Annotated in this window: 37 protein-coding genes (2 of these 37 cut by a window edge); 18 read left to right on the top strand and 19 right to left on the bottom strand. The window is 38.1% G+C overall.

The window, feature by feature from the left end:
- The 5 genes from polA to IPK35_00650 form a co-directional block, all read right to left on the bottom strand.
- Positions 1-2,791, bottom strand: partial view of a DNA polymerase I gene (polA, locus tag IPK35_00670; GenBank protein MBK8051811.1) — the 5' portion only. It extends 14 nt beyond the left edge of the window; the window shows 2,791 of its 2,805 coding nt (coding positions 1-2,791); the start codon lies at positions 2,789-2,791; its stop codon lies off the left edge, out of view.
- A 108-nt stretch (positions 2,792-2,899) separates the two neighbouring features.
- On the bottom strand, positions 2,900-7,264 hold the full coding sequence (locus tag IPK35_00665) for a T9SS type A sorting domain-containing protein (protein MBK8051810.1): 4,365 nt from the start codon (positions 7,262-7,264) through the stop codon (positions 2,900-2,902).
- A 577-nt stretch (positions 7,265-7,841) separates the two neighbouring features.
- Positions 7,842-10,892: a M4 family metallopeptidase gene (locus IPK35_00660; protein ID MBK8051809.1), complete on the bottom strand. Its 3,051-nt coding sequence runs from the start codon at positions 10,890-10,892 to the stop codon at positions 7,842-7,844.
- 26 nt (positions 10,893-10,918) lie between these two features.
- A complete protein-coding gene (locus IPK35_00655) occupies positions 10,919-11,371 on the bottom strand; it encodes a hypothetical protein (protein ID MBK8051808.1) in 453 nt (150 codons plus the stop codon).
- A 221-nt stretch (positions 11,372-11,592) separates the two neighbouring features.
- On the bottom strand, positions 11,593-12,267 hold the full coding sequence (locus IPK35_00650; protein MBK8051807.1) for a DUF2461 domain-containing protein: 675 nt from the start codon (positions 12,265-12,267) through the stop codon (positions 11,593-11,595).
- Between the two features lie 288 nt (positions 12,268-12,555).
- On the opposite strand from IPK35_00650, the gene folE reads away from it, so the two are divergent.
- Positions 12,556-13,203 carry a GTP cyclohydrolase I FolE gene (gene folE / locus IPK35_00645; protein MBK8051806.1) on the top strand — a complete coding sequence of 216 codons (648 nt, stop codon included), beginning with the start codon at positions 12,556-12,558 and terminating at the stop codon, positions 13,201-13,203.
- Positions 13,204-13,585: 382 nt separating this feature from the next.
- On the opposite strand, the gene IPK35_00640 is transcribed toward folE, so the two are convergent.
- From IPK35_00640 to IPK35_00630, 3 genes are read right to left on the bottom strand one after another with little or no spacing between them, the layout of a single operon-like run.
- On the bottom strand, positions 13,586-14,026 hold the full coding sequence (locus IPK35_00640) for a hypothetical protein (GenBank protein MBK8051805.1): 441 nt from the start codon (positions 14,024-14,026) through the stop codon (positions 13,586-13,588).
- A 24-nt stretch (positions 14,027-14,050) separates the two neighbouring features.
- On the bottom strand, positions 14,051-15,502 hold the full coding sequence (locus IPK35_00635; protein ID MBK8051804.1) for a SusD/RagB family nutrient-binding outer membrane lipoprotein: 1,452 nt from the start codon (positions 15,500-15,502) through the stop codon (positions 14,051-14,053).
- Between the two features lie 36 nt (positions 15,503-15,538).
- Positions 15,539-18,571, bottom strand: a complete 3,033-nt coding sequence (locus tag IPK35_00630) for a SusC/RagA family TonB-linked outer membrane protein (GenBank protein ID MBK8051803.1) — start codon at positions 18,569-18,571, stop codon at positions 15,539-15,541.
- A gap of 358 nt (positions 18,572-18,929) precedes the next feature.
- Here IPK35_00630 and IPK35_00625 point away from each other — a divergent pair, with 358 nt between their 5' ends.
- From IPK35_00625 to IPK35_00615, 3 genes are all read left to right on the top strand, one after another.
- A complete protein-coding gene (locus IPK35_00625) occupies positions 18,930-19,337 on the top strand; it encodes a carboxypeptidase regulatory-like domain-containing protein (GenBank protein ID MBK8051802.1) in 408 nt (135 codons plus the stop codon).
- The gene (locus tag IPK35_00620) at positions 19,301-21,397 is read left to right on the top strand and encodes a TonB-dependent receptor (protein ID MBK8051801.1); all 2,097 of its coding nucleotides are present in this window, start codon (positions 19,301-19,303) and stop codon (positions 21,395-21,397) included. Before IPK35_00625 ends, IPK35_00620 begins: the two co-directional genes overlap by 37 nt.
- 224 nt (positions 21,398-21,621) lie before the next feature.
- Complete coding sequence (locus IPK35_00615) at positions 21,622-22,665, top strand: alkane 1-monooxygenase (GenBank protein ID MBK8051800.1); 1,044 nt, start codon at positions 21,622-21,624, stop codon at positions 22,663-22,665.
- Positions 22,666-22,864: 199 nt separating this feature from the next.
- Here IPK35_00615 and IPK35_00610 read toward each other — a convergent pair whose 3' ends face one another.
- From IPK35_00610 to IPK35_00600, 3 genes are all read right to left on the bottom strand, one after another.
- The gene (locus tag IPK35_00610) at positions 22,865-23,518 is read right to left on the bottom strand and encodes a Crp/Fnr family transcriptional regulator (GenBank protein ID MBK8051799.1); all 654 of its coding nucleotides are present in this window, start codon (positions 23,516-23,518) and stop codon (positions 22,865-22,867) included.
- A 320-nt stretch (positions 23,519-23,838) separates the two neighbouring features.
- A complete protein-coding gene (locus IPK35_00605; protein ID MBK8051798.1) occupies positions 23,839-24,102 on the bottom strand; it encodes a hypothetical protein in 264 nt (87 codons plus the stop codon).
- 179 nt (positions 24,103-24,281) lie between these two features.
- Positions 24,282-25,622, bottom strand: a complete 1,341-nt coding sequence (locus IPK35_00600; GenBank protein MBK8051797.1) for a vanadium-dependent haloperoxidase — start codon at positions 25,620-25,622, stop codon at positions 24,282-24,284.
- Positions 25,623-25,838: 216 nt separating this feature from the next.
- Here IPK35_00600 and IPK35_00595 point away from each other — a divergent pair, with 216 nt between their 5' ends.
- The 3 genes from IPK35_00595 to IPK35_00585 all read left to right on the top strand — a co-directional run bounded on the left by IPK35_00595 (position 25,839) and on the right by IPK35_00585 (position 29,270).
- Positions 25,839-26,507 carry a response regulator transcription factor gene (locus tag IPK35_00595; protein MBK8051796.1) on the top strand — a complete coding sequence of 223 codons (669 nt, stop codon included), beginning with the start codon at positions 25,839-25,841 and terminating at the stop codon, positions 26,505-26,507.
- A gap of 12 nt (positions 26,508-26,519) precedes the next feature.
- Positions 26,520-27,893, top strand: coding sequence for a HAMP domain-containing histidine kinase (locus IPK35_00590; protein ID MBK8051795.1), 1,374 nt, complete (start codon positions 26,520-26,522; stop codon positions 27,891-27,893).
- A 99-nt stretch (positions 27,894-27,992) separates the two neighbouring features.
- A complete protein-coding gene (locus IPK35_00585; protein ID MBK8051794.1) occupies positions 27,993-29,270 on the top strand; it encodes a vanadium-dependent haloperoxidase in 1,278 nt (425 codons plus the stop codon).
- 93 nt (positions 29,271-29,363) lie between these two features.
- Here IPK35_00585 and IPK35_00580 read toward each other — a convergent pair whose 3' ends face one another.
- A complete protein-coding gene (locus IPK35_00580) occupies positions 29,364-31,223 on the bottom strand; it encodes a von Willebrand factor type A domain-containing protein (GenBank protein ID MBK8051793.1) in 1,860 nt (619 codons plus the stop codon).
- Positions 31,224-31,303: 80 nt separating this feature from the next.
- Between IPK35_00580 and IPK35_00575 the strand changes: the two genes are divergently transcribed.
- On the top strand, positions 31,304-31,888 hold the full coding sequence (locus tag IPK35_00575) for a sigma-70 family RNA polymerase sigma factor (protein MBK8051792.1): 585 nt from the start codon (positions 31,304-31,306) through the stop codon (positions 31,886-31,888).
- Positions 31,878-33,185: a carboxypeptidase-like regulatory domain-containing protein gene (locus IPK35_00570; GenBank protein MBK8051791.1), complete on the top strand. Its 1,308-nt coding sequence runs from the start codon at positions 31,878-31,880 to the stop codon at positions 33,183-33,185. Before IPK35_00575 ends, IPK35_00570 begins: the two co-directional genes overlap by 11 nt.
- Positions 33,186-33,209: 24 nt before the next feature.
- On the opposite strand, the gene IPK35_00565 is transcribed toward IPK35_00570, so the two are convergent.
- The 6 genes from IPK35_00565 to IPK35_00540 form a co-directional block, all read right to left on the bottom strand.
- Complete coding sequence (locus IPK35_00565; protein MBK8051790.1) at positions 33,210-34,955, bottom strand: OmpA family protein; 1,746 nt, start codon at positions 34,953-34,955, stop codon at positions 33,210-33,212.
- Positions 34,955-35,911, bottom strand: coding sequence for a type IX secretion system membrane protein PorP/SprF (locus IPK35_00560; GenBank protein ID MBK8051789.1), 957 nt, complete (start codon positions 35,909-35,911; stop codon positions 34,955-34,957). The genes IPK35_00565 and IPK35_00560 overlap by 1 nt, the downstream gene beginning before the upstream one ends.
- Positions 35,908-41,652, bottom strand: a complete 5,745-nt coding sequence (locus IPK35_00555; GenBank protein MBK8051788.1) for a gliding motility-associated C-terminal domain-containing protein — start codon at positions 41,650-41,652, stop codon at positions 35,908-35,910. The genes IPK35_00560 and IPK35_00555 overlap by 4 nt, the downstream gene beginning before the upstream one ends.
- A gap of 210 nt (positions 41,653-41,862) precedes the next feature.
- The gene (gene bshA / locus IPK35_00550) at positions 41,863-42,996 is read right to left on the bottom strand and encodes an N-acetyl-alpha-D-glucosaminyl L-malate synthase BshA (GenBank protein ID MBK8051787.1); all 1,134 of its coding nucleotides are present in this window, start codon (positions 42,994-42,996) and stop codon (positions 41,863-41,865) included.
- Between the two features lie 594 nt (positions 42,997-43,590).
- On the bottom strand, positions 43,591-43,773 hold the full coding sequence (locus tag IPK35_00545) for a hypothetical protein (GenBank protein MBK8051786.1): 183 nt from the start codon (positions 43,771-43,773) through the stop codon (positions 43,591-43,593).
- A 14-nt stretch (positions 43,774-43,787) separates the two neighbouring features.
- Positions 43,788-44,735: a hypothetical protein gene (locus IPK35_00540; protein ID MBK8051785.1), complete on the bottom strand. Its 948-nt coding sequence runs from the start codon at positions 44,733-44,735 to the stop codon at positions 43,788-43,790.
- A 259-nt stretch (positions 44,736-44,994) separates the two neighbouring features.
- Between IPK35_00540 and IPK35_00535 the strand changes: the two genes are divergently transcribed.
- The 3 genes from IPK35_00535 to IPK35_00525 all read left to right on the top strand — a co-directional run bounded on the left by IPK35_00535 (position 44,995) and on the right by IPK35_00525 (position 48,967).
- Positions 44,995-46,779, top strand: a complete 1,785-nt coding sequence (locus IPK35_00535) for a T9SS type A sorting domain-containing protein (GenBank protein ID MBK8051784.1) — start codon at positions 44,995-44,997, stop codon at positions 46,777-46,779.
- Between the two features lie 168 nt (positions 46,780-46,947).
- On the top strand, positions 46,948-47,712 hold the full coding sequence (locus IPK35_00530; GenBank protein ID MBK8051783.1) for a hypothetical protein: 765 nt from the start codon (positions 46,948-46,950) through the stop codon (positions 47,710-47,712).
- On the top strand, positions 47,684-48,967 hold the full coding sequence (locus IPK35_00525) for a 3-deoxy-D-manno-octulosonic acid transferase (GenBank protein ID MBK8051782.1): 1,284 nt from the start codon (positions 47,684-47,686) through the stop codon (positions 48,965-48,967). The genes IPK35_00530 and IPK35_00525 overlap by 29 nt, the downstream gene beginning before the upstream one ends.
- A gap of 82 nt (positions 48,968-49,049) precedes the next feature.
- Here IPK35_00525 and IPK35_00520 read toward each other — a convergent pair whose 3' ends face one another.
- Positions 49,050-49,202: a hypothetical protein gene (locus IPK35_00520; GenBank protein MBK8051781.1), complete on the bottom strand. Its 153-nt coding sequence runs from the start codon at positions 49,200-49,202 to the stop codon at positions 49,050-49,052.
- A gap of 56 nt (positions 49,203-49,258) precedes the next feature.
- Between IPK35_00520 and IPK35_00515 the strand changes: the two genes are divergently transcribed.
- The 6 genes from IPK35_00515 to IPK35_00490 form a co-directional block, all read left to right on the top strand.
- Positions 49,259-50,236, top strand: a complete 978-nt coding sequence (locus IPK35_00515) for a carbohydrate kinase (protein ID MBK8051780.1) — start codon at positions 49,259-49,261, stop codon at positions 50,234-50,236.
- A gap of 101 nt (positions 50,237-50,337) precedes the next feature.
- Positions 50,338-52,710, top strand: coding sequence for a T9SS type A sorting domain-containing protein (locus IPK35_00510; GenBank protein MBK8051779.1), 2,373 nt, complete (start codon positions 50,338-50,340; stop codon positions 52,708-52,710).
- A 288-nt stretch (positions 52,711-52,998) separates the two neighbouring features.
- Positions 52,999-53,412: a hypothetical protein gene (locus tag IPK35_00505; protein MBK8051778.1), complete on the top strand. Its 414-nt coding sequence runs from the start codon at positions 52,999-53,001 to the stop codon at positions 53,410-53,412.
- A 228-nt stretch (positions 53,413-53,640) separates the two neighbouring features.
- A complete protein-coding gene (locus tag IPK35_00500; GenBank protein MBK8051777.1) occupies positions 53,641-55,920 on the top strand; it encodes a hypothetical protein in 2,280 nt (759 codons plus the stop codon).
- Between the two features lie 9 nt (positions 55,921-55,929).
- Positions 55,930-56,490: a sigma-70 family RNA polymerase sigma factor gene (locus IPK35_00495; GenBank protein ID MBK8051776.1), complete on the top strand. Its 561-nt coding sequence runs from the start codon at positions 55,930-55,932 to the stop codon at positions 56,488-56,490.
- 10 nt (positions 56,491-56,500) lie between these two features.
- Positions 56,501-57,671, top strand: the 5' portion of a protein-coding gene (locus IPK35_00490) for a hypothetical protein (GenBank protein MBK8051775.1). The gene runs 227 nt beyond the window's last position; only the first 1,171 of its 1,398 coding nucleotides appear in the window; the start codon lies at positions 56,501-56,503; its stop codon lies off the right edge, out of view.

The following is a 57,671-nucleotide window of genomic DNA, read 5'->3' as shown; positions in this document are numbered from 1 at the left end:
ACCAGTTATTTCCTTCACCCATTTCAACCAAAATAGGCACCTTCAGTCCTGGGATGGCATTGCGCATTTTATCACCGATGATTGCTTTTACTGTTTCAAGTTCTGGTTTATATATATCAAATACCAATTCGTCATGTACCTGAAGTACCATGACGGATTTTAGGTTCTGTGACTTAAATTCCTTGTGGATATTGATCATGGCTATTTTTATCATATCTGCCGCCGTACCCTGAATAGGTGTATTGATGGCTACTCTTTCTGCATTGGAAGCTGTAAGTGAATTTCTTGAATTGATGTCCCTCAAATTTCTCCTCCTTCCCAACAATGTTTTGACATATCCATACTCCCTGGCCATTCGGACCGTCTCATCCATATAGTTTTTCAAACCGCTGAATTCTCTGAAGTAACTTTGTATAAGTTCGGTAGCTTCTTTTCGGGATATACCAAGTTGTCGGGAAAGATTGGTCGCGCCGGCACCATAAGTGATAGAAAAATTGACAGTTTTAGCATTGCGTCGTTGATCTGAAGTGACTTCATCATAAGGCACTCCATATACTTTTGCAGCTGTGGCTTTGTGGAAATCATTTCCTGCAATAAAAGCATCCAGCATGGCCTGATCATGACTTATCTCAGCAATGATCCTAAGTTCTATCTGCGAATAGTCAGCTGCAAGCAATATATGATTATCATCCCTGGGTATAAAAGCTTTTCTTATTTCACGACCAGCTTCATCTTTGATGGGGATATTTTGCAGGTTGGGGTTTTCAGAACTCAATCTGCCAGTAGCTGCTCTTGCCTGATTAAAATTGCTATGGACTCTTCCCGTACGCGGATTGATCATTGTAGGCAGAGCATCTACATAGGTGGATTTTAGTTTTGAAAATTTCCTGTACTCCAGTATGGTATCGATGACAATGTGCTCACCCGCCAACTCTGTCAGCTTGTCAAAATCAGTAGAATACTGCCCTGAAGAAGTTTTTTTCCATCGATACGGTACCTTTAATCTGTCAAACAAGACTTCTCCAACCTGTCTTGGTGATGAAATATTGAATTGAACGCCTGCATTTCGGTATATTTCCTGTTCTTTTTCAAGGATTAGTTTATCAAGTTCTTTAGAATATTCTTTGAGAAAATCTCCGTTGATTCTGATACCTTCATACTCCAGATCGCACAATACTCTGATCAGAGGCTCCTCGATGGTTTTGTACAATTCGTCGAGTTCGTTTTCGGCCATCATTTTTTTCATCACCGGAACAAGCTGTAAAGTAAGGTCCGCATCTTCACCTGCATATTCCTTCACTTTTTCAAGAGCTACCTGACGCATTGACAATTGATTTTTTCCCCCTTTGCCGATAAGATCTTCTATTGGCACCATTTTGTAATCCAGATATGATTCAGTAAGATAGTCTAGTTTATGTCTCAGGTCCGGTTCACACAGATAGTGTGTGATCATGGTATCGTACAAAAATCCCTGCAATTCTATCCCATACCATTTCATCATGGTCATATCATATTTGATATTTTGACCAATTTTGGTTATGAAGGGGTTTTCAAGGATGGGTCTGAAGTATTCAAGAGTTTTTTTTACTTCTTTTTGATCAGAAGGGGTCGGTATGTAATATGCCTCACCAGGAACAATACTAAATGAAAGCCCTACCAGTTCTGCCTGATGGGCGTCGATACCTGTAGTTTCAGTATCGAAACTGATCATTTCTGCCTTTTGGAGTTTATTGACCAGATCAAGGATTTCCACTTCTGATTGTACAAGATGATAGGTGTGAGTTGTGTTGTCAATATTCTTTTTTGCAATCTGATAGTCAGGTTTTTCTGTGCTGCTTGGAGCTGAAGACTGAATTGGTTCCTCTCCGAAAAGTGACTGTTGAACACCGGTTTGATTGACAGGTTTACCTACGGAATCATTTCCAAGGATCTGTTGAGCCAATGTTCTGAATTCCAGTTCCAGAAAAATTTCTTTTAATTTTTCTTTGTTCATAGGATCAAGATTGAACCTTGTAGCATCAAATTGTATTGGAGAATTTAAGTCAATCGTTGCCAGTCTTTTTGAGAGAAGTGCCTGCTCAGCATAAGTGATGACATTTTCTTTTTGTTTTCCTTTGAGACTTTCTGCATTGGCAATGATATTTTCGACTGATCCGTATTCTTTCAAAAGTGCAACAGCTGTTTTAGGTCCGATACCAGGTATGCCAGGTATATTGTCCACACTATCGCCTTGGAGGCCAAGTACATCAATCACTTGTTCTACTTTTTCTATATCCCAATTTTTTAAAATTTCTTTAACCCCAAGTATCTCCACTTCATTTCCCTGACGACCAGGTTTATACATATATATATTTTCTGAAACAAGCTGAGCATAATCTTTATCAGGAGTCACCATATAAACTGTATACCCTTCTTTTTCTGCCTGTTTTGCAAGCGTTCCTATGACATCATCTGCTTCATAATTGGGCACCATCACAACAGGTATGTTGAATGCATCTATAATATCAGGAATGTACTTCATGGCAATGGTAATATCTTCCGGTTGAGCGTCTCTGTTTGCCTTGTATTGCGGATAATATTCGTGCCTGAAAGTTCCGCCCTTAGGATCAAAAGCCACAGCTATATGAGTGGGTTTTTGGTTGACCATCAGGTCCCACAAAGTGCGCACAAATCCGGTGATTGCTGAAGTATTTAAACCTTTAGAATTGATCAAAGGTCTGGTAATAAATGCAAAATGTGCCCGGTAAACCAAGGCGTGACCGTCAAGCAAAAACAATCTTTTATCTTCCATCATAATTACTATTTTCACATAAAAAATTCCAAAGGTAATAATTAAAACTGAAAAAGGGATGCACCTTTACGATGCATCCCTTAAGGAATTAATTTAAGCAAATTGTTGTTACTCGAGCCCGATCATCTTTTTGGTGGCAGCATTTACTCCACTTTCTACCTGATAAATCATCACACCCTTGGATGGAAGATCATTTCTGGTGATTGTAAAGCTATTGATACCTTTACCAAAAGATCCAATATTTTTATATACTACTTGTCCTGTTACATCGAAAACTTTTAGGGTAGCTTCTCCTGCTTCAGGCAAGTTGAAAGAAATTACAGTTTTATCATTGAATGGATTTGGTTCATTCTGATATAGAGTGAATTCTGATGAACCTGCACCGCCAAATCTTAGTGACAATTTGTTGGTTTGAAGATCATTTCCACTATATATTTCAGAAGAAGTCACAGAAGAGTTAATTGAAATCAAGTCTGAAATCTGTGCATCTGCCTTAGAGATCAATTGAAGTGTAAGTATTTCATTTCCATCCTTTGCGTTGACATCGTTCCAACTGATAGTGTATTTATTGTCAGAAATTTGTGCAATATTTCCCTGTCCCAATTTCTGATCACCAACGAATACATCCTTAAGTTCAGCATTATTTACATTAAGAGTAAACTGCATACCAAATACATTTGTAACAGAGGAATTCAATACGATATTATGAGTTTCTCCTGCCTTTACTGTTTTGTCTTCAGTTGTCAATTCGACAGTACTCCTTACTTCAGTATTACTATTAGCAACATTGCCAGAGGCAGACCCGTTTACATCACCTATCTTGACAGCTACAAAATTTTGATTAGTCATTGACTTATTCATCTCCGAGATGGCAATTTTTTCATTCAAAGGCCATGGTTGTTTGGCGTTTTCAAAAGTCTGGTTGCTGTTTATAAATTTCCAGCTATTAGATTTTGGAAGTTTAGAATATATACCTAAAATCAATTTTCGCAATTCGGTAAGGTCAGAAGCTGTCACTTTCTGGTCGCCATTGGCGTCTGCAGCTATGATATAATAAGGGTTAGTAAGCTCTTCAAGACCCAAAACATGTTTTTGTATTATCACAAGGTCAAGTGTACTTACTCCATTCAGATAGTCATCAGTTTTTCGGCCTTCAATAGTATACGAATAGTTCATTAGTGTAGAAAAATTGTATTCACCACTACTATTTGTTGAGGTCATTTTCAACATTTCTGCTATACCATTTTCCAGTACGACATCTGCATTAACGACACCTTGGCCTATTTGTGAAACCATCTTACCTGCAATATTGCCTGTTGTTACATTTCCACCACAAGCTCCCTGATTGTCGAGCAAACTAAGTTTAACAAGACAAAAGTCAAAGTTGAGCTTTTCATCCCATACAGTCATTTTAACATCAACAGATGGCAAATTGCGACATCCGAAGATCATTCCTGAAGATTTTGATGCTGGAATCCACTTCTGTGCATTACCGGCATTGTATTCAGCTAAAGTAGCATCCAATCCCTTACCTTTGAAGTAGTGGGTCTGAGTTATTTTTGTCAAAACAGGATGTGCTTCATTGAATGTGTATAATAAATTACTTGCTGCTGAGCAATTATCAAATGACGCAACATTGAAGTCAACAGCCCATAATTCAACCTCTCCGTTTTTCATCAAGGCGGAGCTAAGATTGAGACAGTACGGTGTAGGTTTCTTTTTATCCACTACCATGAAGTCCTGAAAGCAAGATGTTACGTTTCCACAGCCATCAGTTACTCTCCATGTGATCTTATGGTTGGACATGCTACCAGAGATTTCGGGTATCGTAATGCTTACCTGACCACCTCTACCTGTTGGAGCTACATATCTATCATTGATGCCGTTTCCATTGGAATCATTAGTGATATTTCCATCAGTAACAGGCAAAAATGATGAATACTCCAGATCATTAGTTCCATCACCCCAAAGGTCAACAAAGACTATCCATTTCAACCAATCAGATGCACATTGTCCCTGATCGTCGGCTGTTTGAGTGATCACAAGATCTTTTACAGAACAGGTGTTGCCTGCTACTTCATACATTGCTGGTGCACATGAGCCTAGAGTAGGTTTGACATTATCAACCACCTTTACTACTGTCGAACGCTGCCATATTCCTGGTTGAGTACCTGATCCATTCCAGTTTGGATTATAAGTACACCAGTTGATGATAGTCCATCGGTTGATGATTTTCATACACGCATTGCCTTCAAAGTAGAAAGTATCAGACTTCAGACTCAATCCTACCTGATCACAGGCTCCGCTTCTCCATGTTGGTTTTATCAATGCAACATCAGTGGCACAGTTGGTTGTGATTAAAGAGTCTGGCCATGTGATTCGATCGGGGTTGATTTCTTCACCTCTTTCTTGTTTGTATATTCTTTGTGTACATGTGATGGTCGGTCTGGATTTGATAAACCATGTCCGTGTTATGGTTCCTTTTCCGCAACTATTAGCCCCATTACTGTCTCTGTAGTCTACATCAAGATCAAGGCAGTTTGAATAAGCTCTTGCTTTTCCTACCATAGCAAGATTTGAAGCATCATCATCACAATAAATAGTAACATCAGCCGGACATACAATCTTAGGAGTCAATTTGTCTTCCACTCTAACATTGGCCCAAGTCTCATTGTAATTGTCTGTATGGCCATTGATAGTATCACCATATATTCCTGACATATTGCCATCATCCCACACTCTCATCCATACTTTTACTATCCCAAAAGGTACTGCGCCTTCTCTGTTGGTGATGTCATCACAACAGAATTTTACAAACAATCCACCGTCAGGATCATAATCAGGAGAAGCTGGATTTTTAGAGCCGTCATTTGGATGACCGTCGGCATTATAGGTTTTATTGCCTTTGACACCGCATCCATCATTATCTCTGGTATCGTCTTCTTCTCTTCTTAGTTCAAGATGCACAGGTGTACAGCTATCATACGAACCGTTGTCAACTGAATTAGAAAAGAGTTTTGCAATACCATCGTTTTCTCCACCTGTAGTAAGAGATATTACAATGTTTTGTTTTGCCACTGCCACAGGAGGAGTTCGATCCACTATGGTAACGGTGATTAGATCTAATCCTTCATGACCGCAACAATCCTTTCCAACATAGTAAAACTCATGAATACCTTTTGGCGCACCTACAGCAATCCATTTCTTACTTACAGGATCTTTGATGATGTTAATACCAAGAGGACCTCTGACTTCGTACGTAGGGTTTGGATCACACGCATCATGTAGGATGGTAGGATCAGGGAAAGTAAAATTGGAAGCGCATGCCCAAGGATCGACACTTGCAGTGATATCATTTGCTTCTATCGTAGGGCCATCCGGATTAGACTTTTCTATGATTTGTGTACATTCTTTTGTACTTCCGGTACACCAATCGATCACTAACCATTTTCTTATTGTTTTTGTCTTAGCACTACAAGTAGGGCCGCAAGGATATATCAACTGATCACTGTAGGTTGTTAAAAATCCGCAAACACCTTCTATTCTGCCAAATTTTTTATTGGCAGTAGCTGTCACATTTACATCATAAGCTGCTCTTCCTAATATATCTTTAAAAAATGGATAAGCTGCTTTTAGAGCTGTAGTATCTTTTGTCACATTAGAACCCGAAGTTCTGGCAAAAACCTCATCATAAATCTGATCAGGAGTTGTTCCCGAAGTACATTTTATCTGAACATATGCATCAGGACACATTATCCTTGTATCAGGAAGTGGTGATAAAAAGATAGTATCTTTGCATTCTCCTTTCGTCCCTCCACAGTCTGTATAAGACCAGTGTCTGGCTATATACCCACCACAATTGGTTCTTTTGTCCTGCACGACCAAAGAAGAATCTGTAAATCCACAGTTGTCTCTCACTGAAAGTGGTCTACGAAGGATTGAAGTACTTCTGATGTCGGTATTTAAATAAAGTCTGGCATCAACACAAGCCACAGTTCTGTTAGGTTGGCAAGTCACGGTTGGAGCCAGCTTGTCTTCCAAAAGGAAGGTACCCCAGCACTTGTTAGTACTTGTGGTGTGATAAATTTCATAGGTGTGTACTTTACCTAGCATGAGCTTTACAGCTGCACTACTCAGAACTTGAATCCCTAAGAAATTCACCGGATTGGGCCCTAATACTAATTGTCCATTAACTCCGACGGTGAGTTGCTGCAAATACATCGAACCATTGTTTGGTTTGATACGTATCCTTAATGGTGCGATTGGCAATGTACCTTCTTGAAATTTATCTATTTCAAGGAGAAGCGTACATTCATCTGATACTGAAATATTAACTCTGTCATTACATGCAATCGAGGATTGGGCTTCGACAGAATCAACAATTGAAAAAGTGAATAAAAACAGGAGACTCAACAGCGAAAAATTAAATGCCGGAATCCCCTTACATCGTGTAAGTAAATCTTTCTTTACCATGGGTAAAAAGTTTTTGGTTATTAAAAAAATGAGTTCAGGCCTGCGACGTGCAGGCTTAGGTCAGATTTAAATAAAGATTTACTTTATTAAGTGGGAATGGTGCAAAGGTATAGCATCAGACCACCTGAAAGGGTAAAAATGTGGTGGTATTTTTAGTATATTTTTTCTTTTAATACCAGTAAAATATTAACATCTGAATGTAATATACTATGTAAAATATTGATCAATAGAGATTTAAAAAATCATATATCATATTTGAATGATATACATCTATTTTGCATTTGGGTATGCTTCTCTTTTTCAATCTAACCCATTGTCAAAAGGTATCTAGATATAAAAACAAAAACTGTGCCAAAATCAAGAATGATAGATGACACAGTTTTTGAAAAAAATAAATGCAGAAAAGGATGGGAGTATTTCACTTTTTCGCTTCACATTAAAAATCACCATTTTATTATTTAGCAATTCAGGCAAGATGCCTGTCTATATTACATCGTAGCTGGAAGCTACGACGAACAAACGAAACTTGATAAGAAATCGAGCAAAGGGCGAAAAAATGAAATGCACCCAAAAGTATTTAGTTCTTTACAAACTTTTCACTTGCAAGGTTATGGTTTGAAATGACGGATACTGTATATAGGCCTGCAGGCAAATGCTGCACTTCCAGGCTCAATGATGATTCATTGCCTGAATGATGTATGCTGTACACTTCTCTACCAAAGACGTCATGAATCATGATTTTTGGTGACGAAATCAACTCTGAAGATAAAGTCAAAACTAGTTTTTCGGATACAGGATTGCCCGTGATTTTAATCCATGATGCCTGGATTTGATCATCTTTGGTATCAGAAAGTACTCTTTTGCCATTGCTGAACCATATTGCCCACCTTTTTGAGGGAATTACTTGAGAGGTCGAAGATGAAGATGGTTCTATTTTGGTAGATTTCAGTCCTATGGTTTTCAGATTAAAGCTCGTCAGGGATTTTTCTTCAAAAATAAGACGATTATCTTTACTGCTGAAATTGGGATATCCTAAAGCATTGTTTTTGAAAATGACACCTGACTTACCTGTCTCTATATTGGCACCAAAGAGATTAAATTCAGTGCCATTAGTAATATAATCAAAAGCGATGATGTACGGGCTGTTTTTCGAAAAAGTGGGATTGCCTATACTTACGTTTTTAGGAAGCGAAGAATACAGTTTCTCTACTTTACCCAGTGAAAATGTCTTTGTGCTATTGTTCCATACTTTAATAAAACCTATGTCCCAGTACTCTATCGCTCCTGCTGTAGCACTCTTTATCTCATTTTCAGCATCGTACATGATCCACTCTCCTGTGGCATCAAACTCCATGGCATCTGCCTGCAGTACATCTCCCGTACTTACTCCTTGTGTATATGTCGGGTTGTACAATTCAAAATCACTTTCTCCTTTTGACGCCACATCATACACATTGATAGTATTCTTATCATCACTATATATAGCGGCAATTTTCGAACCATCCTTAGATATGATCGCATTATGCCATAAACCTCTTGAGTCAAAAACCTGATCAGGTTTAAATTCTGCTTTGGCCCAGTCTATTGTAGCAAAATATATTTTTTTATCTGATGCCACATACACTATGATAGCACCATCATCTGTAACGCTTGGTTTGCTGATGACTTTTTTAGATGTAATTTTTGCCAATTCCTTACCGCTCGAATCATGGATGAACATACCTGTGCCGTCAGGTCCTGTCGCCAATATAAATTCATCACCCGGATTGACCTGTGTATCATTCTGATAATTTCCTGTGACTTCACCTAAAATTCCGACTTCATCAAATGCTTTTTTGGCGGCATTGACTTCGGTAACTGTATATAGATCAGTTGCAGCTTTTATAACAGCAATCCTGCAATCTGTAAATTTGGAAGACTTTGTAAGATAGGTAGTCAAGGCTCTGTAATAGACTTTTTCCGCTTTGTCCTTACCAATAGCAGTTGCAAATTTGAAAAATGCCCAATTGGGGATACCGCTATTGATATGTACGCCACCGTTGTCTTCAGACCCTTTGTACCTTTCACTATATATTCTTGGTTGCCATCCTTTATTAAAATCATTGGCAGGTGCTCCATTGTAAGGGTTTTCCATACTGCGCAAAGCGCCTGAAGGAAATGCTGTAGTTTTGACCACATCTTCGCCTATCTTCCAGTCATCCCTGTCTATCAATACACCAAATACATCTGCAAAGGATTCATTAAGTGCCCCGGATTCACCCTGATACTCCAGATTGGCAGTGCTTTGTATGACTCCATGCGACATCTCATGACCAGCCACATCAAGACCTCGAGCCAATGGTTGGAAAGCACCATCACCATTGCCATAAAACATGGCCTGACCATTCCAGAATGCATTGCCCATAGATGATCCATCATCATCTGCTACATTGATGAGAGATATGATGTTTCCACCCTGACCGTTGATGGATTTACGGCCGTGCACATTTCTGAAATACTCATATGCCTGACCACCATTATAGTGTGATGATACAGCTGTCTTGCTGCTCCAGGCATTATTGGTAGAAGTGACGTGGTCGTATTTGAAATTGTCTTTTTGAGGTGATGTATTGAAGGCATCGATGGTCCAGATGACGCCATCCGGGTCATTGGGCATATTGGCGGGACTGGTATTAAAGATATCTCTGGACCCATCTATCATATAGTATTTTGACCCTACCTGATAGGTATTGATCAGTCTGGAGATGTTAAGCAAATCCATGGAATTGGAGGTAGCTTTTCCGTCCATCAAATCTTCAGCATTTGAGTCGCAGATTTCTGACTTTTTATGATTATGAAATTTACAGATACTTTGATATTTATTTATTACTTCTCCTGTATGAGCATCTATGAAGTACTCCCATCGGTCGATGATATTTTTATACTTTGTCACATGATACGCAAGATGAAATGCCCCATCGTAGGGATACACTACCAGTTCACTGTTTTCTTTGATGCCCTTGAATAACATTTTGACCTCATCACTATAGGCTGATATTGATTCAAGATTTTTTTCTACAATCTGTTTTGCTAAGGCTGGGTTCAATGAAGGTTTTGTATTCAAATCCTCGATAGAAGGATAGAATGTGCCGTTCAGAAAATCAAAAGAATTATTTCTTCCGTGCATCAACACTTCTGCCCCATATACCGGCACACCATCTTTTTCTTGCCTTGTCCGCACATGAGTCATTCCCAATTCATCAGTCTCCACTGACGTGATAGAAAATTCTTTTTCAGGCTGGTTGATTTTCATGACACTACCTGCGGTGGTAAGGTATTCCATGGCAAGGTTTTGTGGTGATGTACCACGACGCCCGCTAACTTTTAGTTTACCTTCTATATATAACGGAACACCCAGCTCATTGTACATTCCGGCTTTAAGTCCGGATTCCAGGAATTCAACTGAAGGTCCGGAGACTGTCTTTACATTGAAGTCCGCCGTAGGGATTGAAGCTCTGTTTTGAGAAAAGGGCAAGTTGCTTCTTGTGTTTTCTGATGCTTTAGGATCCTGAGTATGATCCACTCTCCTGAGCTGTGCAGAAAGACTTACTGCTATCAAAACAAAAGTCAGAAATAAGATTTGCTTCATAATAGATTGAGATTTGTATATTAACATTATTTTGTATTCTCAGTTTTTTGTTTTACTAAATTCATAAGGATATTGTATAGTTTTTCTATATTTGGATTGTGCAACTCGTTTTTCCCCCATTTCATAGCATGATTCAAATCCTTAGTATTCAGTTCCAAAAAATAATAACGATTTCCAGGCTCGCTGAGTATATTCTTATCTAGACCGAGTTTCAGGTAGCTTCCAAATATTTGGGCACTGGTTTTTTCCGGAATTTGGGCGATGAACTTTATACTGTCCGCCTCCTGAAAATAAATGTCGCCGTCATTTGTAAAATAATATTTCTTTATGGCACCGGTGATGCCTCCGCCATTGCCAAAGGTAATGAATGCTTTATTGGTTTTTTCAGGATCGAATGAATATTTTGTCGTTTTGCACGAAGCCATAATCATGATAATTAAAATTGAAGTAATTTTTATAATTGATAAAATTTTATTCATTTGTATATTATTTATTAGGCTAACTTTACTGCTTGACGTAAAAGAACTCTTCATACGATTATTATGAGATGGATGTATGCTAAACCAAATTTGTTCATATTGTTTATACAAAGTATTTAGACTACATTTTTTATCAAAGTAACAAAAACTATAGGCCAACAAAGCATTTCCGAGTAACTCGCGGCATGAAATCAAAAGCTAACCACTAAAGGCCAAAACTCCTAATCCCCATGCATCAAACCTCGGTTGATAAATGAAAGAAATGGCTTTAATGAAGTAAAATGCTTCACACATGCAGAAATCATATCTTCTGACATCAGAACATCGTCTTTTATCGGTGTACTTGCTGTAAAACTTTTTAATTTCAGATATTCTATGGCGGGATCATCAGCTTCATAACCCTTGGGTGGACGGCTCAATTTTTGTCCTGCTTCGACATCTAGGTCACCATACAAGTTACTGAAGTTCGGATCATCAAGTACACTTTTAAGATCATCATAAAAATAGGAAATCTCTTTTCTTAATTTCTGAAGAAGCTGAGATTCAGGCATCCATAAGCCACCTCCAACAAATGAACTTCCGGGTTCTATGTGAAGGTAATATGCAGCAAGGTTAAATTTTTTACCGTGTGGATGGAGGACAATACCCAGATTGGTTTTATATGGTGACTTATCCGCCGAAAATCTTACATCCCTGTTGATGCGAAATATACAATCTTTGGGATTGAGCACCTCGAGAGAACTATCGATTTTCTGCATCTCTGCGAGGATATCTCCGGCACACCTTAAGTAGTTTGATTTTGCATTTTCGTATTCTTTTCTATGCTCGTCAAACCAAGTTTTATTATTATTTTCTTTAAGTTCTTTAAGAAAATTTAATGTTGAAGGGTTTACCATGCTGAATCATATTGCTTTGAATAACAAAGATAGGTAAATATATTTTATAATGTGATATATTAAATCATAAACAATAGGGTTAGTAGGCCGAATGATGGGGTAAATAGTGAAAAAAGAAGTACTTCATTTATTTATATTGTTTAATTATATCTTCACATAAGTTAAACAAAATATACTTGCCGGTGTTACTGTTGGAAAATATAAAAAATGCAGAATACCATAGCAGCAAAACCCCAAAAACTTAAAATAGATAAACCGGATGACTACTTTTATTCTTCGGAGCATCACATGCCTACTCAAAGGTATGAAATGGATGGAGATGATCACATTTTCACAAGCATAGATACTCCCATGAGGTCAGACGCTTTTTATAAATCTGATGATCAAAAGATTATGGAAATCGAGCATCATTTTGGACAAATCATGGACATCCTTGGATTGGACAGGACAGATGACAGTCTCAAAGGAACACCTTATCGTGTGGCCAAAATGTATGTCAAAGAGATATTTAGCGGCCTAAATCCTGAAAATAAACCAGACATCAAATTATTTGACAACAAATACAAATACAATGAAATGTTGGTTGAAAAAGATATCACGTTCTACTCCAATTGTGAACATCATTTTGTACCTATAATCGGTAAAGCTCATGTTGCATATATTTCAAGTGGTAAAGTAATAGGTTTGTCCAAGCTCAACCGTATCGTACAGTTTTTTGCCAAAAGACCGCAGGTGCAGGAAAGATTAACCATTCAGATTGCAGAAGAAATTAAAAAAGCTGTCCAAACTGAAGATGTGGCGGTGGTGATAGAAGCCACACATTTATGCGTTTCTTCCAGAGGTGTTCAGGATAATTCATCCAGTACAGTCACATCGTCTTATTCAGGAAAATTTATGGATGAATCAAAAAAGTCAGAATTCTTTAAATATATTTGAAATATTTAGGGTCAAAATGTAATTATGATTAATTCTATTTTGTCAAATTATACGGACTTTCCGATTGATTGGAAAACTGTTGGGTTAACCCAACAGTTGTGACCCTAATTTACCCATACATTTATCTTTAACTATCAAAAATTATCAGGTTTCCGGTTGATTACATTTTGATGAAAGTGTAATTGACTTAGATTTTTGAAGATGACAAAGTAGAATTAATAAAATATAAAATTTTTGTTTCCTCAAATATAGCAAATTAAAAACAAACGTTTGTGGAAACGATTGTATGTTTTATTGACCCAAGAAGTTGGTAAATTGAACTAACAAAAAAAGCCCGAAGATATATTTTCGGGCTTTTTTTATTAGTCAAATTTTATTTATTCTATTTTATTGTAACATTGGTAGGGCTGAGTGTCCTTCTGGCCGATACTAAATTGTTGGCCGTCACTGCCTCTACCTGCAGGCTAAATGATTTTCCTTTTTCATTAGGCACGGTATACGGTACAGTGAGCACATGTACTCTCTCCGCTTCCGAAAAATTAGGGGCAAAAGCCACACTTCGTGTGAATGTATAGGTGCCTGTCGTCCCTATCCGCTGATAAAACTTCAGCTCCTTGATTTCAGTATTGAGGGCATGGCATTTGATCGTAAGATTGATGGTACTATTGGCATCAGCCGTGGAAACTGGGGATACCATAGACGAAACCTGTGCGACATCACCCAATATATCAAACAAATCACCTGTTGGCTCATATTCCTTATGGCAACTCGCCAGCGAAAGGGTGAGCACAAAAAGGCAAACAATATTTATATAATTCTTCATTTTCTATCTTTTTACTTTTATTAATTAATTAAAAATCCACATTTTGGCATCCAGATCCTTGAAGTTTTGGGTAGCCACTGCAGAGTTTCTTGATGTTTCTGATGTCGGATAAGAACCTCTCTGAATCCATTTGCCCTTCAGGTCAGGATTGTGGTTGGCCGGCAATGCAAGACCAGGAATGACGGTATTGCTGTAATCATATCTCCTAAGGTCAGTCCATGCTTCAGGATTGAGAAACAATGCTTTATATTTTTCAGTTATGATATTGCTAATGGTAAGCTTATCAGCACCTACTGCAATTTTCGGATGGGTAGTGAAAGTAGTAATATTTGCTGCAGTCACTCCTATCTTGGTCATATTAGCCCTGATACCATCCAGATAAGCATTGTATGACTCTGTATTTCCTTTACTGCCGTTTTGCAAAAATCTGACTTCAGCTTCAATAAATCTTGCTTCTGCATTGGTGACCATCTGCATTGGTGCTAAAAGTGCGAAGTTCCATCCAAAAAATACTGTCCTGTCATTGTAAGTGGTATTAGCTCCGCCGCCTGTGCCGGGATTGGTTCCCTTAAATACCGGGTCAGTAGTAGATGTTTTCCATGCCAACAACGATACTCTTGGGTCAACAGCTTCCTGTACGGTACCATTCATTAAATTCATAAACTGGCCGCCGAAGGTTGTTGTTAAGTTTCCCGTATTATTGGCCAAAGCTGTAGCATGCCACGGATTAAAATTTCTGTCTGTATATACTAGCTGAAAATCTTCTGCGTTGGATTTGATACCTTTGTTCAGCGCGTCCAGTATAGCCGCATAAGACGCAGCTCCGGTTTTTTTGGATGTATGCAGCAAATACCTGGCCTTCAGCGTATTGGCCGTTTTGAGCCAGTTGGCTATATTGCCCTTAAATACGATATCATCTGTGCCCGGCTTAAACAATGATTCAGTTTTGCTCAGATCTATGATAGCTTCATCGAGTAGTCGTTGTATATCTTTGTATACTTCTTCCTGTGTGTCATATTTGGGGGCAAAATCCGTCAGCTGATTGTCTGAGCTTTTATAGGGTACATTCTCCCATATACTAGTAGCTAGCCCCAGATTATAGGCAATGACAACTTTAGCAAGACCGCTGTAAAAAGGAGAACCTGTGCTCTCTGCCTTCTTAATCATGGCATTGGCATTGGGGATGATATTCAGATACAAATTGATCCACGCTCCGTCAAATGTACTTCTGAGATGTGAGTCAGTACCAGCTGCCACCAGACTGCCTATGTGCTGTATGTAAGAATTTGCAACCGTAGCAGCACTCCCGGTAGAGTTGGCAGAGTAAAATAATATAGTAGGTGTCAGCGTATTTAAGCTGGCATCATTGGTTTTGTTAGGATCTATATTGGTATCGCCACCCAGATAACTTTCACACCCCGTGACGGCAAAAATCATCACAACCCAGATGACCGTTCTAAAAATTGAATTATTCATATTTCTTTTATTTTGTGATTTCAAAATGTTCGTTAATTAAAATCCAACACTCAGGTTAAAGTTAAAATTCCTGGTATTGGGAGTATTTCGGCCCGTAAAACCTATCAGGTTGGATCCTGATCCAAAAGCAAGGGCTTCAGGGTCATATCCTCTGAATGGTGTTGACAAAAATACATTATTGGCAGAAATACCTACTCTGACAGATTTGAAAGTTCTGCCGAAGACCGACTTGGGTATATCGTAAGAGAAATTTACATTTCTGATCCTGAACCATGACGCATCCTGTATATTGAATGAATGATGTGCATTGATACCAAAGGCACGATAGGTATTTTCATCCAAAAGGGCAGGTATGGTATTTGGGTTGCCATCTGCTGTCACACCTTTCCATATTACCATCTTATTACGATCCTCTGTAAACAAGGTAGTACCGTTTCTGATAGCGTTCATTTCACCAAGATCTACCACATCTCCACCTTGTCTTACTTCAAGCAGGATATTCAGGACCAAACCTTTGTATGAAAACGTATTATTCATACCCCCGGACCAGTCGGGGAGTGCACTGCCTATTTTGATATATTTGCTTTGATCCAGAGTAGGTAGTCCTGTAGCTCCTATCAAAACGTCTCCATTAGCATTTTTTTGCCATTCATATCCATACAGGTCCCCCATAGATCCACCCTCTACGATTCTGAGTGCTGATCGGCCCTGATCATAAAAAGTGATCTCCTTAAGATTTTCAGGCATAGTTTTCACCTTGTTTCTGATACGGGTCCAGTTGAAGTCAACATCCCATTGAAAAGCTCCTTTCAGAGGCCTCACTCCCAAAAGTACTTCAACCCCGCGATTGACGATCACACCGGCATTGGTGGTATATCTGGAATATCCTATGACATTACTGATGGGTACATCAATGATCTGATTTTTACTGTTTCTCACAAAATAGTTTGCTTCCAGTGAAATCAGGTTTTTAAATAGTCTTGTTTCGATACCTATCTCTGACTCCGTGGTGATTTCAGGCAACAAATCATAGTTGCCTATGTCCTGATCTCTCCTGAATCCCCCTATAGTCCCGAACGGGAAGCCTGGTACTGGTGCAAAATAAGAACCAATCTGATAAGGGCTGGCATCTTTTCCAACCTGAGCCACAGATCCTCTCAGTTTTGCATAATTTACAGTGCTGTTTTCCTTAAGTATAGAGTTGGTAAGTATGTATGAAATACTGGCAGACGGATAGAAAAACGACCTGTTGTCAGCCGGTAAGGTAGATGACCAGTCATTACGTCCCGTGACATTAAAAAACAGGTAATCCTTATAATCCAGTCTTGCGTCAGCAAACACACCTATGATTCTTCTCAACGAATTGGTTTTGCGTATGAAGGCATTGGAAGTATTCAGGATGTTAAAAAATCCGGGAGCAATAAATCCTTCACCCCTGGCACCTAAAGACTCTCCTTTGATGTCTGTGATGGTATTGCCCACTGTAACATTCAGATTAAAATCATCGTTTAGCTTCTTGTCAGCTGTTAATATAAAATTGGAATTCAACTCTGTAGAATTGATTCCTTCTTCTGTGATAAATCCACGTACCTGTGTACCCAGATCAAGATCGGGAGGTACTACCCTTACCCTTTTATCATTGTAGTAATCTGCGGTGATCTGATATCGGGCGCTTAGCCATGTATTAAATTTATAATTAAGATTGATATCTCCAAATAGTCTGTTGACATCAGATGTCTGTGGACTTACTTCAGCAAGGTATCTTGGATTGTCGATTGTACCGGCGGTGATATTTTTCTGAGTTCCATCAGCCTTCAGATAGTCATTTACATCAAATGAAGGAGACCAGAAGGACAATGAACTATATATAGATTTATCACCTGAAGCAGGATTGACACCCTTAGAGTTAACGAAATTGATCTGACCGCCTACATTAAATTTGTCTGTCATCTGATGACTGGCAGCTAACTTAGTGGTGATACGTTGAAAACTTGTGTTGTAAGTGATGCCTGAATTATTAAAATAAGAAGCTGATGTTATAAAACTCGTTTTATCTGATCCACCCGCAAAAGACAAGGAATGATTTACAGTTTTCCCAGTGCGGAAGAAATCCCTGAAATGCTCATAAAATGTATCTCTGGCCAATGCTGGCGGACCATACTGCTGGAATACTGGTATGGATCCAGTCCTGGCAAGTCCAGTAATACCATGAGAATATAATTTTTGAACCTGAGGGACTTTATCTACGTTCTGAACACCATATGAGGTGGAGTATGTTATGTTGGTCTTACCGGCTTTTCCTTTTTTAGTAGTTATGATGACTGCTCCGTTGGATGCTCTTTGACCGTACAGCGCAGTTGCGGCTGCTCCTTTCAGTATGTTGATGCTTTCGATATCGTCATTATTGATATCTGCGGCGCGGTTTGTGTTCATAAACTGTTCATTGCTATTTACAGCATTACTACCGGCTGATGGAAGCACATTACCTGCATTGGTAGCATTGCTGATGATGATCCCATCTACAACAAACAGAGGTTGGTTGTCGTTGCCACTACCGATGGAGTTGATCCCACGGATATTGATATTGGCTCCGGCTCCGGGAGCTCCGCCGGCACTGTTGATAGTGACCCCGGCGACCTTGCCTTGCAGTGCATTGACCACATTCGTCTGACTTGACCTCATAAGCTCCTCTCCTGAAACTTTCTGAGAGCCGTAGCCCAGTACCTTTTTGTCTTTGGCTATGCCAAAGGATGTAACAACCACTTCATTAAGTACATTACTGTTGGACATGCTGACATCGATCACAGTCTGACTGTTTACCTGTACTTCTTTTCTTTCAAAACCCACATAACTAAAAACAAGCGTTCCATTAGATGGTACATTTGATAGTGAGTAATTACCATCTATGTCGGTGATGGTTCCGGAGGTAGTACCTTTGATGGTAACATTGACTCCGATCAGGACCTCATCGTCCAGTGCAGAGGCCACCTTGCCGGATACTGAGATGTTTTGAGCCGATAGCTGTAAGGCACTAAGCAACAAAACAAAAATAAGTAAAGAGTATCTCATATGTGATAGAATTTTGGTGATAAAATTGTTTAATGCTGGCAAATGTAAAGTTAAAAGTTAAATAATTGTAAATTTAAAACCAATTTTTTATCAAGAGTAAATGTAATAAATCCATATAAATTAATGCTTTTCCCCATTTTATGCGTTTCATCTGTTTAAATTTAGTTTGGTCACCTTTGGCGACCTGTTATTAAGGCCTGATGGAATTCGCATGAAAAATATTCATCACGTTTTGTGTGTTACTGATTATGCTCATTTCATCTTTAAATTCAGTCCATTCATCTATTTATTTGAGTAAACTTTAAACATTTACCGACTTTTGTCATTTTAATGTCAATTTTTAAACAAAACATAAATCGTGAAACTTCAACTTAGCTTTATTTTAACATTATTGACTTTTTCCATTTTTGCTCAATTTCCCGGCGCGGGAGGTAACCAAGCACCTGTGATCAAAGGAAAAATAGAAGGGAAGGTAGTGGACTCTCTTTCAGGGCAGCCGGTAGGGTTTGCCACCATATCATTAAAGAAAAAAGGGAGCACCATATTGCAGGATGGTGTATTGTCTGAAGAAAACGGAACATTCAAATTTGAAAATGTAGTCAAAGGATCATATGATATTTATTTTTCCTTTTTGGGTTATACAGAGAAAAAAGTTGCTGCAGTCGAAACTACTTTAAAGAACCCTGATGTCAATATAGGACATATCAAACTGGCATCCACTAGTATTATATGGATGCTGTGGAAATTACAGAACAAAAGGTGCTAGTTGAAAACAAGGCTGATAAACTTGTTTTTAATGCTGAAAATGATGCATCCATCGCTGGTGGAGATGCGACAGATGTGCTCAGAAAGGTGCCTACACTATCGGTAGATCTCAATGGTAATGTATCATTAAGGGGCTCACAAAATGTCAGAATCCTCATAAATGGCAAACCATCGGGTATGTTTTCGAGTAATGTGGCTGATGCACTGAAGATGTTTCCTGCAGATCAGATCAAAAAGGTAGAAGTGATCACCTCACCATCAGCCAAGTATGACGCTGAAGGCAGCGCAGGTCTTATCAATATTATCACAAAAAAAGCGGATATCCAAGGTGTTGCCGGTAGTATCAATACATCCATTGGCAATCGTCAGAACACACTTTTTACCAATCTCAATGCTGGAAAAGGTCGTTTTGGTTCAAGCGCAAGTGGCGCATTATTTTATTCAACACCTGCTGATGGTATTTCATCTTTTTTAAGGGAGGACAATACAACATCCGGTGTCAGAAAGTTTGAATCAAATGGTACACAAAGATCAAGCCGTCTGGGTGGTAATGGATCGGTAAGTGCTTTTTATGATTTTAACGGATACAACAGCATCAATAGTTCATTCAATTTCAGAGGCTTTGGTTTTGATTTAGATGGTTCAACAGTAGGGACACTTACAGACCCTTCTTCAGGACTTAATAATAGATTTACAAGAACCAATACGGGCGATAATTTTTTTGGCGGGTTTGACTGGAACACTGATTACACCAGAAAATTTGAAAAAAGAGAAGGCCAGGAACTGTCACTCGGTGTACAATATTCCAAACAAAACAACAATCAGGATTTCACGGTAAAGGAAGTCCATAGCCTTGAACTGCTCAACAGAGATACAGAAGTTTTTAATAAGGGAACAAATCACGAAACAACACTTCAGGTAGATTACACACACCCATTTACGAAGACTGTTAAGTTAGAGACTGGGGCAAAAGCCGTCATACGAAATATCATCAGTGATTATACCACGCAGGTTCTGGTACTTCCTACAGGTTATCAACCGCTTCAGGAAACTTTCAATTATGATCAGGATGTATATTCAGGCTATGCATCTATGACATTCAATATAGCCAAGAAGTACTCAGTCATCACTGGTGTCAGGTATGAAAAAACAGAAATCGCCGGAAGGTTCAATGTACTTGATTCACTCAATTTCAGTGGCTTAGGTTATAACAATTTGTTACCAAATTTCACAATCAGCCGTACTTTCAAAGGTTTCAGGACACTCAAACTCGGTTACAGCCAAAGATTACAGAGACCTAGTCTGCAGTTTATCAACCCATTCAACAATAATGCTGATTTCCTCAACAGGGTAGAAGGTAATCCATATCTCGATCCTGAGATAGTTCAGCAGGTAGAGTTGGGATATAATTTTACATATAAAGGATTTACTACATTCTCATCTTTATTTTATAAACATACAGATGGTATTATTGAGCAAATTCTGAGCATTGACAAAAATGGTCTTTCGGTCAATACTTTCAAAAACATTGGTACCAATAACTCGATTGGATTTAATACATTTGTCAGCAAGTCAGTAAAACTTGTTACTGTTCGGGTAGGTGGAAATTTGGCGACTTATAATGCCAGCGGTATCGTCAATGGTGCAAAAGTATCACGAAACAGTTACGAATATAACATGTTTCTGAATGGTGAGGTAAAAATCACAGGAACTTTGAAAGCCGATTTTTTCAGCTTCTTCAGGTCTCCGGTCAGAACTATCCAGGGAGACAACCCGGCATTTACGATCTATGGTATGGGAATCAGAAAAGAATTTAAAAAGTCCAGTCTTGGACTCACCCTGATAGAACCTTTCAATGCAGATAAGTTTTTCAATTCGAATGTAGCAACGGAAGCTTTTGTACAAAGAACATCTTTCAGCATCCCTTTCCGATCGATTGGAGTCAATTTCCGTTATAAATTTGGAAACGTGGACTTTAAAGAGCGTAAAACCAAGGTTAAAAATACCGACCTGAAACAGGGTCAGGACAATCAACAGCAAGGCCCCGGACAGAATAATTGATTTTTTTCCATTGTCTCTTTAAAATGACTGGAAAACAATATCTTTGTGTGTACAAAACATTAGTTAGTATACATGAAATGAGCATGAGCAATAGCAGACAAACCGTCATGATTATTTTCATGCGAAACGTATGTTCGATGACACTAAAGATGGAGCTAAGTTATCAATACCATCTGACTTCTTTAAACAGGCATTCAGAGAATGCCAATTAAAAAAATAAACAGATGAAAATCCAGGCGTTAAAATACTTGTTTGTTTATATTGTGCCTGTTGTGGTTATTTTTTCAATTTCTTCATCAGGAATATGGACATTTACCGCACTGATATTACTATATGGTATCCTGCCCTTTCTGGAATTATTTACCAAAGGCTCTACTGAAAATATGACCCAGGTCGAAGAAGATATGGCTTTGAAAAATATAGGCTACGATTTACTCCTGTATAGTTTGGTTCCGATTCAGTACTTTACAGTGGTATATTTTTTATACAGTATCAGTGATGAACATCTGACTTTAGCATCAAAGATTGGAATGACCATTGCCATGGGTTTGTCATGTGGTGTACTCGGAATCAACGCAGCACATGAGTTGGGGCATCGCAGTACCTGGTACGAACAGCTGATGAGCAAAATGTTGTTATTGACAAGTATGTACATGCACTTTTTTATTGAACACAATCGTGGACATCATAAAAATGTTTCTACTGATGAAGATCCTGCTTCTGCGAAATATGGCGAGAACATTTATAGATTCTATGTAAGGACGATTACTGAAAGTTGGATATCTGCCTGGCGCCTTGAAATTGATCGTTTGAACAAATCAGGGTTTTCATTTTGGTCTTTTCGCAATGAAATGATTGTGTTTCAGGTCATTCAGATTTCCTTCCTGGCAGTAATTTACTTTGTTTTTGGTTTTTCAATCATGTTGTGGTATTTTGCTGCTGCGCATATAGGTTTTATGCTTCTTGAAACAGTCAACTACATAGAGCACTATGGACTACGCAGAAAAAAAATTGGTAATCGGTATGAGCGCACATTACCCATTCATTCCTGGAACTCCAATCACCCTTTTGGCAGATTAGTACTCCTCGAGCTATCCCGACATTCAGATCACCATTATCTGGCAACCAGAAAATATCAGGTCTTAAGACATTTTGATGAAAGCCCTCAGATGCCTACGGGATACCCCGGTATGATGATTCTGGCATTGGTGCCACCTTTGTGGTTTCGACTGATGCACAAAGAAATTGAGAAGTACCAATTGGGTTAAAAAGACACAAATTGAAAATATTGGTATAGACACAAGTTACAAACTTGCTCCAGAAGCACCAGAGAAGAGTATATACCCAACAGAAAATGATTTGTAAAATTTAAAAATCACAATTATTTGAAAATTAATAACTTGAGATTTAAATTTTTCGCACAATATTTTCTGTTCACTATATTATTTTCTGACTACATAAATTCCTTTACCTCCACATAATTGCGGTGCTGGATGACAAGGCCTTCATTTTCAAGTTTTTCATGAGGCGGGATATCACTACTCTGGAGGAATGCAGGTCGTTGGCAATTTCAAAGTGAGTGATATGCAGTTTTGATGCTTTTGTCACCATCACTTTATCGCGCAAGTACTTATACAGTCTTTCTTCCATATTGTTGAAAGCAAGATTGTCTATGGCATCGAGCATTTCATTCATCCTGTAATTGTAACTATCCAGCACAAAACTCCTCCAGGATTTATAACGCACCATCCACTCTTCCATTTTTTCTACTGGTATGAAGAGTATTTCTGCATCTGTTTCCGTCACTGCTTTGATAGAACTTTTGGTAGGCTTGGTACAGCAACTCAAAGTAACCGCACAGGTATCACCAAGCTCAAGGTAGTACAAAAGTAATTCATTGCCTTCCTTATCTTCTTTCATGATTTTTACTGAGCCTGTGATTACTAATGGCATATGTGTCAATGTCTGACCGATATCCATAAGTATCGTCCCCTCCCTGTAACTTTTTATATCGCCGGAATTGCACATCTCATTGATGAGATCTGGCTCAAAAAGGTATTGAAATTTTTCAGTAAGTTTTTCAAAACAAGATTTGTTGATAGTTGCCAATGATGGAGGCATATAATTTTATATTTAATCATGCAAATATATTTTAAATTAAGTAAATTCCATCTATTAAACATACTCTGTGCGTATAACAAATTGCACTTTTTCAGTGTTCTTTTTAATAAATGGTAGAAACGTGGTTGAATTGGGTGGGTCGTCTCAAGCGTAACTTGACAGGCTCTTCAGGGAATGAGGGTAGCGATGAAGAAAATTTGAATTCGTGCAGTTTTTTATACACACATACTCTAACATTAACCAAAGAAAATGTTTGATGTATAAATCAAACATTTTCTTCATCTGATCCAATCTTTAAAATACTGAGAATTACTTAATTCTTAAAATACCCTTCTTCTCTCATTTTTCAATACCCTTCTTTCTCCTGGTGTAACCCTTCCATCTATAGCTGCCATCCGACGCATTTTACGATGGTGTCTGATTTTGGCTTTTTTACATCGTCCTCCTCGTTCAGGTCCGTTTCTGAATTGATTTCTTTCAATTCTGCGTTGTTCGATTCTTTCACCCTGCAATCTGTTTTGTGCAGTGGAGTCATAAGTGAAAAGGGCACCCATAAAGATCAAAATAATCATTACTTTTTTCATTTTTTTATTGGTTTTGATGATGAATTAAAAATTTTGATACTTTGATTGATGTCAGTGATTAAGGTTTAAAATGTTATGATTTATTTAACTCAAACGTATATATAAAAAATCGGGCACAGACCAAAATGATGATCTATGCCCGATTTTAATGATTGATATTTTATAATCTAACTCAACAATTATTTCTTTTTCCAGGGCAACCTGTGTGTTGCACGTCCGATCTCAGTACCGAATCTTACACCTTCTTCACAATCCATTCTGAAGTGTACCCCAAGTGGAACTCTTGACCATGCGTTTTCGAGTCCCATCTCATAAAAGCTGGAGAATGTTCTTGGTACTCCGATAAACTCTGATCTGTTTTTATGACAATTGTCAGTCATGCCGTAATTGTATCCAAAGATATAGCCAAGGGCTTCAGCTCCTGCAGCACCCATAGTGGAGTGTCCTGACGGGTAAGCCGGAAATGATGGTGATATTCCCTTGTCCCCTGTCAGAGGATTGTCAAGAATTGGCTCCCAGCTTGGATCTATGACTCTTTTGATGTATGTTTCCGGTCTTTCGACATTGTAGAAATATTTAGAATGCCAGCAGGCAATACCTGCATCATTAGAAGCAACACCAACTAAAGCTGTCATAAATACTGCCGTCTCAAGATTGCTTTTTTCCAGTTTGAGCACCTGATCACCTATTGCCAAAAATCTTACACCAGGGCTAAATGTCAAATTGACCAGATCATCACTCCAAAACTCACCTACCCATTCCGTCTCATAAGATAATGTTGGTGTGTTTTGAGAATACACTTCTATAGCCTGAGCATAGAGATGTGATTTTGTATTGGCACTGTACGGTATTGGTTTTTTGCAAAGTTTCTGATCATCTTTTAATGAGAAAGTACGGGCATTACCCCAGACACCTCCCATAGGTGCGCCAGGACCAGGAACAGTAGGTCTCCAGTCACCGTCTTTTTTGAATGCTTTTTGCCAGTCATATCTTTGGAAAGGGTCCAGATAGTGATCATGACCCCATGTGTCTGTTTTGGAGTAGTTCCACACGGCATCTGATACTTCTCTACCTCTGTTGACAGATCGGTCAAAAACTTCTTGTGATACCTGACTTTTGTATTCATTTCGGATTCTGTTGGATGTAGAGGCTATCAAATCCAGTTGTTCTTTGGTCGCTTTTCCAAAAAACTTAGGTAACAGGTTTTCATAAGATGCGTTGATCACCAGCGGCCAGCAATATTCTTTATCAGTATCCGCAGCAGGGACATCAAATCCTGACCAGTAATTATCGAACGATTTGAAATCAGGCATACCGGCTACAACTCCTTCATAAGCTGATAAGCCGAGATATGCAACTGCCCTTGGTGCAGGACCTGGTCTGAAACCTGCAGAATATCTTTCGATTTGTAAAAATACTTCATTCCAGTCGTGTACCACATCATTGGGATACTCTGCAACTTTCCTAAACTCAGTTTTACCATCTTCCTGATTGTCTACAGAACAGGAAAATACAAACATTGACAAGGCTATTAAGCAAATAAACTTAAAGTTTTTAAGCAACATGATTGATGTTTTTTAGTTTCGCCTGCAAAATTAACTCCCGTCTAAACTTTTTGAGTAAATTTTGTAATTAGAAAATTATTAGAAATTGGGTCATTGCATCATATCGCATTTTATAAATATATATTTGCTTCTCCTTAAGAGATTTGAAATTTTGAAATTTGAAATGATATTATGAAAATATTGATTGTAGAAGACCAGTACAAAATCCAGCAATCACTTTGTACATGCCTTGAACAGAATGGTTTTAAAGTAGATTGTGCTTCGGATGGCAGTACCGGATATGAAAAAGTTTCGACAACTCTATATGATGTAATAATACTGGATGTCCTATTACCTGGTATCAACGGATTAGACTTGTGTAAAAAAATCCGATTTCAAGGGGTAAGTACTCCCATTTTATTTTTATCTGCGCTGGATTCTGTAGATGATAAAATTATGGGACTTGAAGCCGGAGGAGACGACTATCTCGCAAAACCTTTCTCCCTCGATGAAGTTGTCGCTAGAGTAAAAGCAATGATAAGACGAAACAATCAAACCAAACAAATAGTCAATACCGGCAATCTCGAAATCAATATCGATACCAAAGAGGCATTCAGAAATGGAAAAAATTTAAATCTAACAAAAAAAGAGTTCAGACTGCTGGAATATTTTCTGAATAATCAAGGTAAATTACTTACCAAAAGCGAAATAGCTGAACATGTTTGGGATATCACATTTGATACAGGAACTAATATAGTCGAAGTGTATGTCAATTATCTGAGAAATAAACTCGATAAAGGATATGAGGAGAAACTAATACAAACTAAATTTGGCCTTGGATATATTTTTGGTCAATTGTAATATTACAATAGTATGCAAATACGTGCTAAACTAACACTAACCTATTTTATTATTTCCTTTATTCTGCTGATTTCGTCCTTGTTATTTATATATTATAGCTTCAGGAACTATATCTATACGGAATTCTATGATACATTAAGGTCAAAAGCGCTCATGACGGTGATGATGGTAGAAAAATCCAATCCTGATCTTACGTTTGAAAATGACAATCAATCATCAGAAACTTCCTTATCAGAAACCGAAAACATCATCATTTACGACCTATCCTTCAAGAAATTGTTTTCAATAAACAATAATTTAAATATTGAAAACTTTATCCTTGATAACATCGTAAATAAAAAGGAACTCAAATTTAGCTTAGGAAATGTCAATGCTATAGGTATAAAGCATAATACTTCATTCGGAAAAGATATCATTATAGTTGCGACTGACAAATTTATGTCTGAAGAACTTGCCAGCCTTAGAAATATCATGATTTATACTTCTTTTTTATTTCTGCTTATAATCGCTGTATCAGGGTATTATTTTTCAGGTCAGGCACTAGCCCCTATCAATACAACCATAAGAAATCTTAAAGAAATATTTCCAAACGATCTGTCGAGACGCTTAAATATAAATCAAAAAAATAAAGATGAGATTTCAAGACTTAATATGACCTTCAATGAACTGCTGGACCGGATCGAAGATTCTTTTATCACACAAAAAGGATTTCTGTCTAATATATCACATGAAATTAGGAATCCTTTGGCCTCCATAATTTCAACCATTCAAGTAAAGCTAACTAAAGAAGGTACTGAGGACGAATATCGACAATGTCTTAATTCAGTACTTGATGATGCCAGAGAGATGGAACACACAACACTTCAGCTCATGGAATTGGCCAGACTTACGGACACCGGTAGTAAAATATCATTCAGTTCGCTAAGGTTGGATGAAATGATATGGCAGGCAAAAGCATCAGTAAGAAAAAATAATCCTGAATATAATTTCAAATTTGACACTACAGCGTTCCCGGAAGACAGTGATGCCTTAATCATCAATGGCAATGAAACACTAATAAAAATAGCCTTGTACAATCTTTTGGAAAATGCCTGCAAGTTTTCGCCTGATCATACAGCATCAGTTAAAGTTTTTATTGATGGTTCCAACAAAATATTTATCCAGATAAAAGATACCGCACATATAATCGATGATCATGAAAAAGAATCCATTTTTAAACCCTTTTATAGGAGAAAAATCAGTACCAATGTCAAAGGTACCGGCATAGGACTGACGCTGGTTGCAGGTATATTAAAAGTGCATCATGCCGCTCTTGAAATCACTAATAATGACAACTCCGGCAATTTGTTTACTTTATGTTTTTCAGGGAAAGATATTTCTAATTAATTTCTAATGAGTTGATAATGAAATACTAATTAATTTTGTCGAACAAAATTTGAAGTGACAAGGTATAACATTCATAGGTTACAATTTCATCATCTTGTTTTGCTAATTTTATTAGCTTCTGTCCACTTATTATTTACTTCTTTCAATACATTACCCCAAAATGATATCAACCAACATCGAATCATCGTAGATTGGTACGATTTGTATTTGGAATTGGAAAGCAAAGATCCACTCGCTTATCCTCCCATTTCAGGAGAGCGATTATCTCAACTTGGTATAGCAGGTTACCTCACCCATAATATTGTGGTTGAAAAAAGCCAGGAAGGTGAGATGCTTTTTTTAAACGTATACAACAAACTTTTTTGCCATTTGCTTAAAGAAATATACCATGAAAAAGTATTTAACAGCCATCGTAAAACAGAGGAACTTCAAAATAAAAATACAAGATTTTTAAATCCAACTACAAAAGATGAATTAAAAGCCAAACAATATGTTGAAATTGTTCTGGATTCTCTTCAAAGCATCAAAAAAAGACTTCCAAACAAAGTTGATTTATATTTTGAAAATCCGGCTTTTACAGAAAATAATCTCCAATATCAAAAACCTGAAAAGATATTGCCTGAATGGGGTAGGAAACCAACATGGATCATATCAAGGGAAGATTTTAGGTTAGATCCACCTTATTCAAAAAATATCTCCAAATCAGATGCTATAAAAAAAGACGCCTTATCGGTCTATTCTGTTACTTCCCAACTTTCAAAAGAAGAAAAATGGATTGCTGAATTTTGGAGTGATGATGTGAGAGGCCTTACTTTTTCTCCATTGAGCAGATGGTATGCCGTGGCGAATCAAATCCTAAATTCCGAAAAAATGAGCATAAAGGATATGATCCATATCTACTTTAAGTTAGGAGTGGGTCTTAATGACGCTGCAATCATGACCTGGCACTTTAAGTATCATTATAATATACTGAGACCTTCTGACTATATTGCAAAAAACCTGGATCAAAACTGGAAACCTTTTCATAGTGATCCAAACTTTCCTTCCTATCCTTCCGGCCATGCAGTATTTGGAGCTGTAGCTTCATCCATTTTAGAAACTTATGTTGGCGAAAACTATTATTTTACAGACAACAGCCACGAAAACAGGAGAGAATTCTTAAGTAAAAAAAGATCCTTTCCTTCACTTGATGCAATGGCCAAAGAAAGTGCCTGGTCAAGAATCCTTCTTGGGGTTCATTTTTATGAAGACTGCGATGCCGGGCTGAAATATGGACAGAAAATAGGAAAGTATGTGAGTAAAAACGCTGAAACTGTATTTTTAGCAAAATTCTTTGATCTCAATAGCGACCTGAGTAAAATTAAGGAATTAAACTAATAAGGCACAGTTTATCAATGCCTTTGTGGCACTTGAGTTAAGCCACCAAGTCTATCAGCGGCTGTACTCAAGCATGTAAAAACCAGTTGATAATTATTCCTCAATGATCTGAGCCATTTCACCTGGCTTCCTGCTGGCTTTTTCCATCAATGCTACACATTCTTTTTTATGAGGATCATCGGCTAGTATTTTACTTCGGGCTATCAATGATTTATAATTGGATTTTGCTTTATATTCGCTGTTCCTTAGCAGCAATCCAAATTCTGCTACTGCAAATGACCACTTCACAGATGGACTCAAATCATCTTCAGGAGTCAACTCTGCCACAATCACCTGCTCCATTTTTTTGGATACATCGCCTAAATTTTCTTTGTATCTCGACTTGATGGTTGCTAATTCTTTATGATTGGATCCCGGCACAGTATTCTTAGTATACTTCAAAGGATCTATTGAACCTGCTACATTTGATTTACTTTCCTTGGGGACGATTTCATAGATGACAGTGACGATATGACCTGCTCCCAACTCACCCGCATCCTTGGTATCGTCATTAAAGTCGGCATTGGCCAGTTGTCTGTTTTCATAGCCTACTACTCTGTAAGATTTGACAAAATTGGGATTGAACTCGATCTGAATCTTCACATCATTGGCTATGGAGTACATCGTACTTCCATATTCATGCATGAGACTTTTTTTAGCTTCTTCGATATTATCAATGTAAAAGTGATTGCCGTTTCCTGCTTTGGACAGTTCCTGCATTTTACTTTCCTGATAGTTGCCCATACCATAGCCCAGGATAGAAAGGTAGATACCTGTCTTTCTTTTTTCCTCTATCAATCTTACCAGGTCTCCTTCACTGCTCACTCCTACATTGAAGTCGCCGTCTGTGGCTAAGATCACTCTGTTGTTTCCTTCGGAAATAAAATACTTCTTTCCCAACTGATATGCTCTTTGAATTCCTGCTGCTCCGGCCGTGGACCCACCGGATTGTAATTCGTCGAGTATTCCATAAAGTGTTTCTTTATCACTTCCTTTGACTCCTTCAGCGACGACCCTTTCATGCCCGGCATAGGTCACTACGGAGACTACATCTTTTTCGCTGAGCTGATTGATCAGGAGTTTGAACGACTCCAGAACCAATGGAAGCTTATTACTACTCTGCATACTACCGGAGATATCAATGAGGAATACCATATTGCTGGCAGCAAGGTTTTTTCGATCCAGTTCTTTGGCTTTCATGGCCACATGTAGGAGTTTATGATCCTGATTCCATGGACAGTCGGCATAAGTAGTGTACATTTTAAATGGTATATTTTCATTGTTTGAAGGACATTTATAGTCATAGTGAAAGTAATTGATCATTTCTTCTACTCTTACAGCATCTTTTGGTGGCATAGAGCCTTGGTTCAGAAATCTTCTGATATTGCTGTAAGAAGCACGATCTACATCGATGGACATGGTGGAAAGAGGCTCGTCTTTGGTACTTTTGAAAGGATTATCATTGAAGTGTTTGTAGTTTTCGGGGCTGCTCATGTCGGAAGTACTTATAAATGGTGCAGAGTTTTGATAAGAAGGTTTTTCTCCTTTTAACTTGTTGAAAACTGTTTTAAAGAAAGAATTCTTTGCTGATCCGACCACCACTACATCTTCCATAAGGAGCCAGCTTTTCATTACAATGTTCATGTCTTTTGTAAAATCCGGTGTAATTATTTGGGAATTAAAACCCACATAAGCCACTTGAATCTGTTTCTTAGGGTTGAGTAGGGTGAGAGAAAACTTTCCATCAATATCTGTCACAGTTCCGTTTTGAGTACCCAATTCAGTAACATTAGCACCGATTAAAGGTGTTCCGGATTCGTCAGTGACTACACCTTTCACAACATGTGAAGTTGCAGAGAAGCAATACAAAATGGCGAGAGAAAGTACACTGATGAATATTTTTAAATTTTTCATGGTAAAAGGTTTAAAAAGTTATGTAATTTCGTAGGGACGTACGTCTTGTTATTATTACATAAAACATTTTTAACTTTTTTATGTCCAATCTGAAATATAGGTGGCAAAATAAAAATCCTGAGTGGTCTGATGAAAGACTCATAACGGCCTATATTTCTACTGAAAATGCTGCTTATGTCGGAGAATTATTCTACAGGTACTCAGATATGATTTTCGGATTGTGTCTCAAACACCTCAAAAATGTCCAGGAAAGTGAAGATGCTTCATATGAGTTGTTTGAACTTCTGATTTCCAAATTGAAAACCCAGCAAATCCTGATATTCAAACCGTGGCTTTACAGGACTGCCAGTAACTTTTGTATTGATAAACTCAGAAAAAGTAAAACAAATATCATTATTTCACTTGAAGACAGGTTTGAAAATGCCCGGGATTCAATGGACATCAGTGTTGATATTTCAGAAAGAGAAGCTTTGCTGGCAAGAATTGATCACTGCCTCAACCAACTCAATGATGATCAAAAAGTATGTATTGATTTATTTTATTTTCAGGAAAAATCCTATCAGGATATAGCACAACAGTTGAACATCTCATGGTCGACCACCAGATCTTATATCCAGAATGGCAAAAGGAATCTTAAAATTTGTATGGAAAAACATGGTAACTGAAGCATATAAAAGAGAGTTGCTCCGCAAATTGGTAGAAGGTACTATCAATCCATCCGAATATCGGCAATTGGAATTGACAGCAATGGATGATCCATTTCTTTTTGAAGCATTGGAAGGTTTTGCTTTAAATAAGGGAAATGATTTTACAAAAAGTATGGCAAACATTCATCAAAATGTCGATCAATATCTCAATAAAAAGAAACGAAATAAACCGGCGAAACTCTATATTGCTGCTGCTGTCGTAGCCGGTATTGTTTTCACTAGTATTATCGTACTCAATATATCAAAAAAGGAAAATAGTATCTTAAGCAAAGAAACAGTCGCAGTCGGTCCTGATAATTACGATTACATGACAAACACTGACACCAATTTATCCATGTCAGAAAATGTCATATCAAATAACTATGAAAAAGAACAGAAGTCACCTGTTGGTCAGGCAATAAATAACTATTCCAAAAGCGGAATTGATTATGAATTGGAAAATAAATCAACGCAAAAAACAGTATCTTCTTTTGTTAAAGATGATATAGCAGGTGTTAATCCATTGCCAAAAATAAGTATTCCGGACTCAGCTGATGCGCTTGCAGCAATAAATACAGTAGTTCAGAGCCCAAAAACGACTTTTTATGTTCAGCCGTCCACTGAAACAATGAGCGGTGTTTCAGAAAACAATTTTCAGCTACAGCCCCAAGTTACTAAAAGGATAATATCAGGTGTAGTTACAGATACCCATGGAGAGCCATTGATCGGGGCAAATGTCAAAGCAGGAAACTCCGGAACCATTACAGATATAGAAGGAAATTTCGTACTGGAAATCACCAACAGGGATCAATTGCTTAAAGTGAATTTTGTTGGATATGAAGCCAATGAGATAGCGCTTGAACAAAATGTGGAAAAATACAATGTATCACTCAAAGATGGACTTGTATTGGATGAAGTAGTGGTATTAGGTTACAAAACAGGTGCAGAACGAAAAAACATGGCCTTAAGTAGCTCCTCAATTACTTCAAACAAAAAAACCAAAATCAAAGACAAGGAAGCAGACTGGAAAAAATTTGATGCAACTGTCTATTCTGACATCAAAAAGGGACTTCAGAAAATGAAGTATTCTGATAGTTTTACGGCAACTGTCGTTTACAAAATCAATGAGAAAAATCAGGTGACTGAAATTCTGATAGAAAACACCACAGATTCCGGGCTGGATGAGTCAGTTTTGAAAATATTGAACAAAACGAGGAAGAAAATACCTCCTACAACCAAGATTGTTTATAGGTTAGAAGTCAGGATAAATGAATAATTGAAACCCTGCTTTTTCCACGGATCAATACTCGACAAATACTTCCGTGCGTCGGTTGAAAGCATGATCAGTTTCCTTGCATGGAACTTTGTCTGTACATTTGTTTCTGAGTTTGGTTTCACCCCATCCTCTTATTTTGATTCTGTCAGATGTCACCCCAAGATTTACAAGATATGACCTTGCAGCTTCTGCTCTGCTGATAGATAGCTGCAAGTTATAAGGACCTGCCCCTCGACTATCAGTATGTGATTCCAGTCGGATTTTCATCTCAGGTTTGGACAACATTGCACTTGCTAATGCATCTAATTCCAAAGCAGCCCCACTTTTAATACTACTGCTGTTGTAATCATAAAATATTTGATCAAAAACAATACTTTTTCCAGGTTCAACGGGTATGTTGATAGTAGCATTTTTTTGAATATTTAAAGTATCCACAGGTGTTTCATCGACCAAGTCAGATGTTGGCTCAATGACTATATTAAAATCATCACCAAACAGATCATAATCAAAAATCAGTGACAAGTTCCCGTATCCATCAGCCAAGGCAGAGATCAGATATTTTTGACCTTTATTTGCCAAAAAATGTACAGTCCCATCCTTTTCAGCGATGGTATTTTGAATAATAGTTCCTTTTTTTGGAGTAAGCTTGAGTACGATATCTCCCGGATTTCTCCCGGACAACATATCGACATTATAGCTCGAAAGCGCAAAATCATTGATATCAATTTCCAGCGGAGTTACCGAAAACTTAACATTTGGTACTGCTTCCAGTGATAATTTGTCCAGAATGTGTGCTGTGACTTTAAGTGGCTTTTTTTCTTCCGGACCAAATAGAGGAATGTCTGTTTCAAATCTATAAATATCATCTTTCCCAGACCCTCCGGGGCGATTGCTCGCAAAATATCCAGATTTCATATTTTCTCTGACGATCATACCCAGATCATCATATGTTGAATTAAAAGGAGCTGGTAATAATTCTGAACTTGTCCACGATCCGCTGTTAAGCTCTGAAACATACAAATCAAGACCACCCATGCCATTTGACCTTGGAGAAGAAAATATCAGGATGGAATTATTTAATAAAAAAGGAAAAACTTCATGAGACGAAGTATTGATCCGAGGACCCAGATTTATGATACCTGTCCACTCTTGTCCATCGTAGTAAGTCATATACAAATCATAACCGCCAAATCCTCCAGGCATATTGGAAGCAAAAATCATTGTTTTGCCATCAGGTGTCAGAGTAGGGTGACAAACAGAATATTTTCCTGTAACGATGTTTAATGGTTTTACTTCAGGATTTGCTACATTAAAATCAGCTTCCATGATACGTAGATATGTAGTATCCGTCTCTACATTTTTTACAATTCTTTTTTCTTTAAGTGACCTTGTGAAGTAAAGTTTGTTCAGATTGATATCATACCCCATCGGGCCTTCGTGCAATTCAGAGTTATATTTCTTATTCAGTGGTTTAGGTGAAGTTAATGAATTATCAGAATTGACATCGGCAAGGCTCAACTCAAAAAAAGCTTCATTGATTTCTTTGTCAAAAAGTTTTGATTTTGTGGTTGTATAGACCAATCCGATTTTATCCCCAATGAAAGCAGGAGAAGTTTCTAAATTTGCAGTATTGATTTGTTTTTCATTGATGATACGAGCACTTTTCACAGCATTTTTATTGACCATTTCACCTTGAGCCAATAGTACATTATTGCTATGCACACATAAGTACAAAAAGATAAACAATAGGATATTTGACCGATGCTTCATTAAAAATATCTGGGATTTACTATGATTGTTTTAATTTTTCTTGGTATCAGATTGTAGGACATGATCACTTCAAGACTTCCCGTGTCTATTGTCCTTAATTTTGACATGGGAATATCGTACGCTACTCCCAACATCATTCTTTCAGAAATCTGTAAGCCGGCTATCACATCTATGGATTCGCCCAGATCACCTGTATTGCCACCTGTCCTGTATGTAAGCCCTAAAGAATACTTATCCTTCCATGTGCTGCTGACATTCAGATCAAGATTCCATGGACTGAATTCTGCCATTCTGAACATCAGTTGAGGAGTAAGGCGAACATCATTGTTGAGTATAAAAGTACCACCGGTCATTAATAAAAGGTGCCTCACTTCTGTCGAAAAGAGATTATTGGCATCAAAGTCAAGGTCGGTCCTGATCATTCGGGGCAATGAAGCGCCGAGATAAAATTTATTGGTGTTGAAATATACTCCAAAACCTGCATTCAAAAGATTTCTCGTCTGTTGGGTTGCAGGTATTGACGGATCAAGCTGTATATCCTGAATAGCAAATAATCTGCTGTCAGTATAGTCCTGAACAAATTTTCGGCCTGAAACATTCATACCCATACTTAAGGTGCCTTCGCCAAGAAAAAACTTATACGCATACATCATTTCATAGGTTAGTTTTTCTGTTATACCAAGTGATTGCCTTTCAATATTAAACCCAATTCCTATCCTGTTTGCAATACGAGGCAGATTGACCGAGAAAGTTTGGGCTTTGGGTGCACCCGGAAACCCACTCCATTGGTCCCGGTAAATAAGTGTACCGGACAGATAGGTTTCATTTCCGGCATATGCGGCATTCAATCCCATCTTGTTGTACATAAATTGGGTGTACATCTGTTGTTGCTGTGCGGATAAAAGAACACACACAGTGGAAAATATCATGATGTTAATATATACTCTGATGGTCATCGCTGCAAGATTAAAAAGCCATTTAAAGGTTTTTTACCATCACCTACGTCAATGATATAGAAGTATGTGCCCACAGGCAGACTTGCGCCGCTAAAAGTGCCTTCCCAATCATTTTTGTATGGATTGGCATAGAAAACTTCTGTTCCCCATTCATTGAATATATATACTTTGGAGTTTGGAAATCGGCCGGTATCAAGACATGGAATGACAAACTGATCATTGATACCGTCACTATTAGGTGTAAAGATAGTAGGAGCCTTACACGTTATGTTTTCATCAAATTCTATACTTACAGTAGCCTCAGAACAGAGTTCATCACAAAAATCAGCACAAACTTTATACTTAAATGTCAGAGGTCTCAAGAACCTCTGATCTGGTGTAAATTCAATCATTCTGTTTTTTATATCCACCTTGCCATGCTGCGGTTGAGTTACACTTCTGATTGCGTTTTGGCTATTGAGCAGATCATTTTGCATGACATTGAGTAGTTGCTTTTCGCCATAAACCAATCTGTAAGTATCATCTTTTAATACCGGCATCGAATCCACAGTAATAAATACAGTATCCCTGCTGAAATCCGGGCATCCGTTGATGCTGTATGACAGAGATATTAAGTTTATTCCTTTTTGAAAACCAGATACAAGTGGTGAGACTGCATTTCTATCAGAAAATATTATACCCGGAGTAAGGGCAGTCCATCCTATATTTACTAATGGTGGTCCCGAAAGTGAGACAAGCTTTATACTTTCTCCTGGACAAGTCTTTATATTATCTTCCACTGTCCGGGCAACAATATCAGGTGGTTGGTTGACCGTAATATTGAGTGTATCTGAAGACCTGGAATTACAACCGGATCTGATCGTTTCAAGTGTATATTTGCCCGAATTGATAGAAGATGCCGAAGCGATAGTCAATACCGGTTCTATGGTATTAAACTTACCGAGAGGGGTGTTCCATATAAATCCTTCAACAATTCCGGTATTGGAAGCCTGCAATCTGATAGTATCTTTGGTACAATAAACTAATGGAGAAATAACTGTTGGTTTTGATGGAATGACATTAAACAGCACTTTGGTTTCCAGTTTATTGGATGGGCATTTACCATTTAATATCACCAATTGGTACATACCGGTGTCTTTTGCGCTGAGATTAGTAATGACAGGGTTTCTCAAAGCAGAGGTATATCCATTGGGTCCGCTCCATTGGAATGTATAGGTATCTGAATTTGGAAAAACTGAAGGTGTAAATCTGATTTGATCGGAAGCTACCATACAAGGTTTTGAATCATTACTTAAAGCAGTGATTTCTGGTACACTTATCAGTTTTACATTTGTTGATGCATTGTTTTGACATCCGGTAGGAGTGGTGATGACCACTGAATAGTCTCCGGGTACGCCTGGTACTTTCGGATCAAAAACGTCGGGAATGCTGGATATAGGACCTCTCCATTTATATGATGCATTTGGAACAAATGTTGCCTGGAGTTGGACACTATCACCCATACATACCGGACCGCTATTAATGGCGCCAACCTCAAGACTATTATCGATTGCTACAAATTTTGTCAAAGAAACTACAGACCGGCAATTGCCCTTGGTGGCTACTACTGTCCATGATCCCTGCAACGCTGACTGAGCATTGTTTACTATTAGGCTATTTTCCTGTGTCGTTGTGAATAAGGTGCCGTTTTTGTACCATTCGTATTTTTCAGTATTGGAAGTTGATGCAGCTACCATTGAAAAAATTGCCCCTTCGCAAAAGATATCTGCTGAAATAATGGTCGGTTGTGGTGGCTTTTCAAGCACAATTACCCTGGTAGTAATAGTATCAGATATACAATTTCCATTAGCAGCTAAGAGCCTGTACTCTCCGGCATTGGCTGATGATGTGTTTTTTATAATCTCCGGATTGAGACTTATACCCTGATATCCTGCAGGACCACGCCATGTATAAGTCAGTGCCGGATTCCCTTTTGCACAGAGTACAAGGTCATTGCCTTCACACAATGAAATAAAACTATTGCACAATTCAGGTTTGGGTATAGGTTTTACTTCAGCTTTGAGCAAGGATGATGGATTGGAACTGCAATCCGGACCTTTTGCAATAATATAGTAAAAATGTACACCATCAGTTGGTTTTAATATCAATTCAGGGACATTTGTTTTTTTGATAAGGACACCTGTAGGAAAGATACCTTCATACCACAAATATTCTATACCTCCACTGTATGATGTAGAGGTCAAAATAATTTCTTCTCCTGAACAGACTTCTTTTACATTGGAGGTTAGATCCGGTTTGATGAGTGGCTTTATATTTACAGTGAGAGATGCGGTGGTAGTACAATTATTAAAACCCTTAACCGTAAGGATATAAACACCATTGAAGGATTCATCCGGATTTGGAATATGAGGATTTTCTACAAAAAAATCTTTGCTGCCCGGGCCATCCCACTGGAATGAATATGTGCCGGAGATAGATGCAGGAGGTACATTGGAAAATAGTTTAAGCGTATCACTGGTACAGAGGCCTGCTGAAAATGTAGGTTTAATTTCTGCCACTTTCACTTTTATGACAGATATACATGAATCCACATTTCCATACTCATCTTCTACAATTAATTTGACATTGACATCACTTCCTGCCGATGTACAATCCAAAGCTGCGGGAATTGTGGTTTTCTTTTTAATCTTACAATTATCTGTACTACCATTGTCTATGATTTCCGGATCGATGATGTAAGATACCAAACCTGAAGGGTGCATATCTACAACTATATTTTTGCATTTGGCTATCGGTCTTTCATTGTCTTTTACCTCAATGCTAAAACTACAACCTGCATTATTCTCCGAGTTGTCTTTGGTTTGCAACAAAACCTGGTTCACACCGGCATTTAAAATGAGATTATATAAATCTGCACCTTTTGGTATTTCAACCTCAGATATACTGGTGGCCCCTGAGACAGATAATGAAAATGAGGCATCGGAATACTTCAAGGTAGCCGAAAGTCTGCTTATTTTGTCTGTTGTTTGGCCCGCAGAGAGGTCAATGCAGGGATTTATGCCATCTCCATCATTTTTTGGAATGGCCAAAAACGTGATTTGCTTATTTTGAATCCAGCTGTTAAACAGATTTTTATTGATTTCAAATCTGCTTATCGAGGTTCCACATACATTGGGTTCATTTGTAAGTCTGGTATTGCCTATGAGGGCACCTCCTGGTCCAAAAACGTCAAAATACTCTCCGGAACTATTATTATCTCCAGTAAACTCTACTTCAAGGACTACAGGTACATTGATATGTTTGACAGGAAATACATCTGCAAAAACGATTTCTTTACTTCTTGCCTCAAACTTCATTTTATTTTCATTATATATAAAAGAAAGGAGGGAAGCATCAGATGATACAGGTGAAATCTTGTTGTATTGGTGTAGTCCTCCACAGTTTTCAGTAACTGAAAAATTTATTGGCAATGGGATAGTATCTGTACATTGCCCGATTGAAAGACCCGTGATAATATTATCCGGACATTTTAAGACAGGTTTTACGGCATCCCTGACTATGACTGGGACGGAACACTCAGCTTTGTTATTGGCACAATCTCTGAAAATAAATAAAACTTTGTGATCTCCTTTTTCAAAGGTACTTTTAATTTGAGTTTCAGTGGTAAGAGGAATTTCCTGTCCGCCATTAATTTGATATGATCTTCTGATTGTATTAACAATATCGATATCAAATGAAACAGATACATCAATCGTGCTATTTGAACATAAATTATTGATAGACAGTGATGGAAAACCCGACACCATATTTGGTACAAATTTAAGTTCGATAAAACCATCCTGAATCCATGAAAAAAGCTTGTCTTTATTTACGGTAAGTTCAAAATCCACATTGGAACATTCATCCTTTCCAAATGGTGATCTTCCAAGACTTACACCATCTTCTCCGATGACATTAAAATATTCTGTTACGTCTCCAATGTCAAAATTCCTAAGTTTGATACTAAATTTTCCATCACTCAACGGTGCAGCGAGGGTAGGATTAAATGTACCAATTTTGGCAACAAGGGTGGGCACTATGACTTCATTTCCTTTGGGACCAGTGACCGGTACAGTTGTTTTTCTTACTAAAGGTGTCACTGACTCAATACAATTGTCCGTAGCAGTAGGGATGTTTAATGTAATTTCAGTCTGACAAATATTTTCTGACACTGAGACAGTGATAGGTTGCGGACAGCTATCAATCACGGGATGGATAGTATCATCAATACCAAATACTGCAGAAGTCAAAGCTGCATTTCCACATGAGTCATAATAAACAAAGTCAACTTCTAAGAACCTCACAAATTGATTTTGAGTTGAAGGACATTGTTGTTTGGGTATCGAGACCGGCAATTGGCCCGGATAAGTGGCAGGATTATTTATGTTATATGAACCTTTGACAGCGGCAAAAGATTTTAATGGACCGCAAGCTTCAGTGGCCGAAGATCCACCTAATTTTTTTACCCACTCTGCTAGCAGACCTTCTATGTTTTTTTCATCAGTACAAGGATAGCTTTCATTTTTGGCAAACGCAATTATTTCTGGTTTAGCATTATTAAGTATGTTGATGTTTTGTTTGAATACTGTTCTGTTGTGGCAAGTATCAGTTAGTGTATATGTACGCTCAAGCTTATTGACACATCCGGTTGATCTGACCGTATCCGAAAAAACAACTTTCACTTTCGAGCAGTCATCTACAAAGGCAATATATATACTGTCTTTTGATTTGGCAAATTCCAGACAGCCTACAGTAATATCTTTCATGGAATTTACCATTGGACCAATAGTATCCTTCACCGTAATTACTTGGGTATGAGTAGCAGTATTGCCGCATTTGTCTGTTGAAGTCCATGTCCTACTGATGGTATATGAAAAATGCTGGCACGAAGTGCTATCAGGAGATTTTGTTGATGTTTCCTGCAATAAGGCAGTGACTGACCGGTCGCAATCATCATTTACCGTAATACTGGCAGCCGCGGGAATTTTATTGCATGTAGTGAAGGTATCAGATGGCGGATTTAAAAAGTACGGTGCTACATTGTCATTTAAAGTAAAAGTAGTGGTACCCGGTGTTGCTGATTCATTACCACACTCATCAGCCGCTATCCATGATATATTCATTGTCCAGTTACATATTCCATTCGGTAGCTGAGGATAAGGCCCATTGTCTATTGATCCGCCCCCGGTTTGGATGATGGTGTTGGAAGAAGTAATGCTGAAATTGAAATTTTTCCAGGTGATGCTGTTGGAACAAAGATCAGAAGCTGTATAACCTCCTTTATTTTTTATCCATGCTATCAGTGTATCCCTAACTCCTCTCACACAATTAAAAGTAAGATTGGATACAGTATTGGTAATCCTTGGCCCTTGGGTATCGACTGTAAAAAATGAAGCCATCAATGCAATACCTTTATTACCCGCCTTGTCTTCCGGTGTGAATATCACATCCACCTTTTGTTTATTTCCACAAAGGATATCTAATGAATTGTTGAAAATGGTGATAGATTGCTGCAATGTCAGATTTTGCTTCCAGATGACAGTATCAGAATTGTCGGTAGCTTTTGCTCCTCCGGCATTATTATACCAGGCAGTAAGTTTGGCAATCAGATCCGATGCAGTACCACATTCAAATGAAGTATCCTGTGGCGGAGTGATGATTTGTGGTGCTATGGTATCCTGAGCAAATAAGGCATTTGTCATTATTGAAATAAAGACCAACGCCGTTAACTTCCACCTGGAATTAAATTTTGAATATAATATGATACTTGCTTTTATCATTCCGGATTCTCAGATTTTATTTTTAACAGAAAACGGTATGTTTTCCTAAAAATTATTGAAACAAGTAAATATCTATATGTATCAGACTGCTCAAAAATTGTGGCAAAGATAAACAATAAAACCAATAAAGTATCATCGGTTTACCTGTTGAATTATCTGTTTGTAATAGTCTTCATATTGTGGCAGAATTTCCGTGATATCAAATTTCTTAGCTTGCAAATAGGCATTTTTGCGGAAAACAGACAAGCTCTCATCATCTTGTAATAGTTCGATACATTTTGCAGCCATGCCTTCCACATCTCCTACATCACACATATATCCGGTGACGCCGTCTATATTTACCTCCGGCAATCCACCAGCATTGGATGAAATGACGGGTACTTCACATGCCATAGCCTCAAGTGCGGCCAATCCGAAACTCTCATTTTCTGATGGTAGTATAAAAAGATCTGAGACTGCCAGCAATTCTTCCACCGCTTCCTGCTTACCTAAAAACCTGATTTCATCACATAGGTGCAGTGTTCTGCAAAGTTCTTCCATATGTTTTCTTTCTGGGCCATCACCGATCATCAGCAATTTGGATTTTATTTTTTTACTCACTTTTTCGAACACATGGATGACATCGTCTACTCTTTTTACCTTCCTGAAATTGGAGATGTGGACAAGGACTTTCTCCCCATCGGGAGCTATGGCTTTCTTAAAATGGTCTTTGTTGATCTTTCTGAACCTGCTGAAGTCAATAAAATTATGTATAACTTTGATTTCTTTATTTATTTTAAAAGTTTTGTTGGTTTCATCTCTGAGTTGATCAGAAACTGCAGTAACACCGTCAGATGCATTGATACTAAATTCTACCACAGGTGCAAAAGAGTGATCATTGCCCACCAAAGTGATATCCGTACCATGGAGAGTCGTCACGACAGGTATATTAATGCCATACGATTTTAGAATTTGTTTTGCCATAAATGCTACCGCAGCATGAGGGATCGCATAGTGGACATGCAACAAATCCATTTTTTCATATCTCACCACATCCACCATCTTACTGGCGAGTGATGTTTCATATGGTGTATATTCAAAAAGTGGATAATCCATAGCAGCCACTTCATGAAAATACACATTGGGGTGAAAAGATGTAAGTCTGACTGGTCTTTTGTAGGTGATGAAATGAACATCATGACCTTTATCAGCCAAGCCCAAACCCAGTTCAGTGGCAACTACTCCACTACCTCCAAATGTAGGATAACACACTATACCGATCTTCATGAATTTGGTTTTGATATCCTGACATAACAATTATCTGATAAAATCGTTTTGTTTAACCTAAAAATCTCAGGCAATTCCACTTTCATCAAAATGTAATCAACCGGAAACCTGAAATTTTTTCATTGTTAAAGATATACTCAAAATAAATTGGTTTGCGAAAAATTCATCTATTAATGTATTCATTTTGAGTATAATGGCGATAGAATTATTTTATATATGATAAAGACACGTGTATCATCCTCTTTAGAAAAATAAATTCTCGTCGGTATAAATTTATGGGTAAATTAGGTTCACAACGTGTGTTTAACAAATTGCACTTTTTCAGAGTTCTTTTTAACAGAAAAATCGTGGTTGAATTGGGTGGCTCGTCTCAAGCGTAGCTTGACAAGCTCTTCAGGAATGAGGGTAGCGAGGAAGAAACTTTGAATTTGTGCAGTTTGTTATACACACTGTCACAACTGTTGGGTTAACCCAACAGGTGCCAATCAATCGGAAAGTCCGTATAATTTGACAAAGTAGAACTATGTAGCCGCCAGGTTAGCTGGCGGTTTCTTCACTAAATTGAGCTGCCACTCAATTTTGCTAAAGCACCGTTCAGTCATGCACCATACCATGTGCAGCTATGCTGTAGCGATGCCATGATTTGTCGTCCAAAATAACTGATTTTCCCCGTAAGGTATGTATCCATCGGGTTAAATTGTGCTTTTGGCCTGTCTCGCCGCAAAGTAATCCAGGCAGATCATCACTACGGAACTCATTATAGATATTTAGGTTCAACCTTGTAATTTATTTCAAATATGCTGACCTTTCCTGATCTTTTCAAAAAGAATGGATGCTATCAATTCAAGAGATTCATGTGTCCAGCCAGCGATATGTGGTGTTAAAACTACATTTTGAAATGCATACAGTGATGAATATAATTCTTTTTCGCTATCTGAGAATGTTTCCGGTTTTTCGTTTTCAAACACATCTAAGCAAGCACCTCCTACATGCCCTGTGTGTAAATGTTCAATCAATGCTTTAGTGTCCACTATCTGACCTCGTGAAGTATTGGAGATGATGACTCCTTGTTTGCATTGTTGTAGGAAACTGCCATTGATCATGTTTTTTGTCTCAGATGTAAGTGGCAGGTGAAGGGAAATGATGTCAGCTTCATTTATGATGGTACGGAGATCTGTTTTTTCAACAAAGGCTACTGTAGCAGGGTATTTGGTTTTATATTTATCATAACTGATGACTCGTGCTCCCCAATTGTACAGTTTTTCAGCAAAGGAGCATCCTGTATGTCCCAAACCTATTATGCCGATGGTTTTTCCTCTTAATTCAGATCCTCGATTTTTTTCACGGTTCCATGAAAATTTTCTTACTTCAGCATCAGCCCGCAGGATATTGTTCATCAATGCCAATAGCATACCCATTTCGTGTTCAGCTACAGCATTTCTATTGCCTTCAGGCGAATTGTACACATTTATTCCTTTACTTTCAGCATATGCCACATCTATGATTTCCAATCCTGACCCGAGTCTGCCTATAAATTTCAGATGAATACCTTTATCAATCCTGAAACTGTTCATAATGATCTTGCTATTGATGATAATGCCATCATAGAGATGTATTATTTTCTCCAAAGCCTGATTATCGATACTTGTATCATAGGTGACCTCGCATCCTCTTTGTTTAAGATTATTGATAAGCACGTCATGCACCTTATCAGTGATCAGTATTTTCCTTGGCATCATGTCAGATATGACTTTTTATAAATCTAAAATGCAAAGTTCCTGAAATAGATCAGATTTTTTATTTTTATATATAAAGTAATAATCAGTTTTATACAAATACCAAATTTGTATATGTAAAAAATAAATTTGAAAGTTAGCTCATTTTGGGTATATGCTGTTTACATTTGTGATTAACTTTAATGATGATAATGCATTAATAATCAATATATTAATGATTGTTTTAATGTTTTAACTTTGTAAATATTTCAAACCGATCCCAATGAAAACTTACTCCCAAACTCAAAACAAAACTCTTTTCAAACTTTTTTTTCTTGTTAGTCTGATTGCCCAGTTTTCTTTTGTAATTCCTTTGGAAATTGCAAAATGCCCATCTACCAGCTTTATGATGAACTGTGTGGATGCCATCTGGAATCAAGACACAGAGTGTGTTACAGTCTCAAATATGACACCTGCATGCAGTCCCGTGGTTTCCAGTACCTATGAATGGCGGGACGAATCAGGCATCTGGAGACCTGTACCTTCTTCAGGTCAACTATGCGGGTGTGATGTATATGAATATCTGGATGTCACTCCTGTATGTCAGGTGCAAGGTGGTAATTTCATTTTGGGTGGCAGACAATTTAATAAATGTCCCGGAAGGTGTCTTACAAGAACAGATTTTACATTTTCGCAAGGTAGCTCAAATGTGGTCAACTATCCTGCATGTACACAGGACCTCAATTGTATAGAGATCACACCTGCGCAGCTACTTGCCAATGGCGGATCAATGACGGCCTACTACAGGTCCAACACACCGTCTGGCAGCGTAGTCACTATATTAAGATTTACATATAACGGACTTGGTCTCAGCTGTGCCAATATCAATGCTCAGGTAGTACAAAGGGGCAAAATATACAAACATATCTATGTGAGGAGAACAGTAACATGTGGAGGTGGTGTAACTGAAGTGTGCGAGGTTGATAAAGATATCCGGCAAGACAATTGTCTTTTGGAGGCGTTTATCAATACAGTGAATCTGGGCTCTCCATGTAATAGTTCAGGATATTCGGCATCGACGATCAATCTGTCTACTCCGGCTATTTACCAATGGACATATAATGGTACAAATTTATCAGCTTATGATCCTCCTTCACTTTATTGTCTGGCTGGAAGACCTTTTGGCACTTATTGTGCTGAGATCACTGACGCTTCGGGTTGTATGAAAGAGGTATGCAGAGTGCATCAGTCTGCAGGGTGCACCACCGGTGTCATCATAGGTCAGCTGGGCAGTAATCTTGTCGCTGAGGTAACCAATTGCGGACCTCATATGTCATCTTATCAATGGGCGAGATGGAATGGTGTCAGTTGGTCCAATGTGGGTACCAACTCCAATAGCTTCAATACCGGAGGTTTGGCGGGTGACTATAGGGTTCAGGTCACTTGTGGACCATGTATGGCATATGGCAATATTGTTATTGCAGCACCACTATTGGCAGGACCATTGCCTGTATTATTACAAAAATTCGAAGCCCTATCAGCTGTATGCGCACCGATTCAGTTGACATGGAATACCGTTTCGGAACAAAACTCCTGGGAGTTTGTCATTGAAAGAAGTATGGATGGAAAACAATTTGACAAAATCGGTCATGTCATGAGTCAAAACAAAAATAACGGATCAAATTATACATTCCTTGATAGTGAAGCTCAAAACAAGTCAGATAAAACGATATTTTACAGGCTTCGGCATTTTGATTTTGATGGTACTGAAAACATCCACAAGGTCATCAGGCATCATTACAAGTGTTCCGACGCTATACCTTCCCTATCTGTCAGCCCAAATCCTGCAGCAAACCTTATCACGATCCATCTTGCCCATGCAAAAGATGAAGATGATGTAAATATTATTATAAGATCTATTCAAGGCAGCGTCGTCAAAACGGCTAATTTGAGCGAAACAAATCAGGCTTATCAGATCAACATATCGAACCTTCCCACAGGTGTATACAGTGTCGAAGCCAATGGGAAATATGTGAAAACTTCAACAGTTTTTACTAAGGTGGACTGATAGCATTCTGGTATCTTACATCATTTTCCTCAGGACTTAGAGTTGTAAGGGAGTGTAGAGTCATTCATGACCTTTTACTAATTTGTGCACTTGTAGCAACACATTGGCTGGATTCTACCCCATAATTAGCAAGCTATTCGTACATTTGCTTTTTTTTCTAAAATAGTAATGCTACCATTCAGATTGTTGATTTTTTCTTTGTTGTCGTGTTCACTCATATTTTGTGAATACGCTTCTGCACAGGACTCTACCCAATACAGGGTAAAACAAGCTGTTATTGAATTCGGATTTGGAATGGGTGGAAATATACCGGCAGGTGACTTAAAAAACAGATATGGGCCCAACCTGAATCTGTCTACCCATACCCACTACATATCTCCAAAAGATTTTGTGATGGGTGGTGGTTTGATGTTCATCTTTGGAGACAATGTCAAAGAAGACGTACTTGCCCCTTACAGAACCACCACTGGTGTGGTCCTGGGAGATGATAATCAGATAGCTGATGTATTTTTGAGGCAAAGAGGACTTTACTTAAGCGCAGACTTTGGTAAATTGTTTCCTGTCTCTAAAAAATCCAGATCCGGTATTATGGTCATGGTTTCAGGTGGCATATTGCAGTACAATATCAGATTTACTGATGAACGCAACTCTGTGGCACAAATCAGAGCAGGCAGAAGTGTGGGTTATGACAGGCTGACAAGAGGTTTTGGGCTGAGACAATCGATAGGATACAAGCACATGAGTAATGATAAAAGGGTGAACTTTGAAGTCCTTTTTGATTTTGTTCAGGGATTTACTTCAGAAATCAGGGCTGTCAATTTTGATACTGGATTAGCCACTATACCTTCACGCAAGGACTTGATGTTTGGAGTCAGAGTGAAGTGGGACTTACCTTTTTTCTTTAGTGGCACTGAAGATATCATATATTACTGATCACGGCGACATGGAGAAGACATTGACATTCTGGGTGTACTCTTTGTTGATTTACTTGGGCAACGGGTATATCTCCTTTGGAAGTCTGGGTTCAAAAAAACTTAAACTACTTAAGTCAGGCAGAGCATCCACATGGCAAATATTAAGCACCAGAAGTCTTACAACTGGCAAGCGGATCTGGATGCACTGTGCTTCACTCGGTGAGTTTGAACAAGGTCGTCCTCTTATTGAAAAGTTTAAAGAAGAGCATCCTGATACTACGATTTTCTTAAGTTTTTTTTCGCCATCAGGTTACGAAATACAAAAAAACTATGATAAAGCAGATGTGATTTTTTACCTTCCTTCTGATACAAATGCCAATGCTGAAAAACTGCTGCAACTCATCCGGCCTGACATGGTGATATTTATAAAATATGAATTTTGGTGGAATCTGACCAGATATCTTATAAAATGTAAGATCCCGGTATTTTTGATTTCTTCAGTATTCCGGCCAAATGATTATTTCTGGCATCCATTTGTACAGCCATTCAAGCAAATTTTGAAAGAATACACACATATATGTACTCAGGATGATATTTCAGCTCAGGTTCTTTCTATACAGGGTTTTGACAATTATAGTATCGCCGGAGATACAAGGATCGACAGAGTTATTCAAAGATCAAAAATTCCTGGTAATGCGGATGCAATAAAAGAATATATCAATGGCAATCCGGTAATCGTCTACGGAAGTGTGTGGATGTCTGATATGCATGTCGTTTCAGCTACCGTATCTGCATTTCCTGATTATATTCACATCATAGCGCCACATGATATCTCAGAAAAAAATATCCATCAAATAAGATCTCAACTTCATCCATCATCAGACTTGTATTCTGCAAATGACTGGAAGGCAAATGTCATCATCATTGATAATATAGGTATGTTGGCTGGTTTGTACGCATTTGCAAAATATGTTTATGTCGGAGGTGGTTTTCAGAAAGGTATCCATAATATCCTTGAACCTGCAGTGTATAAAATCCCGGTATTCTTCGGGCCCAACCATCAAAAATTTAATGAAGCTGTCACTCTGACTACCATGAATGCAGCTATTCCTGTAGAGAATTTTGATCCAATGATTGAAAAAATCAAAAGGTTAGATTTACATCCCGTTGAATACCAAGGTATTGCTGACAGATTGGATCAATATTTTAATAAGAATAAAGGTGCTACTGAAAAAACATATAATATGATCAATTCGCTCCGTCCAGTTCAATGAGGTCAATTCGCTGCGCTCAATTCAATTAGTTCAATTGTCCTGTGGACGCAATTAGTTCAATTGTCCTGCGGACGCAATGAGTTCAATTCAATCCGCTCAATTCAATGAATTCAATTGTCCTGCATTGAACTATATTGAAGTACATTGAACTCCATTGAACTCCATTGAAGTACATTGAAGTACATTGAACTCCATTGAACTCCATTGAACTATATTGAACTTCATTGAACTTCATTGAACTATATTGAATCACATTGAACTATATTGAATCACATTCCTTACTTTTGCCCCATGAACAATCATCAAACCACCCATCTTCCGGAATTTAATGATCTGCACATAGTAGTGATCGGGGATATCATGATAGACCGATACATTTCAGGTACAGTCAGGAGAATATCACCTGAAGCACCTGTTCCCGTAGTAGATATGGACAGTATTGAAAACAGACTCGGAGGTGCGGCCAATGTAGCTATGAATCTACTTGCTTTAGGCGCGAAAGTGACACTGATATCTATCACAGGGGATGATGACGAAGGAGAAAACTTCATCCACTTGTGCGCTGCTCAAGGTCAGTTAAATCACAAAATTCTGCGTATACCCGGGCGAAAAACGACTATAAAATCCCGTATCATGGCTGGAAATCAACACCTGCTGAGGATAGATAGTGAGGATAGGACAGAATTGACCAAACAATCGTATGACAGGATTTTTCATTTTTTCTCAGGTCTCACAGAAACAAATAAAATTGATGGCCTGATATTGCAGGATTACAATAAGGGATTACTTTCTGATTATCTGATACATCGACTGATAGAGTTTTGTTTCACCAAAAAAATAGCGACCTTTGTGGATCCTAAAGAAAAAAATTTTTTCTCATATACAGGATGTACCATCTTCAAACCCAACAAAAAGGAAGTACAGAGTGCCACTGCGAATTTTACTAATGACTATAAGACTATAGGTGAAAAACTGCAAAAACAGCTTCAATGTGACACTGTGATCATCACATTGGGTAGTATGGGTATATATATTTATAGAGATAATAACGGCCATTTATATCCTACTGCTCCACGGGTGGTGGCAGATGTATGTGGTGCAGGCGACTCGGTGATCAGTATCGTCGCACTATGCTATCTGAAAAAGATGAATTTGCAGGACATTGCTAAAATTGCAAATATAGCGGGTGGTCAGGTTTGTGAGATACCAGGAGTTGGGCTGGTGAATCGGGACAAAGTACTAAAGGAATTAAAATTATTCTGGGAATAATATTTTTAAAATATTGAACAAAATGTATTTCTCATTATTCTAAAAATGTTACTTTTACAACGCTTAAAACATTTATTATATTTATAATCAAAATTAATGTTATGGAAAGATTTTTTACAAAATTTTTATTGACAGTATTAGTTTTTGGATATGTTGCGGTCAATGCACAAAAAAATAATACTTTTACGATCACTGCCCCTGATGCAATCAAGGGAGATTACAAATTAGAACGATTTTCCTGGGGTCCTTCTCCTGCAACTCCTATTGCAGGTGATGCCATATTGGTTACAGACTTAGTGGCTCCATTTCCTGATGGGTGTGACTCAATATCAACCAATCTTACTGGTAAAATTGCTTTCATAGACAGAGGTACATGTGGTATTTCTGACAAATCAGTAAATGCGCAAAAAAAGGGTGCTATCGCTGTTATCATTTGCAATACAGCTACTGGTAGTGCAGCAGGAGTAGTTGCAGCAGGAGCTACTGCGGGTACACTAAAAATTCCATCTTATATGATGAGTAATGCGGACTGTGTAAAGATAAGGACTCAACTTACTAACAATGAAATAAAAGGGACTCTAAAGAATATCACCTGTACTACTAATATAACCTACCCAGCTAATACTATCTGGGGTAAAAACCCAAAAGAAGGAGATTTTAATGGTGGGCTGAATGATTGGACAGTGTCAAACCCAAATACCTGGGAATGGGCAAGCGAAGGTGAGATGTTAAGGGGTACTTTCGGTGGTGTGGTGATGAAATCGCTATCTGCATGCAACGGAGTTGCTGAGTTTAATAGTGACTACTTAGACAACTCCGGACTTTGTCCGGAACCTTGTAGCGGGTCACTCATTTCACCATCTATTACAATTCCTCCAGGTGTAAAGGGTTTAGCCATAGAGTTTTCTCAAGCTGTCAGACATTTTCAGGGGTCTGTTTACAGACTAGTCCTGAGTAAAGATGGCGGAGTTACCTGGCCAGATACAATTAACCTAAATAATGGCCTGTATGGTAACGATGCAGCAGCAGAAAGTATAAGAGAACGTGTTGCATTGCCGGCAGCATATACTACTTTGCCGAAATTGAGATTTAGATTTGACCATGTAGGGGCTTATTATTTTTGGGGTATTGATGATGTTATTGTATTGGATCAGGCACCATATAACGATGTAGAAGTCAGACAAAATTTTTATGCTGTTGCACCATCTTTTAAGACACCTATATCACAGGCACAAGAAATCCCACTTTTAGCTGACCTAGGAAATAAAGGAAATGTGAACGCCCAAAATGTTATCTTGACTGCCACTATGAAATCAGGAACCACAGTATTACAGCAGGAAACAAATAATTACAATGTTGTCCCTGCCTATGGTTCTAATGAAAATAAAGTTTTCCCAAAAACAATGACTCAACCTACTACCGCCGGGGTATATAATATTGAGTACAAGGTAAATTCAACAGGAGACATTGACTCTACAAATAACAAACAAGATTTTAATTTTGTAATGACCCCGAGTACTTTCGGAAAAATACCTACCGAACTGGAAAATGGTAGTAACTACTTAGGATTTGTGTATAACAATCTCACCTTTTGGAGAGATGTAAAACACTATTCTATTGGGAATGCATTTTATGTCAAAAACAGTAAAAACTCAAGCGGAAGTGCGTTATTGCTGGCAAAAGTTAGATTTGGTATCGGAAACACTATAGCTAGCGTTGCTAATTCAGTGATCAAAATAGATGTATATGAATTTTTGGATAAGAATGGTGATGGAGATGTGACTGACGCAAGCGAAAAGAAGAAAGTTGGAACAAATGTTGTTTTTTTGACATCAGATATCACAACACCACGCAGAATTGAAGCAGATGTTTTTGTGCCTGAAGCTGATGGTAGTATATCAGATAAGAAATTAAGAGTAAAATCTGAAACTCTCTATCTTGTCGTCTTACACACTGAACCTGCAGCTGCATCCACACCTCAAATTCAGATATTGGGTTATGATCCAAGGACTCTAAACACCATTGGAAGAGATTATTATTATGGAGCTACTAATTTGGCTTATGATTCTTTAGGGTTATTACGGTCTGCAAGTAGTTTTGGAGGTAAAGGAGATTCTCCTGATGACAATGATACTCGAGAGATATTCAGAGTTGACTTCAAAACTGCGTTTATAGAGATGGATCTAGCCTTAGCTTCTTCAACATATGACATTGCAACATCCGGCGAAGCCACTCTCTTCCCCAATCCGGCATCATCTGAACTATATATAGACCTTTCCCTACATCAAGTATCTAAAAATGTAAGAGTGGATCTGATGTCTATAGATGGAAGAACAGTGACTTCAGCTTCATTCCAACAAGTACAGGAATCGAGATTGAGATTGGACCTTACAGATATCGTATCAGGTACATACAACGCACTCATTCATACAGATCAAGGAGTCATCACTCGAAAAGTAGTGATACAAAAGTAAATCACAGTATTTTTAAATATAGGGAAAGGGAAGATGTTTTATTAATATCTTCCCTTTTTATTGTGCGCCAAGCATGTTTAATATCTAAGGGGTGAAAGTCCTCGACGAGCCAGCCGATAGGAATCGTTAGCCAATAGCAAGGGTGTCTTGAGTAATTGAGAATCTGAAGGAAGCAGGCGGCAAAAGTGTGATTGAACGAACAGAAACATATTATAAGGCTTACATTGTGGGTAAGTGAGCAATAGATTGCGAAGCCCAATAGTCGGACGTAAACAATGGTAGTAAAATATGTCAGTTACACGGAAAGAGATTGAACTTACCTTGGAAGATCTGACATCACGTCGACGTGGGATCAGTCTGGATCAGTTGATAAAGGAAGTAAATAGCTTATTGCGTGGTTGGTTACAATACTTCAAGAGATCAGAAATGAAATCGAAGATAGAAAGAATCAACAGCTGGCTGAAAAGACGAATAAGATGCTTTAGGATAAAACAATGCAAACGCAAGATTGGTATTGTCAGATTCCTAAGGAGCCAAGGCGTAGGTGAGAAATTGAGCTGGCTGACAGCCCTAAGTGGCAAAGGTTGGTGGCGTATATCTAACACTCCAGGCACCAATATCGGGATGAATAACGAGTGGTTTACAAAGATTGGATACTACGATTTAGTCTCCAACTACAACCATCTGCACAAATCCACCTAAAGAAACCGCCGTACACGTAAGTACATACGGTGGTGTGAGAAGACGACAAAGGTAATCTATTTTTTTAATTACCTTTGTCTCTTACTCGATTTTCACAATGATGATTTTCAAAATTTTACAAAATTTTTTCTGCAAAAGGAGCGTTTTAATGCTAAATTCATTCTATTAAGGTATAAGCGTACATTTTGAAGCTTAAAAGCCTTATTTTTAAATTTTGAATCACATAGCATGATCTTAAGATTTCAATATATAATATTACTGACATTGCTGATGATGGTATCATGTCATAAAGATACAGAGACATTTACATCAGAAGTCATCAAAGTTCATACACCTTTGGTAGTAAAAGAAATTACCGGAACTGTGATAGGCTATGTTTACGACGAAAAAAATCTACCGGTAGCAGATGCAGATGTCATGACATACAGCGCCTCGACAAAGACCAACCGGCATGGAGCTTTTGTTTTTGAAAATGTAAGAATGGACGAGCAAGGCACTTATATCAGAATCACAAAAAATGGCTGGTTTCATGCCTCCGACTTCATCTATCCGGCAGCCCAATCCACTACATATTCCTACACCAGGATATATAGATTGGAAAATGAAATTTCGATGGATGCAAGTTCAGGTGGAGCAATATCTATAAGTGGTGGAGCAAAAGTGATATTCCCATCCGGAGCTATTGCTGATAATAAAGGAAGCAACTACTCAGGTATGGTAAAAATATTTTCAAAATACCTCCATCCTGATGATCGTGATCTGGGACATAAAATGCCCGGTGGCCTGATCGCTGATGCAGCCAATGGCAACACCGTAGCTCTGGGAACATTAGGTATGGTCGCTGTCGAACTCAGAGATCTTCAGGGTAATCCGCTCCAAATAGCTAAAGGCAAAAAAGCCACCATAGAGTTTCCTGTCAATACATCATACAAGCCCTCGGAAATCCCTTTATGGTCTTTTGACGAGGTCAAAGGTAGGTGGAAGGAAGAAGGAAAAGCAATGCTTTCAGGCAATAAGTACATAGGTGAAGTAACTCACTTCAGTTTCTGGAACATTGATGCACCATTTCCATTGGTAGACGTCTGCGGCAAAGTAGTAAATGAAGACGGCAGCCCTGCTCCAAATATTTCTGTAAAGGTCGAAGCAGAAGGTATCGGAACACATTTTGGAGCGACAAACTCCAAAGGAGAATTCTGTGGTAAAATGCCAAAAGGAAAACGACTTCGGATTGTAGCCTTTCACCCGGCATGTAAAAATGACATTTCTGAAGTCAATTTGGGTCCTTTTGATGTCAAAACTGTCTTGGATAACATCAAAATAAAGGCTCTAAAATCTTTTAAAATCAAAGGAAAAATACAATGTAACAATAACGCTGTCACTAATGGAATTGCCGTCATCAAAGTAAAAGAATCCAGCCTGATCATCAAAGCAGAAAGCGATGGATCCATCAATGCTGACCTTTCATCATTTCTATGTGGTGAAGATGCACCTGTCATGATTTTTGCTTTTGACAGTAAAACATCCGAAACCAGTCCCTCTATCAATGTGACAACTGCCAATGCTCAAAACCTGATCCTGAATGTTTGTGCTGCAGCAGCATGTGACCTTAAAGTAGATATGGTGTATGACTGCAACAAAACCATTACGGCCAATGTATCCGGAGGCAGCGGTAACTATACTTATACATGGAAAGACAATACCAGTAAGGATAAATCTCTTGACATTCCAGGCCAGGACTCCATCTTTGAGAGTAAAACATATTGTGTGACGGTAAAAGATGTCACCAACAATTGTGAAAAAACATTCTGTAAGGAAGCAGGAGGAAAGTTGGTTGCAGGTATAGAAGCTGATTGTGAAAACGGAAAGCTGTATGTATATGTTAGGGGTGGTGTTCAGCCTATCAAATTTAAGTGGACGGATGGCAGTACTGATAAAGAGTTTAAAGCTCAGGCTGATGGCAAATATTGTGTGACCGTCACAGATGGTGCAGGATGTACAACTTCTATCTGCGAGGAGATTTCCAAATCAATTAATCTCTCCAATAGTGCAGCTTCATGCAGTAAAAACATCTACAATATAACAAGCGGGCCATTTGAATCAGGAAAAGTGTTGGGTTCAGGGTTAAGCGGTAATCAGGATTTGACCTTCCCTATCAAAATTGATGTTTTCAAAACAGGATTTAATTTTGGGATTCAACTGAAAAGTGGACAATGTACTATCGTCAAGCAGTACAAATTACCTCAATTGATACAGGGAGTCACTTTCAATATTGTCAATCCTACCTGCAGCAATTGCACTGACGGAAAGATCAATGTCACTGTGAATAATAATGCTCCATGTAATGAGTGCAAAATAGGTGAGATAAAAATATTTAAAATAGACGATATTGCTTCAGACCTGTCGACAACGAATAAGGATGGGAAAATGGCAAAAGGAGAATATTACGTGGTCATTACAGATGCTGTATCAGGTTGTTATATCTCAATAAATAAGGTAAAAGTTAATTAGTCTAAAAATGTGAACCCGGACCATATAGAAGATATAATCAAAGGATGTAAAGAGGGAAACCGAAGATGTCAGGATGCTCTGGTGCAAAAGTTCGCTCCGGGGCTCCTGTCTTTATGCCTGCGATATTCTTCTGACAGAGAGTCAGCCCGTGATGCTTTGCAGGATTGTTTTATCAATGCGTTCAAATACATTCATTCATTTGAAGGCAAAGGCTCATTTGAAGGATGGTTGAAAAGGATTGCTGTCACTGCTGCGATCACCCACCAAAAGAAGTATAAAAAGATATACTTTGAAGAAATCACTGAGGAAGCCAACTGGGCATATGCTGATATTCCTGATATATACAGCAAAATTGGGAAAGATGAAATTCTGGCGTTGTTGAAGAAACTGCCGGAGAGTCTTTATCTCGTATTCAATCTATATGTAATAGAAGGATATCAACATAATGAAATCGCAGAAATGCTCGGAATAACAGAAAGTACATCAAGAGCCGCTTTGTGTAAAGCCAGAAACAGACTGTCAGATATTTTAAAAAATCAGAATGAGCTATATGTAGCTCACGCGTCATAAATACATCGATATGGAATATAATAAACTTGAAGACCATATAGCCAATGTGCTGCGTCAGGATCAGGCAGAGATAGACATCGAAGCCTTCATTCAGGATCTGCACCCCAAAAAAAATCGTCGATTTCCAGCCTGGATCTGGATATCAGGCATATTTGTCATTGGACTGATTGGAGGAGGACTTTACATCTCATCACACAATAATACCAAAATCACTTCGGGTATAGCTAAAGATACAAAAATTCAAAACAATGCTTTATCATACGATCATTCACTTTCCAAATCAGCTACTCAACAATCAATAGATGATTCAAATAAAACGGAATTATCAAATACAATATCTGTTAACGAAGAAAATAGTCATCAAAAAAGTTCCAAAAGTATTGTACAGTCTGAAAATAATAGAAAAAATGTCTATACCCGAGATTCAAAAATTAAAAAGTCAAATTCACTTTTGAATGAAAATGAAAATGGTGTTTTAATGGACCAATATGAAAACATCAATAAAAATAACGTGAGTAACTCGATCTCTTCTAGTAATCAATCCATGGAAAATAAGGAAAATTATTCCACTATTCAAAACAAGATTAATATATCTCCTTTGACATTTGAAAATGAAAATCTTTCATCTTCCGTTTTTGGTAAAATAAAAACAGGTAATGTCATCTGCCCTACTTTTCAGAAAAAAGGAAGATTTGCCTTGGACATCATTCCTGAAATCGGATACTTCAGACCTTTTAAAAAACTAGAATATGATGGCAATGAACCAAACAATATTTATACACTGAGAAATCAAAATGAATCAACATTGGAAGGCTTAAATGCCGGGATATATTTCAGGCTATCTAATGACAAACTTCCGTTATTTTTTCAGGCAGGAACTTCATTTTCTCGTATGACTGAAAAGATGCCTTTGGATTATGCTTATACCAAAAGAGATACAACGCGAGGTATTATATCTATTACCCAGTCTCAATCCGGAGATACTGTAACAGTCATCTATGGCGACATTATTCAGGAAAACAAAATATCTGGAAGGAAAACAAGTCATCATCATTTTACACTGATCGATGTGCCGGTTTCAATAGGCTTTGAAAAAAGTTTTGGATCCTGGTCTGCGGGTATAGAAGGTGGGGTTGTTATTAATTTAGCTCTGAAAGCTGGTGGCCAGATATTGGCATCAG

It is taken from the genome of Saprospiraceae bacterium (assembly GCA_016713025.1).
Lineage (GTDB): Bacteria > Bacteroidota > Bacteroidia > Chitinophagales > Saprospiraceae > OLB9.
Note: the sequence above shows the minus strand (reverse complement) of the source record. Positions and strands in the feature narration are given on the sequence as shown.

Coding starts and splice junctions, on each gene's coding strand:
- IPK35_00565 (MBK8051790.1), bottom strand. CDS start 34,955: ATGAAGCATCGGTCAAATATCCTATTGTTTATCTTTTTGTACTTATGT.
- IPK35_00515 (MBK8051780.1), top strand. CDS start 49,259: ATGAACAATCATCAAACCACCCATCTTCCGGAATTTAATGATCTGCAC.
- IPK35_00660 (MBK8051809.1), bottom strand. CDS start 10,892: ATGAAGCAAATCTTATTTCTGACTTTTGTTTTGATAGCAGTAAGTCTT.
- IPK35_00530 (MBK8051783.1), top strand. CDS start 46,948: ATGCTACCATTCAGATTGTTGATTTTTTCTTTGTTGTCGTGTTCACTC.
- IPK35_00570 (MBK8051791.1), top strand. CDS start 31,878: ATGGTAACTGAAGCATATAAAAGAGAGTTGCTCCGCAAATTGGTAGAA.
- IPK35_00500 (MBK8051777.1), top strand. CDS start 53,641: ATGATCTTAAGATTTCAATATATAATATTACTGACATTGCTGATGATG.
- IPK35_00615 (MBK8051800.1), top strand. CDS start 21,622: ATGAAAATCCAGGCGTTAAAATACTTGTTTGTTTATATTGTGCCTGTT.
- folE (MBK8051806.1), top strand. CDS start 12,556: ATGCCTACTCAAAGGTATGAAATGGATGGAGATGATCACATTTTCACA.
- IPK35_00605 (MBK8051798.1), bottom strand. CDS start 24,102: ATGAAAAAAGTAATGATTATTTTGATCTTTATGGGTGCCCTTTTCACT.
- IPK35_00540 (MBK8051785.1), bottom strand. CDS start 44,735: ATGATGCCAAGGAAAATACTGATCACTGATAAGGTGCATGACGTGCTT.
- IPK35_00620 (MBK8051801.1), top strand. CDS start 19,301: ATGGATGCTGTGGAAATTACAGAACAAAAGGTGCTAGTTGAAAACAAG.
- IPK35_00640 (MBK8051805.1), bottom strand. CDS start 14,026: ATGAAGAATTATATAAATATTGTTTGCCTTTTTGTGCTCACCCTTTCG.
- IPK35_00520 (MBK8051781.1), bottom strand. CDS start 49,202: ATGAAGTTCAATGAAGTTCAATATAGTTCAATGGAGTTCAATGGAGTT.
- IPK35_00635 (MBK8051804.1), bottom strand. CDS start 15,502: ATGAATAATTCAATTTTTAGAACGGTCATCTGGGTTGTGATGATTTTT.
- IPK35_00665 (MBK8051810.1), bottom strand. CDS start 7,264: ATGGTAAAGAAAGATTTACTTACACGATGTAAGGGGATTCCGGCATTT.
- IPK35_00595 (MBK8051796.1), top strand. CDS start 25,839: ATGAAAATATTGATTGTAGAAGACCAGTACAAAATCCAGCAATCACTT.
- IPK35_00610 (MBK8051799.1), bottom strand. CDS start 23,518: ATGCCTCCATCATTGGCAACTATCAACAAATCTTGTTTTGAAAAACTT.
- bshA (MBK8051787.1), bottom strand. CDS start 42,996: ATGAAGATCGGTATAGTGTGTTATCCTACATTTGGAGGTAGTGGAGTA.
- IPK35_00535 (MBK8051784.1), top strand. CDS start 44,995: ATGAAAACTTACTCCCAAACTCAAAACAAAACTCTTTTCAAACTTTTT.
- IPK35_00650 (MBK8051807.1), bottom strand. CDS start 12,267: ATGGTAAACCCTTCAACATTAAATTTTCTTAAAGAACTTAAAGAAAAT.
- IPK35_00560 (MBK8051789.1), bottom strand. CDS start 35,911: ATGACCATCAGAGTATATATTAACATCATGATATTTTCCACTGTGTGT.
- IPK35_00580 (MBK8051793.1), bottom strand. CDS start 31,223: ATGAAAAATTTAAAAATATTCATCAGTGTACTTTCTCTCGCCATTTTG.
- IPK35_00630 (MBK8051803.1), bottom strand. CDS start 18,571: ATGAGATACTCTTTACTTATTTTTGTTTTGTTGCTTAGTGCCTTACAG.
- IPK35_00505 (MBK8051778.1), top strand. CDS start 52,999: ATGTCAGTTACACGGAAAGAGATTGAACTTACCTTGGAAGATCTGACA.
- IPK35_00655 (MBK8051808.1), bottom strand. CDS start 11,371: ATGAATAAAATTTTATCAATTATAAAAATTACTTCAATTTTAATTATC.
- IPK35_00575 (MBK8051792.1), top strand. CDS start 31,304: ATGTCCAATCTGAAATATAGGTGGCAAAATAAAAATCCTGAGTGGTCT.
- IPK35_00590 (MBK8051795.1), top strand. CDS start 26,520: ATGCAAATACGTGCTAAACTAACACTAACCTATTTTATTATTTCCTTT.
- IPK35_00600 (MBK8051797.1), bottom strand. CDS start 25,622: ATGTTTGTATTTTCCTGTTCTGTAGACAATCAGGAAGATGGTAAAACT.
- IPK35_00555 (MBK8051788.1), bottom strand. CDS start 41,652: ATGACAAATGCCTTATTTGCTCAGGATACCATAGCACCACAAATCATC.
- IPK35_00510 (MBK8051779.1), top strand. CDS start 50,338: ATGGAAAGATTTTTTACAAAATTTTTATTGACAGTATTAGTTTTTGGA.